This is a genomic window from Photorhabdus namnaonensis (genome assembly GCF_001684335.1).
In the GTDB taxonomy this organism is placed as follows: Bacteria; Pseudomonadota; Gammaproteobacteria; order Enterobacterales; family Enterobacteriaceae; genus Photorhabdus; species Photorhabdus namnaonensis.
Window position 1 is genome coordinate 171,961 of record NZ_LOIC01000061.1, and the last position, 57,671, is coordinate 229,631.

Annotated in this window: 51 protein-coding genes and 2 pseudogenes (1 of these 53 running past the window's edge); 34 read left to right on the plus strand and 19 right to left on the minus strand. The window is 42.9% G+C overall.

Translation table 11 applies throughout. The annotated features are described in order from the left end of the window. The coding region (locus Phpb_RS26795; protein WP_276204268.1) for a non-ribosomal peptide synthetase at nucleotides 1-3,039 on the minus strand (3,039 nt) is incomplete at its 3' end. Nucleotides 3,040-3,969: 930 nt separating this feature from the next. Here Phpb_RS26795 and hutU point away from each other — a divergent pair. The 8 genes from hutU (at nucleotide 3,970) to Phpb_RS10730 (ending at nucleotide 12,788) form a co-directional block, all read left to right on the plus strand. Next, complete coding sequence (gene hutU, locus Phpb_RS10695; protein ID WP_065390317.1) at nucleotides 3,970-5,649, plus strand: urocanate hydratase; 1,680 nt, start codon at nucleotides 3,970-3,972, stop codon at nucleotides 5,647-5,649. Between the two features lie 8 nt (nucleotides 5,650-5,657). Continuing rightward, the gene (gene hutH / locus Phpb_RS10700; RefSeq protein WP_065390318.1) at nucleotides 5,658-7,202 is read left to right on the plus strand and encodes a histidine ammonia-lyase; all 1,545 of its coding nucleotides are present in this window, start codon (nucleotides 5,658-5,660) and stop codon (nucleotides 7,200-7,202) included. An 87-nt stretch (nucleotides 7,203-7,289) separates the two neighbouring features. After that, nucleotides 7,290-8,684: an amino acid permease gene (locus Phpb_RS10705; protein ID WP_065390319.1), complete on the plus strand. Its 1,395-nt coding sequence runs from the start codon at nucleotides 7,290-7,292 to the stop codon at nucleotides 8,682-8,684. Nucleotides 8,685-8,913: 229 nt separating this feature from the next. Continuing rightward, a complete protein-coding gene (gene prmB, locus Phpb_RS10710; protein ID WP_065390320.1) occupies nucleotides 8,914-9,846 on the plus strand; it encodes a 50S ribosomal protein L3 N(5)-glutamine methyltransferase in 933 nt (310 codons plus the stop codon). A gap of 89 nt (nucleotides 9,847-9,935) precedes the next feature. Next, on the plus strand, nucleotides 9,936-11,021 hold the full coding sequence (gene aroC / locus Phpb_RS10715) for a chorismate synthase (RefSeq protein ID WP_065390321.1): 1,086 nt from the start codon (nucleotides 9,936-9,938) through the stop codon (nucleotides 11,019-11,021). An 89-nt stretch (nucleotides 11,022-11,110) separates the two neighbouring features. Then, a complete protein-coding gene (locus Phpb_RS10720; protein ID WP_036814025.1) occupies nucleotides 11,111-11,914 on the plus strand; it encodes a sulfite exporter TauE/SafE family protein in 804 nt (267 codons plus the stop codon). 22 nt (nucleotides 11,915-11,936) lie between these two features. Next, nucleotides 11,937-12,488 (plus strand): elongation factor P hydroxylase, encoded by a 552-nt coding sequence (locus Phpb_RS10725; RefSeq protein ID WP_065390322.1) that lies wholly within the window; start codon nucleotides 11,937-11,939, stop codon nucleotides 12,486-12,488. A gap of 21 nt (nucleotides 12,489-12,509) precedes the next feature. Next, the gene (locus tag Phpb_RS10730) at nucleotides 12,510-12,788 is read left to right on the plus strand and encodes a YfcL family protein (RefSeq protein ID WP_046396548.1); all 279 of its coding nucleotides are present in this window, start codon (nucleotides 12,510-12,512) and stop codon (nucleotides 12,786-12,788) included. 120 nt (nucleotides 12,789-12,908) lie between these two features. Here the strand turns inward: Phpb_RS10730 and Phpb_RS10735 are convergent, their stop codons facing one another. After that, complete coding sequence (locus Phpb_RS10735) at nucleotides 12,909-13,196, minus strand: type II toxin-antitoxin system RelB/DinJ family antitoxin (protein ID WP_065390323.1); 288 nt, start codon at nucleotides 13,194-13,196, stop codon at nucleotides 12,909-12,911. A gap of 118 nt (nucleotides 13,197-13,314) precedes the next feature. After that, nucleotides 13,315-15,357: a bifunctional tRNA (5-methylaminomethyl-2-thiouridine)(34)-methyltransferase MnmC2/FAD-dependent 5-carboxymethylaminomethyl-2-thiouridine(34) oxidoreductase MnmC1 gene (mnmC, locus tag Phpb_RS10740; RefSeq protein ID WP_065390324.1), complete on the minus strand. Its 2,043-nt coding sequence runs from the start codon at nucleotides 15,355-15,357 to the stop codon at nucleotides 13,315-13,317. A gap of 1,610 nt (nucleotides 15,358-16,967) precedes the next feature. On the opposite strand from mnmC, the gene fabB reads away from it, so the two are divergent. Next, a complete protein-coding gene (gene fabB / locus Phpb_RS10750; protein WP_065390326.1) occupies nucleotides 16,968-18,182 on the plus strand; it encodes a beta-ketoacyl-ACP synthase I in 1,215 nt (404 codons plus the stop codon). 454 nt (nucleotides 18,183-18,636) lie between these two features. On the opposite strand, the gene Phpb_RS10755 is transcribed toward fabB, so the two are convergent. The 3 genes from Phpb_RS10755 to Phpb_RS10765 are packed head-to-tail and all read right to left on the minus strand — an operon-like array spanning nucleotide 18,637 to nucleotide 21,593. Continuing rightward, nucleotides 18,637-20,157 carry a tripartite tricarboxylate transporter permease gene (locus tag Phpb_RS10755; protein WP_065390327.1) on the minus strand — a complete coding sequence of 507 codons (1,521 nt, stop codon included), beginning with the start codon at nucleotides 20,155-20,157 and terminating at the stop codon, nucleotides 18,637-18,639. Nucleotides 20,158-20,167: 10 nt separating this feature from the next. Continuing rightward, nucleotides 20,168-20,599, minus strand: a complete 432-nt coding sequence (locus tag Phpb_RS10760) for a tripartite tricarboxylate transporter TctB family protein (RefSeq protein ID WP_065390328.1) — start codon at nucleotides 20,597-20,599, stop codon at nucleotides 20,168-20,170. 13 nt (nucleotides 20,600-20,612) lie between these two features. After that, nucleotides 20,613-21,593, minus strand: a complete 981-nt coding sequence (locus Phpb_RS10765) for a Bug family tripartite tricarboxylate transporter substrate binding protein (RefSeq protein ID WP_065390329.1) — start codon at nucleotides 21,591-21,593, stop codon at nucleotides 20,613-20,615. A gap of 377 nt (nucleotides 21,594-21,970) precedes the next feature. On the opposite strand from Phpb_RS10765, the gene Phpb_RS10770 reads away from it, so the two are divergent. The 3 genes from Phpb_RS10770 (at nucleotide 21,971) to Phpb_RS10780 (ending at nucleotide 24,907) form a co-directional block, all read left to right on the plus strand. Beyond that, nucleotides 21,971-22,624 carry a DUF7424 family protein gene (locus tag Phpb_RS10770; protein ID WP_240492519.1) on the plus strand — a complete coding sequence of 218 codons (654 nt, stop codon included), beginning with the start codon at nucleotides 21,971-21,973 and terminating at the stop codon, nucleotides 22,622-22,624. Nucleotides 22,625-22,821: 197 nt separating this feature from the next. Continuing rightward, nucleotides 22,822-23,499 (plus strand): transcriptional regulator TctD, encoded by a 678-nt coding sequence (tctD, locus tag Phpb_RS10775; RefSeq protein WP_065390331.1) that lies wholly within the window; start codon nucleotides 22,822-22,824, stop codon nucleotides 23,497-23,499. Then, the gene (locus Phpb_RS10780) at nucleotides 23,486-24,907 is read left to right on the plus strand and encodes a sensor histidine kinase (protein WP_065390332.1); all 1,422 of its coding nucleotides are present in this window, start codon (nucleotides 23,486-23,488) and stop codon (nucleotides 24,905-24,907) included. The genes tctD and Phpb_RS10780 overlap by 14 nt, the downstream gene beginning before the upstream one ends. Here the strand turns inward: Phpb_RS10780 and Phpb_RS10785 are convergent. Next, a complete protein-coding gene (locus Phpb_RS10785; protein ID WP_065390333.1) occupies nucleotides 24,888-25,802 on the minus strand; it encodes a DMT family transporter in 915 nt (304 codons plus the stop codon). The two genes, Phpb_RS10780 and Phpb_RS10785, sit on opposite strands and share 20 nt — an antisense overlap. Before the next feature lie 102 nt (nucleotides 25,803-25,904). Between Phpb_RS10785 and Phpb_RS10790 the strand changes: the two genes are divergently transcribed. From Phpb_RS10790 to Phpb_RS10840, 11 genes are all read left to right on the plus strand, one after another. Then, the gene (locus tag Phpb_RS10790; RefSeq protein WP_065390334.1) at nucleotides 25,905-26,678 is read left to right on the plus strand and encodes a helix-turn-helix domain-containing protein; all 774 of its coding nucleotides are present in this window, start codon (nucleotides 25,905-25,907) and stop codon (nucleotides 26,676-26,678) included. An 89-nt stretch (nucleotides 26,679-26,767) separates the two neighbouring features. Next, nucleotides 26,768-27,895, plus strand: a complete 1,128-nt coding sequence (gene pdxB / locus Phpb_RS10795) for a 4-phosphoerythronate dehydrogenase PdxB (protein ID WP_065390335.1) — start codon at nucleotides 26,768-26,770, stop codon at nucleotides 27,893-27,895. Between the two features lie 51 nt (nucleotides 27,896-27,946). After that, nucleotides 27,947-28,957 (plus strand): aspartate-semialdehyde dehydrogenase, encoded by a 1,011-nt coding sequence (locus Phpb_RS10800; RefSeq protein ID WP_065390336.1) that lies wholly within the window; start codon nucleotides 27,947-27,949, stop codon nucleotides 28,955-28,957. Between the two features lie 41 nt (nucleotides 28,958-28,998). Beyond that, nucleotides 28,999-29,793, plus strand: a complete 795-nt coding sequence (gene truA / locus Phpb_RS10805; protein ID WP_205634765.1) for a tRNA pseudouridine(38-40) synthase TruA — start codon at nucleotides 28,999-29,001, stop codon at nucleotides 29,791-29,793. 47 nt (nucleotides 29,794-29,840) lie between these two features. Beyond that, nucleotides 29,841-30,530 (plus strand): DedA family protein, encoded by a 690-nt coding sequence (locus tag Phpb_RS10810; RefSeq protein ID WP_065390338.1) that lies wholly within the window; start codon nucleotides 29,841-29,843, stop codon nucleotides 30,528-30,530. 103 nt (nucleotides 30,531-30,633) lie between these two features. Next, nucleotides 30,634-31,578, plus strand: coding sequence for an acetyl-CoA carboxylase, carboxyltransferase subunit beta (accD, locus tag Phpb_RS10815; RefSeq protein WP_065390339.1), 945 nt, complete (start codon nucleotides 30,634-30,636; stop codon nucleotides 31,576-31,578). Beyond that, nucleotides 31,571-32,869 carry a bifunctional tetrahydrofolate synthase/dihydrofolate synthase gene (folC, locus tag Phpb_RS10820; protein WP_065390340.1) on the plus strand — a complete coding sequence of 433 codons (1,299 nt, stop codon included), beginning with the start codon at nucleotides 31,571-31,573 and terminating at the stop codon, nucleotides 32,867-32,869. Before accD ends, folC begins: the two co-directional genes overlap by 8 nt. Then, on the plus strand, nucleotides 32,859-33,542 hold the full coding sequence (dedD, locus tag Phpb_RS10825; protein WP_065390341.1) for a cell division protein DedD: 684 nt from the start codon (nucleotides 32,859-32,861) through the stop codon (nucleotides 33,540-33,542). Before folC ends, dedD begins: the two co-directional genes overlap by 11 nt. 218 nt (nucleotides 33,543-33,760) lie before the next feature. Further along, nucleotides 33,761-34,267, plus strand: coding sequence for a colicin V production protein (cvpA, locus tag Phpb_RS10830; protein WP_036778783.1), 507 nt, complete (start codon nucleotides 33,761-33,763; stop codon nucleotides 34,265-34,267). A 14-nt stretch (nucleotides 34,268-34,281) separates the two neighbouring features. After that, nucleotides 34,282-35,799 (plus strand): amidophosphoribosyltransferase, encoded by a 1,518-nt coding sequence (gene purF / locus Phpb_RS10835; RefSeq protein ID WP_065390342.1) that lies wholly within the window; start codon nucleotides 34,282-34,284, stop codon nucleotides 35,797-35,799. 45 nt (nucleotides 35,800-35,844) lie between these two features. After that, a complete protein-coding gene (locus tag Phpb_RS10840) occupies nucleotides 35,845-36,429 on the plus strand; it encodes a UbiX family flavin prenyltransferase (RefSeq protein ID WP_065390343.1) in 585 nt (194 codons plus the stop codon). On the opposite strand, the gene Phpb_RS10845 is transcribed toward Phpb_RS10840, so the two are convergent. From Phpb_RS10845 to Phpb_RS10860, 4 genes are all read right to left on the minus strand, one after another. After that, on the minus strand, nucleotides 36,410-37,324 hold the full coding sequence (locus Phpb_RS10845; RefSeq protein ID WP_065390344.1) for a TIGR01777 family oxidoreductase: 915 nt from the start codon (nucleotides 37,322-37,324) through the stop codon (nucleotides 36,410-36,412). The genes Phpb_RS10840 and Phpb_RS10845 overlap by 20 nt on opposite strands. Nucleotides 37,325-37,478: 154 nt before the next feature. Further along, nucleotides 37,479-38,099 carry a GSH-dependent disulfide bond oxidoreductase gene (gene yfcG / locus Phpb_RS10850; RefSeq protein WP_040149674.1) on the minus strand — a complete coding sequence of 207 codons (621 nt, stop codon included), beginning with the start codon at nucleotides 38,097-38,099 and terminating at the stop codon, nucleotides 37,479-37,481. 171 nt (nucleotides 38,100-38,270) lie between these two features. After that, nucleotides 38,271-39,800: a hypothetical protein gene (locus Phpb_RS10855; protein ID WP_065390345.1), complete on the minus strand. Its 1,530-nt coding sequence runs from the start codon at nucleotides 39,798-39,800 to the stop codon at nucleotides 38,271-38,273. Between the two features lie 56 nt (nucleotides 39,801-39,856). Continuing rightward, a complete protein-coding gene (locus tag Phpb_RS10860; protein WP_065390346.1) occupies nucleotides 39,857-40,267 on the minus strand; it encodes a type III secretion system chaperone in 411 nt (136 codons plus the stop codon). Nucleotides 40,268-41,014: 747 nt separating this feature from the next. On the opposite strand from Phpb_RS10860, the gene Phpb_RS10865 reads away from it, so the two are divergent. Next, nucleotides 41,015-42,892: a lipase family protein gene (locus Phpb_RS10865; protein WP_065390347.1), complete on the plus strand. Its 1,878-nt coding sequence runs from the start codon at nucleotides 41,015-41,017 to the stop codon at nucleotides 42,890-42,892. Between the two features lie 357 nt (nucleotides 42,893-43,249). Continuing rightward, nucleotides 43,250-43,792 carry an NUDIX hydrolase YfcD gene (gene yfcD / locus Phpb_RS10870; protein ID WP_065390348.1) on the plus strand — a complete coding sequence of 181 codons (543 nt, stop codon included), beginning with the start codon at nucleotides 43,250-43,252 and terminating at the stop codon, nucleotides 43,790-43,792. Nucleotides 43,793-43,975: 183 nt separating this feature from the next. Here yfcD and Phpb_RS24885 read toward each other — a convergent pair. Continuing rightward, nucleotides 43,976-44,080: pseudogene (locus Phpb_RS24885) on the minus strand (AraC family transcriptional regulator); the annotation flags it as partial. A gap of 677 nt (nucleotides 44,081-44,757) precedes the next feature. Here Phpb_RS24885 and Phpb_RS27240 point away from each other — a divergent pair. From Phpb_RS27240 to Phpb_RS10890, 5 genes and pseudogenes are all read left to right on the plus strand, one after another. Next, on the plus strand, nucleotides 44,758-45,318 hold the full coding sequence (locus Phpb_RS27240) for a DUF4225 domain-containing protein (RefSeq protein ID WP_065390349.1): 561 nt from the start codon (nucleotides 44,758-44,760) through the stop codon (nucleotides 45,316-45,318). Nucleotides 45,319-45,407: 89 nt separating this feature from the next. Beyond that, nucleotides 45,408-45,662, plus strand: a pseudogene (locus Phpb_RS27245) (DUF4225 domain-containing protein); the annotation flags it as partial. Beyond that, nucleotides 45,655-46,014, plus strand: a complete 360-nt coding sequence (locus Phpb_RS10880; protein WP_065390350.1) for a hypothetical protein — start codon at nucleotides 45,655-45,657, stop codon at nucleotides 46,012-46,014. The pseudogene Phpb_RS27245 and the gene Phpb_RS10880, both read left to right, overlap by 8 nt. After that, on the plus strand, nucleotides 46,007-46,360 hold the full coding sequence (locus Phpb_RS10885) for a hypothetical protein (protein ID WP_065390351.1): 354 nt from the start codon (nucleotides 46,007-46,009) through the stop codon (nucleotides 46,358-46,360). The genes Phpb_RS10880 and Phpb_RS10885 overlap by 8 nt, the downstream gene beginning before the upstream one ends. Continuing rightward, nucleotides 46,353-46,727 carry a hypothetical protein gene (locus Phpb_RS10890; protein ID WP_065390352.1) on the plus strand — a complete coding sequence of 125 codons (375 nt, stop codon included), beginning with the start codon at nucleotides 46,353-46,355 and terminating at the stop codon, nucleotides 46,725-46,727. The genes Phpb_RS10885 and Phpb_RS10890 overlap by 8 nt, the downstream gene beginning before the upstream one ends. 84 nt (nucleotides 46,728-46,811) lie before the next feature. Here the strand turns inward: Phpb_RS10890 and Phpb_RS10895 are convergent, their stop codons facing one another. Beyond that, the gene (locus tag Phpb_RS10895; protein ID WP_065390353.1) at nucleotides 46,812-47,273 is read right to left on the minus strand and encodes an Hcp family type VI secretion system effector; all 462 of its coding nucleotides are present in this window, start codon (nucleotides 47,271-47,273) and stop codon (nucleotides 46,812-46,814) included. 811 nt (nucleotides 47,274-48,084) lie between these two features. Here Phpb_RS10895 and Phpb_RS10905 point away from each other — a divergent pair. Both Phpb_RS10905 and Phpb_RS25455 read left to right on the plus strand, forming a co-directional pair. Beyond that, on the plus strand, nucleotides 48,085-48,399 hold the full coding sequence (locus Phpb_RS10905; protein ID WP_065390355.1) for an antitoxin of toxin-antitoxin stability system: 315 nt from the start codon (nucleotides 48,085-48,087) through the stop codon (nucleotides 48,397-48,399). Continuing rightward, entirely contained in the window at nucleotides 48,396-48,908 is a 513-nt protein-coding gene (locus Phpb_RS25455) for a hypothetical protein (protein WP_065390356.1), read from the plus strand. The genes Phpb_RS10905 and Phpb_RS25455 overlap by 4 nt, the downstream gene beginning before the upstream one ends. Nucleotides 48,909-49,024: 116 nt before the next feature. Here the strand turns inward: Phpb_RS25455 and lsrG are convergent, their stop codons facing one another. The 6 genes from lsrG to lsrA all read right to left on the minus strand — a co-directional run bounded on the left by lsrG (nucleotide 49,025) and on the right by lsrA (nucleotide 54,894). Next, nucleotides 49,025-49,324 (minus strand): (4S)-4-hydroxy-5-phosphonooxypentane-2,3-dione isomerase, encoded by a 300-nt coding sequence (lsrG, locus tag Phpb_RS10915; protein WP_065390357.1) that lies wholly within the window; start codon nucleotides 49,322-49,324, stop codon nucleotides 49,025-49,027. A gap of 12 nt (nucleotides 49,325-49,336) precedes the next feature. Beyond that, on the minus strand, nucleotides 49,337-50,212 hold the full coding sequence (lsrF, locus tag Phpb_RS10920; RefSeq protein WP_011147358.1) for a 3-hydroxy-5-phosphonooxypentane-2,4-dione thiolase: 876 nt from the start codon (nucleotides 50,210-50,212) through the stop codon (nucleotides 49,337-49,339). A 68-nt stretch (nucleotides 50,213-50,280) separates the two neighbouring features. Next, a complete protein-coding gene (gene lsrB, locus Phpb_RS10925) occupies nucleotides 50,281-51,300 on the minus strand; it encodes an autoinducer 2 ABC transporter substrate-binding protein LsrB (protein ID WP_065390358.1) in 1,020 nt (339 codons plus the stop codon). Nucleotides 51,301-51,362: 62 nt separating this feature from the next. After that, nucleotides 51,363-52,364: an autoinducer 2 ABC transporter permease LsrD gene (gene lsrD / locus Phpb_RS10930; RefSeq protein ID WP_065390359.1), complete on the minus strand. Its 1,002-nt coding sequence runs from the start codon at nucleotides 52,362-52,364 to the stop codon at nucleotides 51,363-51,365. Further along, nucleotides 52,364-53,365, minus strand: a complete 1,002-nt coding sequence (gene lsrC / locus Phpb_RS10935) for an autoinducer 2 ABC transporter permease LsrC (protein WP_065390360.1) — start codon at nucleotides 53,363-53,365, stop codon at nucleotides 52,364-52,366. Before lsrC ends, lsrD begins: the two co-directional genes overlap by 1 nt. After that, nucleotides 53,359-54,894 carry an autoinducer 2 ABC transporter ATP-binding protein LsrA gene (gene lsrA, locus Phpb_RS10940; RefSeq protein WP_065390361.1) on the minus strand — a complete coding sequence of 512 codons (1,536 nt, stop codon included), beginning with the start codon at nucleotides 54,892-54,894 and terminating at the stop codon, nucleotides 53,359-53,361. Before lsrA ends, lsrC begins: the two co-directional genes overlap by 7 nt. A 233-nt stretch (nucleotides 54,895-55,127) precedes the next feature. Here lsrA and lsrR point away from each other — a divergent pair, with 233 nt between their 5' ends. Continuing rightward, nucleotides 55,128-56,120, plus strand: coding sequence for a transcriptional regulator LsrR (gene lsrR, locus Phpb_RS10945; protein ID WP_109396617.1), 993 nt, complete (start codon nucleotides 55,128-55,130; stop codon nucleotides 56,118-56,120). Between the two features lie 104 nt (nucleotides 56,121-56,224). Continuing rightward, nucleotides 56,225-57,671: the 5' portion of an autoinducer-2 kinase gene (gene lsrK, locus Phpb_RS10950; protein WP_065390362.1), read on the plus strand. Its footprint extends 146 nt past the window's final position; only the first 1,447 of its 1,593 coding nucleotides appear in the window; its start codon is at nucleotides 56,225-56,227; its stop codon lies beyond the right edge, outside the window.

The following is a 57,671-nucleotide window of genomic DNA, read 5'->3' on the forward strand; positions in this document are numbered from 1 at the left end:
ATCCTCGATGCCCACCCGTTCCAGTCCCAATATGTCCTGCCAAATGGTACAGAGTTGGGTTTCCAGCGCATTGCGGGGCGCCACGTATCCCTCTTTATTTTCCCAAACAGGTTCCGGCAATGCTTGCCGATCCACTTTGCCGTTCAGAGTCAGAGGAATGGATTCAATACGGGTAAAGCTGGCCGGTAGCATATAGTCCGGCAGGCGGGAAGATAAGTGACTGATTAGCTTGTCGTTTGAGAGTGCGCCTTCCGCTACCAGATACGCCACCAGTGCTTTATTACCCTCATATTCGCGATCGATCACCACCGCCTGTTTTATCTGTGGGTGCAAAGCGAGTGCAGTCTCAATTTCGCCCAGTTCAATGCGGTAGCCGCGAATTGTGACTTGAAAATCATTGCGCCCGAGATATTCCAGATTGCCATCCGGTCGCCAGCGGACTAAATCGCCGGTTTTATACAGGCGGGTGTAACCGTGTTCCTTATCTTTATTGGTGGCAAATGGGTTCTCTACAAACCGTTCGGCGGTCAGTTCCGGCCGATTTAAATATCCCCGAGCCAGTCCAGCGCCTCCGATGTATAACTCTCCGGGTGCGCCAATGGGGACAAGATTCCCGGAATGATTTAAGACATAGGCATACATGTCATTTAATGGCCGTCCAATGCAAGATACTGCTGTGGCGTCGCCTTGGGTTAATTTCTTGTAGGTAACATGTACGGTTGTTTCGGTTATCCCATACATATTGATGAGAGCGGGAGATTGATCGCCGTAATGGTCCCACCAAGGTTTCAATTGAACCGGATTCAGTTTATCTCCACCAAAAATTACGTAGCGAAGATGGGGAAATTCAGCGCCAATATTCAATGACTCATCAATAAAGGCATAAAATGCCCCGGGTGTCTGGTTTAATACAGTAACTTTTTGATCTGAACAGAGATGACTGAATCTGCCGAAATCCTTCGTACATTCTACTGTCGGAATAATCAAACGCCCGCCATAGAGCAATGCGCCCCATAATTCCCAGACACTGAAATCAAATGTGTAAGCATGGTATAGCGCCCAGGTATCATTTTGATCAAATTGATAATCCCCCTGAGTGGTTGCGAATAAACGCGCAACATTATGGTGTGTCTGCAACACGCCTTTCGGTTGTCCGGTCGTGCCTGAAGTATAGATAACGTACGCCAGATCTGTGGCTTCGCTGACGGGTACCGGATTCTCTGTCGAGAGGTTTTCTGTCACTGTTCGATCATCCGCAGCTATCAATGCAGGCTGTTTAGTCTGTGTCTGCGTATATTTCCCTAGCGTTGTCAGATATCGTTGTTGAGTCACCACACTGGGGGATGCTGTATCTTCTAAAATAAACCGGACCCGCTCCGGCGGATATTCCGGGGAGATTGGTACATAGGCTCCCCCTGCTTTCAGCACCGCCAGAATACTGATGACCATTTCCAGACTACGATCCAGATACAAAGCTACTAACGTATCGGCTGGCATGGGTTTATTGCATTGCTGTTGATACTGTTCGCGGATCACAACGGCCAACTGGTTAGCCCGTTCGTTTAGCTGGCGATAAGTCAGTGTTTTCCCTTCGAACACCAGCGCCACATTATCCGGTCTGGCGGCTACCTGAGCCTCAAATTGCTGTTGGAGAGTACGTGTTTGCAGATAGGATATATTGGGCTGGTTCCAGGTATGCAGTAATGTATGGCGCTCCTGCTCTAATAAAATAGGTAATTCACTGACTAATGACGCAGGGTTGTTGAGTAAGGTAATAAATAGGTTTTGTAATCGTTCAAGTATTCTGTCGACATCCTGCTCACTAAAGTATTTCCGCAGATAATCTATCGTTATTTTTAGTTCCTGAGTATATCCATAGTCTTTTAATCTAAAGACAATGGGATAAATATTGAATTCCCTATCTATGTGATGGTGCTGATTTTCGGTGACTTCGAGGTCTGACTCAGAAAAACGTTCATAGAAAATAGATATATTGGGTAAAGAAAGCTTATGTTTATGAGCCATTCGAGCAAGGTGGGATTGAGGAAATTTACAGTGATAATAACTATTTTTTAGTGAGGATTCTGTTAATTTAATTTGTTCAATCACACTCGCCGCATGAGAAATATGACAATGCACCGGATACATATTTGCATGCATTCCAACAACATATTTTTCTGATTTTCCCTCTCTGCCATGTGTGATCGTGTTAAAAAACAGCTCTTGTCGCCCTGTAAGTTCGGTCATAATAATGCTGACCAGACTCGAAAAGATGAAAAGCAGATTGGTTTTGTATTCTCTACAAAAATTACGCAAATCTTCTTTAATTGGAAGAGGTAATATTAACGTACAATTATCACTACCTGTATTTTTATAGCAAGGGGTTAATTGATGTACTTCTTTTTGTTTCAGAAAATCAAACCAATAACGCTTATCTTTTTCATATTGAGTGCTATTTAAATATTTTCTCGACTTGATTATTGTAGTTAAATATTGTGGAATTTCTGACAACCATGCGGTAGATGTTCCATTTTCAAGACATTTGTATAATTTATGGACATATTCATGAAGTCGATATAACCCGACACCATCAATCATAATATGATGGAATTTAGTGAAAAAGTAATGTTTTTCATTATCTAAGCGAATTAATGTAACCTGATATGGTGTTTCCTTTAAATAATCGATAGGAATACCTACTTGTTGCTTCATCCAAAGATAGGCTTTCTTTTCAGGATCAAGTTGCATCGAAACATCGTAGCACTTGATTAATTCTGGCGTACTTTGATTTTGAATATATTGAATAGCTTCGTTATTGGAATTAATTGATATACGTAAACGTAACATATCAATGTGTTGATATAGTAAATTACACACTTTTTGCAAAATAACTATATCAATATGTTTTTCTATCAATGTATACCAGCCGAGGCTGTGTATTGGACTATTCTCATAAAGCGCTTGTTCGTAAAACACATCTTCCTGAGAAGGATGAAGACTATATAAGTTCGAATCCAACGAACCCTCAGATGTTCTCATAATCAGTTATACGAATGTATTCCGCTTGTAAGTTATTTGTAGTTTATACCCGTTATCTTTCAAGTTGCCTCTTTGTTGGCCGCACTCACTCACCCCGGTCACATAGTTATCTATGCTCCCGGGGATTCGCTCCCTTGCCGCCGCGATGTATCTTGAAATCCATAGGGTATATGGTGCGAATGAGTAGATTCCATTACTTTCCTGACTTTAAATTATTATGTTGAGCATTAATTTAATAGGCATTGGCATAATCTATCATGGCGTCATTACAGATAATCTCGCAATCTTTCAACACTCTTCCTCATGAAAAAATAGTTAATATAGTATTTATTGGTTAATGATTCACTTTCTATTAATTTCCTATACACTTAAGCACACATATTTGTCACCAACCTTATTTTTATTAAATTTACTTTCGGAATTATTATTATCTTTGTTTATCATATTATAATCATGATTTCTTGCGGCGTAATAATGATTGTCATTTAAATTGGCGTCTATATTGTATAACAAGCTTTTTAATCAGAGCAAGACCGCGAATATTTTTTAATTATGAATAAAGAATAAATCAGTTGATTCGGAGAAATAGCCGTGATCTTATACTCTCTTTTTGGGATCAGAGACTATGTACTTTGAGAGGGAATGAACCTCGTTATGGGTTACGATTGTCGTACCAGGAAAAATCTTTTCGTCCCTAAATTATATGTTTGTAATATTAATGTAAATAATTTGTGATTAAAAACACAAAAATAAGAAAAACATTATTCCTTGATAATTAGAAAGAAATAATATTAACAAATTGATTTATAAGAAAATAAAAATAATAACTCTGTAAATATGTTATTTTAGTTAACGATTTGGCCTATTGAACATACATGTATATACAACTATACATTTAACAAATATCTAAAGACCAGAAGGAGCCAGATCGTGACCGCCCAGAATAGTAAATTTCGTAATGTCGATATCCGGGCCTCCAGAGGAACACAATTAACAGCCAAAAGTTGGCTAACCGAAGCTCCTCTGCGCATGTTAATGAATAATCTTGATCCGGAAGTTGCTGAAAACCCTCATGAACTGGTGGTGTATGGCGGCATTGGCCGGGCTGCTAGAGATTGGGAATGTTATGACAAGATTATTGAAACACTGAAAAAGTTGGAAGACGATGAAACGTTGTTAATCCAATCGGGTAAGCCAGTTGGGGTATTTAAAACCCACCGTAATGCCCCACGGGTACTCATTGCAAATTCGAATTTGGTGCCGCACTGGGCGACTTGGGAACACTTCAATGAGCTGGATGCTAAAGGGCTGGCTATGTACGGCCAAATGACAGCGGGTAGCTGGATTTACATTGGCAGCCAGGGAATTGTTCAAGGCACCTATGAAACGTTTGTGGAAGCTGGCCGCCAACATTATAACGGTAATTTACAGGGTCGTTGGGTGTTAACGGCTGGTTTGGGTGGTATGGGGGGAGCGCAACCGCTGGCTGCGACATTGGCTGGAGCGTGTTCGTTAAATATTGAATGTCAGCAAAGCAGGATTGATTTCCGTCTGCGTACGGGTTATGTCGATGAACAAGCGAAAGATCTGGATGACGCCTTGGCTCGGATCGAAAAATACACTCAGGAAGGCAAAGCCATCTCTATCGCTCTGTGTGGCAATGCCGCTGAAATCTTGCCGGAATTAGTTCGTCGTGGCGTACGCCCGGATTTGGTCACTGACCAGACAAGCTCACACGATCCTCTCAACGGCTATTTGCCAAAAGAGTGGAGTTGGGAAGAATATCGCCAACGTGCTATTTCGGCGCCGGCAGAGGTCATCAAAGCAGCAAAAGCTTCAATGGTGGAGCATGTTGAGGCAATGTTGACTTTCCATAAGCAGGGCATTCCTGTTTTTGATTACGGCAACAATATTCGCCAAATGGCATATGAAGTCGGTGTAGAAAATGCTTTCGATTTCCCTGGTTTTGTTCCTGCTTATATTCGCCCGTTATTTTGCCGTGGTATCGGGCCTTTCCGTTGGGTAGCGCTTTCTGGTGATCCACAGGATATCTATAAAACCGACGCCAAAGTTAAAGAATTACTCCCCGATGATCAACATTTGCATCACTGGCTAGATATGGCGAGGGAACGCATTAGCTTTCAGGGATTACCTGCTCGTATCTGCTGGGTTGGTTTAGGGCAACGCGCCAAACTGGGGCTGGCTTTTAACGAAATGGTACGCAGTGGCGAACTTTCTGCACCGATTGTTATTGGTCGTGACCATCTGGATTCCGGCTCTGTCGCCAGTCCGAATCGCGAAACCGAATCTATGTGTGATGGCTCTGACGCCGTATCGGACTGGCCGTTGTTAAACGCTTTACTTAACACTGCCAGCGGCGCTACTTGGGTTTCTCTGCATCATGGCGGTGGTGTCGGCATGGGTTTCTCACAACATGCCGGTATGGTGATTGTTTGTGATGGAACCGATGAAGCCGCAGAACGTATAGCTCGGGTGCTGCATAACGATCCCGCCACTGGGGTTATGCGTCATGCTGATGCAGGTTATGAAATCGCTGTCCATTGCGCCAAAGAGCAAGGATTAGACTTGCCGATGCTTAATACAAAATAAGGAACATTATGAAGCAACTAACTATTTATCCAGGTAAATTGACCCTTGATGAACTGCGTCAGGTTTATCTACAACCAATGAAAATCACGCTGGATAGTCAGATTTTTCCTGCTATTGAACACAGTGTGGAGTGTGTTAATGCGATTCTTGCTGAAAATCGCACTGCCTATGGAATTAATACCGGGTTCGGGCTATTAGCCAGTACACGGATTGAAAAAGATGACTTAGAAAAACTACAGCGTTCGCTGGTTGTTTCTCATGCTGCCGGGGTCGGTGAAGCGTTGGACGATAATATGACCCGGTTGATCATGGTATTGAAAATTAACAGCCTCTCCCGTGGTTACTCCGGTATTCGTCTTGCCGTTATTCAGGCATTAATCGCGTTAGTCAATGCGGAAATTTATCCTCATATTCCCAGTAAAGGATCGGTGGGGGCTTCTGGTGATTTAGCGCCGTTGGCGCATATGAGTCTGTTATTACTTGGGGAAGGGCAAGCGCGTTATCAGGGCGAATGGTTGCCAGCCAAAGAAGCGCTGGCAAAAGCAAATTTACAACCTATTACATTAGCGGCTAAAGAAGGTTTAGCATTACTCAATGGAACCCAAGTCTCTACCGCTTTTGCGTTACGTGGATTATTTGAAGCGGAAGATCTGCTGGCGGCAGCGATAGTTTGTGGTTCTTTATCCGTAGAGGCGGCATTGGGTTCCCGCAAACCGTTTGATGCCCGTGTACATGAAGTGCGGGGGCAACAGGGGCAGATCGATGTTGCCGCATTGTATCGTTATGTATTGGAAGAGAGCAGTGAACTATCAGATTCTCATATCAATTGCCCCAAGGTACAGGACCCTTATTCATTACGTTGTCAGCCGCAAGTTATGGGAGCCTGCTTGACTCAGTTGCGCCATGCTGCTGATGTTATTCTGACCGAAGCTAATGCTGTATCTGATAACCCATTGGTGTTTGCTGAGCAGGGAGAAGTGATTTCCGGTGGTAACTTCCATGCTGAACCTGTTGCAATGGCGTCTGATAATTTGGCGCTGGTATTAGCAGAAATAGGTGCATTGTCAGAACGACGTATTGCGTTGTTGATGGATTCACATATGTCACAACTTCCGCCTTTTCTGGTTGAGAATGGTGGTGTGAATTCAGGTTTTATGATTGCACAGGTAACGGCAGCGGCGCTTGCCAGTGAAAATAAAGCGTTGGCACACCCGGCGAGTGTTGACAGTTTACCGACTTCAGCCAATCAGGAAGATCATGTATCAATGGCGCCGGCTGCGGGACGTCGTTTATGGCAGATGGCAGAAAATACCCGAGGTATTCTGGCAATTGAATGGTTATCTGCCTGCCAGGGAATTGATTTCCGTAATGGCTTGAGAAGCAGCCCGATTTTGGAAGAAGCGCGTGGTATCCTGCGAGCGAAAGTAGATTATTATGATCAGGATCGTTTTTTTGCGCCTGATATTGATGCTGCTGTGAAATTATTAGCCGAGCAACATCTCTCCTCATTACTTCCTTCTGGACAGATATTACAGAGTAAAAATAGCCGTTAAACAAACCAATGGCCGGCGTCTGACCGGCCTGATTATCACATTTATCTTTCTCATAAAACCCAATAATAAAAGATAAGAGGGTAAATCATGCAAGCCTCATTACAACTAGAGCGAGGACTCAACGCACGCCATATCCGGTTTATGGCGTTGGGTTCCGCGATTGGTACAGGTCTTTTTTATGGTTCTGCTGAAGCAATAAACATGGCTGGTCCGGCGGTATTATTAGCTTATTTAGTGGGCGGTGCCGCTGTTTTTATGGTGATGCGTGCTTTAGGGGAGATGGCGGTCCACAGACCGGATGCCGGCTCTTTTGCCAGTTATGCTCATCAATATTTAGGCCCGTTACCCGGATTTATTACCGGCTGGACTTATACTTTCGAAATGATCGTCGTTTGTCTGGCGGATGTGACTGCTTTTGGCATTTATATGGGGCTATGGTACCCGGAAGTACCGCGTTGGATATGGGTACTTAGCATTATTTTCATTATTGGCGCCCTCAATCTTTGCAAAGTTAAAGTGTTTGGCGAAATGGAGTTCTGGTTATCGATTCTGAAAGTTGCTGCAATCAGCGCCATGATTATTGCCGGAACAGGTATCATTCTGTTTGGTTTTAGCGGTCATTTTCAGGCAACGGGAGTTCAAAATCTGTGGCGACACGGTGGGTTTATGCCTAATGGGTTGGGTGGCATTATTGAGTCTCTGGCTGTTGTGATGTTTGCTTTCGGTGGCATTGAAATCATTGGTATTACATCCAGCGAAGCTAAAAATCCGGCGAAAGTGATCCCGCAAGCGATTAACTCTATCCCGTTTCGCATTCTTCTGTTTTATGTACTCACTATTTTTGTATTAATGGCGATTTACCCTTGGAATAGCATCGGCCAAGAAGGTAGCCCATTTGTCGCGATATTTCAGGGGTTAGGCATTGGTTCGGCGGCGAATATTCTGAATATTGTCGTCATTACGGCGGCAATTTCGGCCATTAACAGCGATATCTTTGGCGCTGGTCGTATGATGTACGGTATGGCCGAGAAAGGATTAGCCCATAAAAAATTTATGCATTTAAGCCGTAATGGCGTGCCTTGGGTGACGATTATGGTTATGACCTTGGCGTTATTGTGTGCTGTGGTTCTCAATTATTTGCTCCCTAAACAGGTATTTGTCATTGTTGCTTCAATTGCGACTTTTGCCACCGTGTGGGTCTGGTTAATGATTTTGCTATCTCAATTTGCTATGCGCAGAAAAATGTCACCGGGAGAAGCACAAAAATTACAATTCCCGGTACCGATGTGGCCTGTTGCCCCGATTCTGACCATCGTGTTTATGATATTTATTATCGCTGTTCTCAGCTACTTTCCGGCGACACGTATTGCGTTCTATGTGGGAGGAGTATGGATCGTGCTGTTGACATCCGCCTATTATTTATGGATACGAAAAAATGTCATTATTGTGAACCCTCAATCAGCCAAAGAAACACAGTGTTAAATATGTAAAACCAAACCGTCTTGTTGTTGAATAAGACGGTTTGCGCCAAAAGTTAATTAAAAATCTGCAATAAAACATCCGGGTTGCCTTTTTAATTGCCATTCCTTAATTCACTGCTCGCTGAACATTAGCACTGAAAATTCTATATCATTACCTGATATAAAGCTGATTTGTTGCAATGATCGTGGCAAACTAGCAGGCTAATGAATTTGCAGGGCTGGAGGCGCTTTTGGACAAGATTTTTATCGATGAGGCAGTAGCTGAGTTATATACCATTCAGGATATGTTGCGCTGGTCTGTTAGCCGGTTTAATGCGGCGAATATTTATTACGGGCACGGTACAGACAATCCTTGGGATGAGGCGCTGCAACTTGTTCTTCCATCACTGTTTTTGCCGTTGGATATCCCACAAGAGATGCTAACCACGCGACTGACGTCGACTGAGCGTCATCGTATTGTCGAACGGGTACTGCGCCGTATTAATGATCGTATTCCGGTTGCTTATTTGACTAACAGAGCCTGGTTTTGTGGTCATGAATTTTATGTTGATGAACGGGTTTTGATTCCACGTTCACCGATTGGTGAATTAATTAATAATGAATTTACAGGATTGATCCCTGACCAACCCGCTAATATCCTTGACCTCTGCACGGGTAGCGGTTGTATTGCCATTGCCTGTGCATATGCTTTCCCGGAAGCGGAAATAGATGCTGTGGATATTTCAGCGGATGTGCTGGCTGTGACTGAACAAAATATTCAGAATCATAGCCTTGACCACCGGGTCATTCCGATTCGTTCTGATCTGTTCCGCGATATGCCGCCGGTTAAATACGATCTTATTGTCACAAATCCGCCTTATGTCGATGCCGAGGATATGAGCGACTTGCCGGAAGAGTTTCGCCGTGAGCCTGAGTTAGGTTTGGCAGCGGGTTCAGATGGTTTGAAACTGGCTCGCCGTATTCTGGCAACTGCTCCAGATTTTCTCACCGAACGAGGTGTGTTGATTTGTGAGGTTGGCAACAGTATGGTGCATTTGATTGAACAATATCCTGATGTGCCATTTACCTGGTTGGAATTTGAATATGGTGGTGATGGCGTATTTATGTTGACTCGTCAACAGTTGGTTGAACATCACGAACATTTTCGTTTATTCAAAGATTGAATAATTGAATAGGTTGTAGCTGCGGTAATAATGCAAAACGCAAAACGGGCAGCGTCAAATAAAAGAACGATTAACAGGAAGGAATTGGGATGGCGGGAAATAGTATCGGGCAATTTTTCCGGGTCACCACTTTTGGCGAATCTCACGGTTTGGCGTTGGGATGTATTGTCGATGGGGTGCCGCCGGGCATTGCAATCACAGAAGCCGATTTGCAAGTTGATTTAGACAGGCGTCGTCCGGGAACGTCCCGTTATACAACACAGCGCCGTGAGCCGGATCAGGTTCGTATTCTTTCGGGGGTATTTGAAGGGGTAACAACCGGTACCAGTATCGGTTTACTCATTGAAAATACTGACCAGCGTTCTCAGGATTACAGCGCTATTAAAGATGTGTTTCGTCCAGGCCATGCCGATTACACTTATGAACAGAAATACGGTATCCGCGATTATCGTGGCGGGGGCCGCTCTTCTGCGCGTGAAACGGCGATGCGTGTTGCCGCAGGTGCAATAGCGAAAAAATATTTGTTGGATAAATATGGTATTCGTGTCCGTGCCTGTTTGACCCAAATGGGCGATATCCATTGCCAATTGAAAGATTGGGAACAGGTGGAACAAAACCCCTTTTTCAGTCCTGATGAGACTAAACTTGAACAACTTGATGCCTTGATGCGTGAACTGAAAAAAGCGGGGGACTCTGTTGGCGCGAAAGTGACGGTTGTCGCGGAAAATGTTCCGGCTGGTTTGGGAGAGCCGGTTTTTGACCGTCTTGATGCCGATATTGCTCATGCGCTGATGAGTATTAACGCAGTAAAAGGCGTCGAAATTGGCGATGGTTTCGGTGTTATCAATTTACGTGGCAGCAAAAACAGAGATGAAATAACTGCTCTGGGATTCACCAGTAATCATGCGGGAGGAATTCTGGGTGGTATTAGCAGCAGCCAGCCAATTATTGCTCATATTGCGTTGAAACCGACATCCAGCATTATGGTGCCGGGTAAAACGATTAATCGTCAGGGTGAAGAGGTGGAAATGGTCACTCGTGGCCGCCATGATCCCTGTGTTGGTATCCGTGCCGTGCCGATTGCGGAAGCAATGATGGCTATTGTGTTGATGGATCACCTATTACGCCAGAGAGCACAGTGCGCTGATATCGAATCCAGCCTTCCTCGCTGGTGAATTTGAGAATGAAGCTAGCCTTGAAAATCCCAGAGACTGAAATGGGTAGCTTGAATATTGATAAGCGGTTGCTGTTGATGGGATGAAATATGGATTGGTTATTGTCGTCAGGTGCGGAAGTTTACATTCTGCTCTTTCTGGTTGCAATGATGGCTGGATTTATTGACTCGATTTCTGGCGGTGGCGGTTTACTAACCATCCCGGCGTTGTTATCCGTTGGTGTCTCTCCGGTACAGGCATTGGCGACAAACAAGTTGCAGGCGGTGGGCGGTTCCTTTTCTGCCAGCTTCTATTTTGTCCGTTATGGTGCGGTTGATCTCAAATCTCAACGCTTTGCCATATTGATGACATTACTTGGCTCAATGGCTGGTGCGATTATTGTCCAGTTTATAAAGCCAGATTTTCTCTGTCAGCTATTACCGGTTCTGGTCATTATCATTGGTCTTTATTTCCTTTTGACGCCAGCCATTGGCATAGAAGAGCGCCATCGTCGCTTGACGCCTGTGGCATTCGCCTTGCTTGTCGGGAGTGGACTGGGTTTGTATGACGGCATATTTGGTCCCGGTGTTGGCTCATTTTATGCGTTAGCTTATGTCGTGTTGTGTGGCTATAACCTGGCGAAATCCACCGCTCATGCTAAAGTACTGAACTTTGCTTCTAATGTAGGTTCACTGGCGCTTTTTATCCTTGGCGGTCAAGTTTTGTGGGTATTGGGCCTTGTGATGTTGGCAGGACAGGTGATTGGCGCACGGTTGGGTGCAAGTTTAGTTTTGACTCATGGACAGAAACTGATTCGCCCGATGATTGTCATCATCTCCTTTTTGATGAGTATTAAATTACTAAATGATAATCACGGCGATACGATCCGTAGCTGGTTGGCATTTTATTTCTGATTCAGGGTTTTGTTTTTAATTCATGATAATACATAACTATCAACAACTTATTGATATTTTTAATCGCTGTTTTGGTGATGAATACAACACACATTTGGTCAAAGGTGATAATGAACCTATTTACCTGCCGGCAGATGAAGAGGTTTCCTATAACCGGATTGTATTTGCTCATGGCTTCTATGCCAGTGCACTACATGAAATTGCGCATTGGTGCATTGCGGGTCAAGAGCGCCGTAAGCTAGTGGATTTTGGTTACTGGTATTGCCCGGATGGGCGTGACGCACAAACGCAAAGTGAATTTGAAAAAGTAGAAATTAAACCACAGGCGCTTGATTGGTTGTTTTGCACCGCGGCAGGTTTTCCGTTTAATGTCAGTTGTGACAATCTTGAAGGGGATTTTGAGCCTGATAGGTTAGCTTTTCAGCGTAAAGTTCATGAGCAGATCATGGACTATTTAGCGCAGGGAATACCTGCGAGAGCGGAGTGCTTTATTCAGGGGTTGCACTCGTTCTACAATACGCCCCCATTGAAAGCGGAACATTTTCCTTACCCGGAAGATATATTCGCAGAATGAAACTGAATTTGAGGAAAAGTAATGCTCGCTGAGTTTGAAACGCGTATTTTGGCGCAAATTGATGACATGGTAGATCATGCCAGTGATGATGAATTGTTTGCTGGTGGTTATCTCCGCGGGCATCTCACTTTAGCGGTAGCGGAATTGGAACAGGAAGGCGCGCATACGGCTGAACAGCTTCATGACCGTGTTGAAGAAAGTATCCAAAATGCGATTAAAGCGGGAGAATTGGCGCCGCCGGATCAGATTCTGGTTCTTAATACCTGGCAGCGCCTGTTGGATAATGCTAAAACTCAATAAGTTAATTAAAGCCGTAGAATAGAAAAAACGAACTGCCCCCAAGAAACCACATGAATTTCTTGGGGGGCAGTGCATCAACAGCGGAGACTTAGTGGCAATTTTTGTTCTTTTTTTCACCATTTAAGAACAAGCACAAAATTTCCTTTCAATTAATTCTTGAGCTTCATCCATTACTTGCTGATGTGGGACAGGTTGGCGCGTATCGTCGAACGCTTCTTGTATTTTTGCGTGAAACCAGGTGCCGTAAGTTTCCGGGTCAGCAGGTAACACGTCATCCTTGACGATATAGGTGAGTGGAATGTGTACTGCATCCGATATGGTTAAGCCTAAATTTGCGAGCTTTTCCGTAGCATCGGCCTTGAGTTTATCGTCTACACGAACGTACAGTATTGATGTTTGAGCAACCATATTTGTCTCCTCCATTTGTCAGACTTTATTATGTGATGTGATATCTGCAATAGTATTAGTATTAAGCTGTCTTCCAAAATTTACACAAGCATTTCACTGCTTGGGCAGTACAGTTTCCTTATGGCCTTTCGGTTTTCACTTTACGGCCTTTCAGTAGTTTTCTGATCCAAAAACGGTTTGGATGAAGAGCTGCCAATGTTTCATTATCCAGTGGTAATGGCTCATCAAAGATCTGCCCGGCAAGAATTTCTGCACTGAGTGGCGCAGAGCATAATCCACGAGAACCTAATGCCCCGATAACAAACAGATTGGAATAGCAGGGTGCATCTGTAATGAGGCTCCCTGTGCGGATTTTTTCTGGCAAATCTTGATAATCTGTCATTATTTTATTGAGATCCGGCACATTTCCCACCATTGGCATATGGTCGCGGATAACGCAGCGAATACTTTGACGGGATTGTTTAGCAGAAACATCAACCTGATTTGTCCATTCGGCATCAGGTAAACATTTCAGCAATCGATCACGGTTCTCCTGTTGTTCCGTTTCAGAATATTCACTATCAAGCCGATGACGCTGATAACTGGCGCCGATACAGTGGTGTTGATTGGCTGGATTAGCCGGTGTCATATAACCATCGTAGCAAAGCACATTTTGCAATTGGCTCAGATCAGTTGTGGTTGGGATGTGACTGACCTGACCACGCACAGCAGTTACCGGCAGTTTCTCGGTTTGTTCAAATTGGGGGAGATGATAACCGTTGGCAATCACGACTGTTTTATGCTGTGCGTTTAATGGTTGTCCTTGATGCATGAGATATAGTTGCCAGCCATGTTCATTGTGATTAAGCGTGGTAACTTGATGATTGAAGCAACAACGCATGCCTTGCTGTTGTGCCAATTCTGTTGCTGCTTTAATGAGTTGAGCCGGGCATAGCCATCCTCCCTGTGGATAGTGAATGCCGTGGTGATGAATATCCAGTCCACATTTTTCACTCAACTGGTGGCAATTCATGCCGATGGCAAGTTCATTCGGCCATTCTGTCGCCAGCATTTTCTCAATTTTCTTGCTACTTTTTTCATCATAAGCAAGCTGGCTGACACCACACCATTGATGGTCGAAATCAATTCCTTGCGCTGATAACTGCTCATATTGGCGGCGAGCAAAGGTAAATGCAGAGGTAAAAAATTTTTCGAGTCCGTTATTACTACCGTTCAGTAGTGGGTAAAGTGCTCCCTGGCGATTACCAGACGCACCTTGTGCTGGGGCTGCATCCTGACAATAAAGTGTCACCTGTGCTCCACGACGCAATAGCGCAAGTGCGGTAAGAATACTGGCAATTCCTCCGCCGATAATCGCGATATCATCGGTGTGGCTTGCTGTCGCTCGGGCAAACCAAGGTGCTGGTAATGGCTGATACTTCTGAGTTGCCAGAACTCCAGTCAGCATTTCTCTTTTTCGACCAAACCCTTTGATTTTACTGACATTAAAACCAGCTTGTTGTAAACCGCGCCGGACGATGCCGGCAGAAGTAAAGGTTGCAAAGGTTCCTTCTGGATGGACAAATTGTGCCATTGTAGCAAACAACTGTTCACTCCACATTTGCGGGTTTTTGGCAGGAGCAAAGCCATCTAAAAACCAGGCATCTATTTTGCCGTGAAGAGTGGGATTCATTGTGGGCAACAGATCATTGACGTCACCGAACCATAAATCCAATGTGACAGCGCCATTTGCCATAATCAGTCGGTGGCAGCCTGCCAGAGGTTGAGGCCATTGCTGGCAAAGTTGCTGTGAAAAAATTCCAAGTTCAGGCCAGCGTTGATGAGCGGCTTTTAAGTCATTGGTTTTCAGCGGATACTTCTCAAAACTGATGAAGTGTAGACGTATCAATGGCGCATCAGGATTTTGCTGTCGAAATGTATCAAATGATTGCCAGAGCGTCAGAAAATTTAATCCTGTCCCGAAGCCGGTTTCCGCGATTACACAATTAGAACGGGAATGAGTGCTGAATCGTTGGGGGAAGCAGTTACCATTAAGAAATACATAACGGGTTTCTTCCAGCCCATCCTGATTTGAGAAGTAAACGTCATCAAACTGTGTTGAAACCGGAGTACCTTGATCATTCCAACTGAGGGTTGCGGTACAGATAGCAGAATTTTTCACGGTAATGCCTGCAATATTACTGATAATAATGCGATTTTAGCGAGGTTCAGGTTGATGTACCACCTGACAGAAGAAAAGAGTGGAAAAGTGCTGATTTGAACAGCAGCCAGCACCTGTATTTGGACAAGTGTTGGACATTATTGGGCATTATATCAACAATCATTCTGTTTAGTTCTTCGCCAGGTACCCGGCGGCCAAACACAAAAGCCCGGCGGCAATGCCTTCAACCCAGCGACGGCGACGATCGCTGAATGAGTCTTTTTGCCCCATATGTTGCCAATATGAGTTACTAATCTGTACTAGAACGAAATATTGACTTTGGCAAAGAGAATTTCGGAGGAGACATTTGCTTTGATATGGAATGTTTCTCTCTGGGGAAAACATTTCATATGTTCATTATTAAAGAGTAAATAATTTTACACACGATACCTTCTTATGAGTAAGTTCTCCTTATAATAAAACTGGAATGCTCAAGGAAATAATGCCCCGCCAGCGAAGCGGGGTTTGTATTTATAAATGAATGTGAAATTCACATAATTCTTTAAATTCTTTTGATTGCCTCTCTTTTAAATGTGATGAAATCGTGTCAATCATTGATATCATTTTACGCTTGGCCGCTTCTTATTAGCTCGTTTTAAGTAATCTGAATTTTGCATAGGTGTAGGTATGAATACATCTTTTGAATTGAATTCGGCAATCTCCTTAATATTACTTCTGTATATAGACTCTAATAATCTCTGATTCCTACTGGATATAATCATAATTAGCCCATAGAGTGTAATGAATGCGCCAATTAGGATATGATTTTGTTGTAAAGCAATTGGCTCCATATTGTTAAATTTGTTGCCATATTGTAATGAAGTGTTTATGTCCATATTAAAAGCCACTAAAATCCATATGATACCAACGCTCAGTAGAAGGTAACCAAGTCCTCTCATTATTAACCCCCATTAGGATTATTGGGTAAAGTTACTTAGGTCTTACAATGAACCGACCATTTGCATATGACGTAGCATAATTGCCATCATTTTTTGTATGAATAATGGCTTTATCGGTTGATAAAGTTGAAAACTTTCTGTTCTAAAACGTTTGTTGCTGTAAATTTGGTTATTTTACGTAATTCAGTCACTAATATAACATAGGGATTGATCCATTTCATGAAAATTTTATTCACCTTTATTATTCTCAGTTATTAAATTTATTTCTAATTAGCAATAAACTTAATAAAAATAACAAGTATATCAACTTATATATAAATATAAGCCTGCTAATCATTATTCGGATGTTTGATAAATTCATATATTGTATTGATATTATTATCCTTAGTCTAAATTTTTGATGGAAATTAAAAGTATTTTATGATTTTATTGTTTACCAAAATAATTCCTATCTGAAATTTATTTTTGTCTATTAAAACCTAAATACTTTTTACTGTATTCTATGAAAGTTAACGATTATTTTGACGTGAAAACGTATTGGAGTTTTTAGAAAGATGAATTTTTCTTCGTAATTTTATCCTGATCGGACTTGTTCAGCGTACAAGTGTACGCTAAAGTGCTACATAGCATAGATAGAAATCCCGCGGATAAACATATTTAATGAGGTATTTGATGAAGCGTGTAGTGATCACTGGCTTGGGCATTGTTTCCAGCATTGGTAATAATCAGAAAGAGGTACTGGCATCTCTGAAAGAAGGCCGCTCCGGGATAACTTTTTCTGAGAAATTCAAAGAGATAGGAATGAGAAGCCATGTCTGGGGGAATGTAAAACTGGATACCGCCGGGTTAATAGACCGAAAAATTCAACGTTTCATGAGCGATGCCTCTGTTTATGCTTATCTGGCGATGGATGAGGCAATTAAAGATTCTGGCCTGGCTGATGATCAGGTTTCCAATATTCGTAGCGGATTGGTAGTGGGTTCTGGAGGTGGCTCTCCATATAACCAGGTTGCGAGTGCTGATGGTATGCGCGCTCGTGGTTTACGCGGTGTGGGGCCTTATATGGTAACCCGTGCAATGGCTTCCGGTGTGTCAGCTTGCCTTGCAACTCCTTTTAAAATCAAAGGGGTAAATTATTCTATCAGTTCTGCCTGTTCTACTTCTGCTCATTGCATTGGTCATGCGGCTGAACTTATTCAGTTAGGCAAACAGGATATTGTTTTTGCCGGTGGTGGTGAAGAGCTGTGCTGGGAAATGAGCTGTGAATTTGATGCAATGGGCGCACTTTCAACGAAATACAACGAAGCGCCAGAAAAAGCATCCCGTACTTATGATAAAAACCGTGATGGTTTTGTTATTGCTGGCGGCGGCGGTATTGTTGTTGTGGAAGAATTAGAGCATGCACTGGCGCGTGGCGCACACATATACGCTGAAATTGTTGGTTATGGTGCAACATCGGATGGCGCAGATATGGTTGTTCCATCTGGCGAAGGTGCGGTTCGTTGTATGAATATGGCATTGCAAGGTGTGAAAGGTTCCATCGATTATGTGAATACGCACGGTACTTCTACTCCTGCGGGTGATTTGAAAGAGTTGGAAGCGATCAGGGAAGTCTTTGGTGATACAACACCGGCAATTTCTGCAACAAAAGCGATGACTGGTCATTCATTGGGTGCCGCTGGTGTACACGAAGCGATTTATAGCCTACTGATGTTAGAGCATGATTTTATTGCACCGAGTATTAACATTGAAGATCTTGATGATAAAGCGGCGGGCATGAATATCATCACTAAACCTACTGAGCAAAAGTTGAATACGGTGATGTCCAATAGTTTTGGTTTTGGTGGCACTAATGCTTCTTTGGTGATGAGCAAGTATTTAGGTTGATTCCGCCCATTACAGATTATTTCGGACCAAAAATGGTCATTATTTGATACATCTTAGGTGTCCGCGTATAGCGGGTCACCTTTGTGTATAGTCCCGTTTCTGCGTGTTGTTTGTATCTTGTTTATTTCAACAGAAAAGGCTATTGCTAATAAGATTGGACATTCAATATCATTTATACCCGTCATCTTTCAAGTTGCCTCTTTGTTGGCTGCACTCACTCACCCCGGTTACATAGTTCTCTATGCTCCCGGGGATTCGCTCCCTTGCCGTCGCGATGCATCTTGAAATCCATAAGGTATATTCGTTTATATAAAGTGAATTCAAACCCATTTTGCTGAACTTTGATTTTGTCTGAAATATAATGTGAATACGAAAATATATTCTTGTTGTGATAGAAAAGCCCATAATATCTTTATGATAATTATGATTTTTTAATATTATGGGCTTTTTCTTATTATATTTTATTTTCAGTAGCTACTTGCTGAATACGGCGTTTACGGACAATTCGTAATATTGGTGGAATAATCAAAACCAGCGCCGCCAGTATCAATAAACTCTGAGCAATTGTACTACTCCACAGAATGCCAAATTCTCCGTTGCTAATAGAAAGTGCGCGACGTAAGTTTTGTTCCAGCATTTCTCCTAATACAAAGCCGAGGATTAATGGCGACATCGGGAAATTCATTTTCCTCAGAATATAACCGAAAACGCCCAACCCTACCATCAATAGAAGATCAAACGTCGTGCTATGTATGGCATATACACCAACCGCTGAAACAGTCGCAATAGCTGGAACAAGCAACCAAAGTGGAATAGTGAGCATCCGTGTGAACAGACCTATCATTGGGATATTCATAATCAGCAGAATAATATTGGCAATTAATAAAGCCGCAATTAACCCCCAGACAATATCCGGCTGCTCAGTGAACATTCCCGGCCCAGGCGTAATATTGTAGAGCGTTAATGCCCCCATCATAACGGCCGTGGTACCTGAACCTGGCACTCCTAATGTTAGCATTGGAATAAAGGAGCCGCAGGCCGAGGCATTATTAGCTGCTTCTGGCGCTGCTACGCCGCGAATATCACCTTTACCAAATGAGTCGCTATTCCCACTGAGCTTCTTTTCAGTCATATAGGTAATTGCGCTGGCAATTGTCGCTCCTGCGCCGGGCAAAATACCGACAAAGAAACCGATAAAGGATGATCTAAGCGTTGGCATGGCGCATTCAGCCGCTTCCTTGCGATTGAACAGCAGGCGGCCTGTTTTGCGAATAATGGTTTTGCCGGTTGAGGTGTTCTCTAACATCAGCAGAATTTCGCTGACAGAAAACAGACCTATTACCACAACAATAAACTGTATACCATCTGATAGATGAACACTGTCGAAAGTGAAACGATAAACCCCGGTGTTGGCGTCTACTCCGACAGTTGCCAGACCCAATCCTATTAATGCTGCTAATAGTGATTTCAGCGGATTCTGGCTCATCATGCTACCCAGACAAGCAATAGCAAAAACCATAAGTGCAAAATATTCAGCAGGGCCGAAAGCTAGTGACCATTGAGCCAGTAATGGAGCAAATAAAATAATGCCGAAAATCGCCAGCAAAGAACCACAGAAAGAACTCACTGCGGAAATAGACAGCGCCACACCCGCACGGCCCTGTTTGGCCATCGGATAACCATCTAGCGCGGTCATAATGGCAGCGGCATCGCCAGGAACATTCAGCAGAATCGATGATATACGCCCACCATACTCACAACCGATATAAACGGTTGCTAATAAAATCAGGGCAGATTCAGCAGGCAGCTTTAAAGCGAAAGCCAGCGGCAGCAGAATCGCGACACCATTAATCGGCCCAAGCCCCGGCAACAACCCGACAATCGTACCGACAAAACAGCCAATTAAAGCAATAATCAGGTTTTGCGGCACCATTGCAACTTCAAAACCTTGGCTAAGATACATCCACGTTTCCATAAGTTCTCCGTCAGTTGAGCCAGCTACCGAGAGGCAGGGTTACGTCAAGTAAGCGGTCAAAGGCGAAATAGAGCGTGACGCCAAGGAACACCCCGGAAATGATCGCGGCAGGCAGTGTTGCGTTAAACAACAGTGCGACACTGAGTGTCAGCAGCGCTGTAGCGAGAGGGAACCCCAGCCACTCAAATGCCCAGCCATAGATAACCAAAGAGATAATCAACAGCATTAGGCGACGGATAACGGGGGCGCTAGGCCAATTGCTCTGTTCTGGTTTTTTGAAAAGCAGTAGTAAGGCACAGAGCGCCATCAGAGACAGAATGATCATTGGGAAAGGTCTGGGTCCCAAAGGTTCATAAGTGTATTCGCTCTGAATGCCCCAACCAATAACCATCCCAATGGCACAGAGCACTAGCCAGATAGCAGCAAAGATACGATCGCTCATAATGATGACTCTGTTATTTGGCTAAACCAAAAGCTCTGGCTTGTTCACGATATTGTTCAACCTGTTTTTTCACATAGTTGTCCAACTCTTTGCCGGTCATGTTGAATTCGAACAACCCACGGATATCACGTTGTTTTTTAAAAACATCTGTTTGTTGTAGCTTATTAAAAGTATCAACCCACCATTGGTACTCTTCGTCAGAAACTTTTGGACCCATGTAAAATCCACGGATAATCGGCCACACCAAGTTATAGCCTTGCTCTTTGGCAGTCGGAATATTGGCTAAATCACCCTCTAGCCGCTTATCTGCATAAACAGCTAAGACCCGGATTTTGTCTCCATTCAGGTAAGGGACCATCTCGCTCAGATCACCAGAAACCGCTTGAATATGATTACCTAGCAGAGCAGTAACAGGTTCACCACCTCCTTCAAAGGCGACATAACGCATTTTGTGAGGATCAATGCCAACTTCTTTTGCCAGCAGGGCGGTTTTCATCCAGTCCTGACTGCCAATGGAAGCTCCGGCGCCAAATACAATGTTATTAGGATTATCCTTGAAAGCGTTCATCAAATCGTTCAGGGTGCGGTAAGGTGAATCGGCACGAACGGCGATCATTCCATAATCTGTACCAACACTGGCTAGCCAGCGCACATCATTAACATTATAGCGGCCAAATTTTCCCTGAGATAAATTGAGCAGAGAGCCGCCGGAGAAGGCGACGAGGGTTCCCGCTTCAGCGGGTCGTTGTGCGACGATAGCATTGTAAGCGACGGCTCCAACACCACCGGGCATAAAGGTGACGCGCATAGGCTTGCTGATCTCTTTCGTATCCAGTAATGAAACTTGGATCAGCTTGCAGGTCAGGTCGAACCCGCCACCCGGTTTTGCAGGGGCGATACATTCGGTCCTGCCAGGCGCATTGACAGCAAAAACACTACTTGTGCCAAATAGCAAAGCGGTTGCCGCTAATATCTTGATCGTTATAGCTTTCATTTGTTTACTCTCATCAATACCTGTGTAAGATATACCACTACAACCAAACTTGGTTGACCCAATTAGTAATAACAAAACCTTTCATTTACCTTTCATTAACAAGAAAAGTTGCTGATATGTGATTTTAATCGCTTAAATTTGCGTAGTGTTTCGCATTAATGAGCTAACAAATAGCTACAGGCTTTCTTTTTTGTTTTGGTTTGTTGTAAGTTTCTCGTAGTTTTGAGGTTGTACTGTTTTGTTTGCGAGAATTTTACATTCAGCTAAGAGGGATCATGAAAACGGTAATTCTTTATTTGTGCAATCTGTTAAATTAAACGGAAAATGTATTGAATATAATAAGACTTTATCTTACGGAAATCTGAATTGAGGAAATGATGAAAAAATTGATTCTTTGTAGTGCTGTGGGGAGCGCTATGGCTTTTGCTTTGGCGGGATGTAAAACGGAACTTAGTACTTCGGTATCTATTAACCAGTTGTTATCTGAGCAAGTTAAAACAGTGACATCTGATTTGTTGGTTGAAGTCAGTGCTTGTGGTGATTATAAAGATTCCAGACAACCATCAAAATCTTTGTTAGACGCTCAGGAAAAAGTACCCGCTATTTTCGCCAATGTGGAATACGTGGAATGTTTTAGAAAAAATATGGATTCGTTTGCTCACTTTAAAGTTCCTGTGAGTGTAGGAAATTCAAGTATAACGGGTTCTACTCAGGGTATTCATCTTTACGGTGATGGTGCAGATATCTTGGTGATAAGCGTACCAAAAGAGGTGAAGAAGAAAATTAGCCAGATAGATAGTTCAATGGCATCAAAGACCAAAATCTCAATTAATATTAAGAATGATACAGATAAGGTTTTAAAAATGACGGGCTTATCCGCATTTCTTAATGATAAAGAGCCGATGGTGATATCGAATTTTAGTTTGAAAGTAGGCAGTGAAATAAAACTTACTTTGTCTAATGTCTCTGTGGCGTCTGCATTGGATGAACGTTTTGATTTTACCCCTGTGCTTATGGCAATATCTGAGTAAATGGAAAAGGTAATAGAAATCTATTACTTGATTTGGTATGACAAAATATCCTGTTATTGATAGCGCGGTATTTTGTCATGAAAATGGAATTGAGTCAGTGTCTGACTATTTTTCAGGAAAATAGGTATGGTGATATAAACTGAAAATATAGTTATGTTTGTAATTATATTTATATGAATCGGTTAGATATTTAAAATATGCGCTTACTGTTAGTGGAAGACCACCCGGAATTATTGCACTGGTTGCAAAAAGCATTGAGTAGTGCGGGGTTTGCTGTAGATGTCGCGAATGATGGCATCATCGCTGATCAATTATTGCAGACAGAAAGCTATGCATTGTTGATTTTAGATGTTTCTTTGCCGAGGCTGGATGGCCTTTCATTGTTGATTCGTTTGCGTAAACGTGGGCAAAATTTGCCGGTATTATTATTAACGGCGAAGACTGATGTTTCTGAGCGAGTGAAAGGGCTTAATTCTGGTGCTGATGATTATCTGACGAAACCTTTTGATTTACAGGAATTGGAGGCACGTATCCGGGCATTACTTCGGCGTAGTGCAAATGTGTTACAGGAAACGCTGACATTCGGCTCCCTTGTTTATCAGGATGATGGTTACTTTGTCCTGAACGATGAGCCATTGGCTTTGACGCCACGGGAACTTTCGGTTTTGACAACATTGTTCCATCGTCGAGGGAGGCCAGTTTCTAAACAACAGCTATTTGAACAGGTATTTGCATTGTTAGATGAAGCAAACCCACAAAGTATTGAACTTTATGTACACCGGATTCGGAAAAAATTGTCAGGCAGTAATGTGGGGATCAGTACATTACGGGGGTTAGGTTATCGTCTGGAGCGCCAGAAAGATGAGATGGTTTAAAGTACCGAACTCTTTGTTTCACCAGTTACTCTTGTTTTTTGGCGTTCCGCTATTTTTGTTGGGTTGTTTATCGGTTTGCACTCTTTATTTCAGTGCTGAGAATGCGGCGACATTGGCTTATGACCGTACTTTATTGGCATCGGCTCGAACTGTGGCAGAACGGCTGGCTGTCCAGAATAATCAATTGATTGTCGATGTACCTTATGTTGTTCTGGATAGTTTTGAGCGAAATATGAATGATAGGTTGTTTTATCAGGTGTTATCTCCTGAAGGGAAAACCATTTCTGGTTATGATGATTTGCCTTTAATACCTAAAGATACGCTTCGCTCCAATTTATACACTGCTCTGGTTTATTTCTATGATGCTGAATATCACGGCCATCCTATTAGAGTTGCCGCTCTTTATCAGCCAATTAATGAAGGAGGGATGATGGGAATGGCGTTGATACTGGTCGCCGAAACAGTGGCTTCCCGACATTATCTTGCACAACAATTATTAATATCATCTTTGATGAGTCAAGGAACAGTGGTTGGTTTGACTCTGATTCTGGCTTACTTTCTGTTGAAACAGTTACTTAAACCATTGCATAAACTTTCTGGCGTCATGGTCCGTCGTCCCGCTAATGATCTCACCCCATTACCGGATATGTTGCCTTGGTCAGAGCTTTCCCCATTATTATATGCATTTAATCGTTATATAGAGCGACTGAAACTGATGGTGAGCCGACAGGAGAGGTTCAGCGCGGATGCTTCCCATCAACTCAGAACGCCATTAACGGTATTAAAAACTCAAGTAGCGGTAGCGCTTGCCAGCGAAGATCCCATGCAATGGAAAGAAAGTTTACAGGCCATTAATAGTACATTGGATAATACTATCTCTCTGACGGATCGTTTATTACAACTCTCTCGTTTGAAAGCGCATGAAAAGGAGGCCGTGAGGGATTATAAGCCAGTCAATTTGGTTGAATTGTTGCAACAGGCGTGTTTTTCTCGTTTGCAACAGGCTGAAAGTAAACATATTGATTTGGGTTATGAAGGAGAAAACGCGCAATGGATCAAGGGGGAACCTGTATTACTGACAGAGATGTGCGCTAACTTATTGGACAATGCGATTAAATATACGCCGGAAGGTGGCATTGTCACGGCTAGAGTGATTCTCAGCCCTTGTAAAGCATACTGTTATTTGGAAGTGGATGACAGTGGGCCGGGGATTGCTAAAGAGGAAGTCAATTTGTCTCTGATGGCTTTTAATCGTCTTGATAATGCCGCTGGTCATGATGGAGCAGGGCTGGGATTAGCTTTGGTCAAAGATATTAGTATTTATCATGGCGCTCATCTCCAATTATTGCCCAGTGAAATACTGGGCGGTTTATTGGTTAGAATTCCTTTTAGGCTTTCTGACGATTAATTTCCTGAGATTTTTCTGTCTTACGTCCAATAAGAGGAGTACGTAGTTGCTGTGCCAGCATAACGCCCAATAACGTTATACCTCCGCCAATTAGGTGGTAACTGTGCATCTCTTCATGCAGAACCAGAATAGCGATAGTTGCGGTAAATACCGGAGCCAGATTCATAAATATGGAAGCAGTATTAGCGCCAAGCTTTATAACACCTTGTATCCATAAGTAGGGAGCGAGAATTGAGGCCGGAATACCAGCGAATAGGACTAACGAAATATTGTTGGTGTTTAGTTGAACATCTTTTGCTAACAAAAAATTGGGCAGTAATAACAGGACGCCAAAAGCGATTTGCACATACAGAGATTGCCAGTTAGGTAATGGAATAGACCAACGTTTGGTTAATACGCCATAGAGTGCGTAGGAGATGGAAGCAATCAACATCATCAACTCTCCGCGACCTAAACCATGTTGTAGCAATAATATAGGATCACCGGCGCTAACCAACCAGACTAAACCAAACAGGGATAAAACAGTACCGAGAGCAATACCGACAGTGGGGATAACACGTAAAACAAATATACTGATGACGACAGTTAAAAGAGGAATAAGTGAATTAAGAATTCCCATAAATGTTGCGCTGACGCTGTGTGCCGCGTAATAAGCCAGGCTTTGATAAAGCGCCATACCAAGTGAGCTAAGTATTAAAAGTTTCCACCAGTGTTGGCAGATTGTTTTCCATTGGCGAATGACAGGTAATACAACAAAGGGGGTTAATGTGAGGAAAGCAAGGAACCAGCGGTAAAAAGAGATTGCAGCCGGATCAATAACGGTGGCAGAGGCTTTACTCACCACAGCATTAATTGACCAAATCAAGACTGCCAGAAGTGGAAAAATCATATTCATATAAGTGAATCGCATTGAGATAAAAATGAAGGTTCAGTCTAAAGATGTCTGGTTTATTATATATAACGATAATCAGACAATAGATAAGGCAATTAAGACAATATGACAGAAAAGCTGAATGAACCTGTAGATGTCATGGCTATTCCTGCGAGTATCTCTTTTCGTAACGAATTATTCAGTGCGAATACAGAATGTTTACGTCATGTCCATTCATTTGGGCAACTTATTTATGTCGTTTGTGGCGTAATGGCAATGAGTGTTGGGGAACAACATTTTTTGGCTCCACCACAATTTTGTGTCTGGATACCGGAAGGAATAGAACATTCGGGTTATAGCAAAAAGGCCATGCGATTTAGGGCAATAGATATCTCTCCTCGGTGGGGAAAATTATTACCAGAGCAACCTTGTATTATCCGGCTAAGTCCAATATTCAATATCATTATGGCTGATTGTTTTGAACGTGGCTTGAAGGTGCCGGAAACAGAGCAGGATTTGCGGTTAGCTCAGGTGCTGATTGATCAATTGGTCCAGTCTCCTGTGCAATATACCTATCTGCCTTCATCTAAAGATAAACTTTTGGCGCCGATATTACAGGAACTTGAACATAATCCTGCTGATAATAGATCATTAGCACAATGGGCAAAACGGTGTTATACCTCGGAACGTACGTTGTCACGGCGTTGCCGACAAGAATTGGGAATGTCATTTCGTGAGTGGCGGCAACGGTTACGGTTTTTGCATGCTATTTCCTTATTGGAACAAGGGAAAACAGTGAATGAAGTCGCTTTTGATGTGGGTTATAGCTCATCTTCTGCTTTTATTGCAGTGTTTCAGCAATTGGCGGGTACGACACCGGACCGTTTCAGGAAAAGTTAATAATAAAAGAAACCGTTATTATGGGTTTTGTTATGATTAAATGGCAGAATAGTTAGCTACGTCCGTTTTACGCCACAGGATGGAATTAAGTGAAGATTCTGGTTGATGAAAATATGCCTTATGCTGAACAACTATTTCAGCCATTGGGGGATGTGCAAGCTATTCCGGGGCGTCCGGTGCCGAAAGGTGTACTAGATAATGCGGACGCATTTATGGTTCGCTCGGTGACTAAGGTCAATGAGGAATTATTGAAAAGTAGCACAATAAAATTTATCGGCACGGCTACCGCAGGGACTGACCATGTGGATCAGTCGTGGTTATCGCAGGCAGGAATTGGGTTTTCAGCGGCGCCGGGATGTAATGCCATTGCTGTGGTTGAATACGTTTTCTCTGCATTAATGTTGCTGGCTGAACGTGATAGTTTTGAGCTTAAAGATAAAGTTGTCGGAATTATTGGTGTCGGTAATGTCGGCAGTAGACTGGCGGAACGGTTAGCTGTTCTTGGTGTGCGGACACTTTTATGTGATCCGCCAAGAGCTGCCAGAGGGGATGTTGGTGACTTTTGGCCGTTGGAGAAACTGGTTAAAGAGGCGGATATTCTGACATTCCACACGCCATTGAATACATCGGGTCCATATAAAACCCACCATTTAGTGGATGCTGAATTATTGTCAGCTTTGCCGGATAATTGCATATTGATTAACGCCAGCCGCGGCGAGGTTGTCAATAATCAAGCATTGCTTACCGAGTTAAAACGCGGCAAGAAACTCAGTGTTGTTCTGGATGTTTGGGAGCCGGAGCCTGATTTATCCCTGCCATTACTGAAATTAGTTGATATTGGTACACCGCATATCGCAGGTTATACCCTCGAAGGTAAAGCGCGTGGTACTACACAGGTATTTGAAGCTTACTGCGGATTCCTCGGTCACCCTCGCAAAGTGGCTTTATCTGATCTATTGCCGGAACCGGATTTCAGCCGGGTTACCCTGCATGGAAATGTGACTCAAAGCACACTGAAGCGGTTGATGCATTTAGTGTATGATGTGCGCCGCGATGATATGCCATTACGGCAAGCGGCCGGTCAAAAAGGGCAATTTGATTATCTGCGCAAGAACTATTTAGAACGCCGGGAATGGTCATCCCTGACTGTGTGTTGTGATAACAGAGAGAGTGCTGAATTGTTAGCCGCTCTTGGTTTCAGCACAGAACTGATTTAATTCGTGTAGAAATATATCTGCATGTCAGAAATATAGATGGAGAAAACCAACATGTCAGAAGGTTGGAATATTGCCCTGTTGGGTGCGACAGGGGCAGTAGGTGAAGCGATATTGGCGTTATTACAAGAGCGTCAGTTTCCCGTTGGTGAATTGTATCCTCTCGCCAGTGAGCGCAGTGCCGGTGAAAGCCTGCGTTTTAATGGTAAAAATTTTTTTGTTGGCGATGCCGCTGATTTTGACTGGTCACAGGTACAACTCGCTTTTTTCGTGGCTGGATTAGAAGCCACGGCACGATATGTTGAAAAAGCGACAGAAGAAGGTTGTCTGGTGATTGATAGCAGTGGGTTGTTTGCTATGGAACCGGATGTACCTTTAGTTGTTCCGGGTGTTAACCCTCATGCATTGGCGGATTATCGCAATCGTAATATTATCGCTTTGGCGGATAATATGACCAGTCAGGTACTGACAGCCATTAAACCGCTGGTGGATACTGCTGGAATTGCACGTTTGCATTTGACTAATCTGTTCTCTGTTTCCGTTCATGGCAAGGCGGCGGTTGATGAATTAGCCGGGCAGAGCGCTCGTTTACTTAACGGCATCCCACCGGAGCCAGGCCGTTTCAGTAAACAACTGGCATTTAATCTCTTGCCGTTGCCAACAGATGTTGAAGGTTCTGTGAGTGAAGAGCGTCGCCTTGTGGATCAAATACGCAAAGTTTTACAGGATGAGGGACTACCCATTTCAGTGAGTTGCGTTCAGTCTTCTGTTTTTTATGGTAATGCTCAGGTCGTTCATTTGGAAACCTTGCGTCCGGTCGGAGTGGAAGAAGCTCGAGAAGAATTAGAGCGGATGGTTGATATTAACGTTGCAGATGAAGGCGATTATCCGACGCCGGTGACAGAAGCATCAGGTAATGATGCGCTGAGTATTGGTTGTCTGCGCCATGATTATGGTATGCCGGAAGTATTACAATTCTGGTCTGTGGCCGACAACATCCGATTTGGTGGTGCATTAATGGCTGTTGAGATAGCGGAAAAACTGATTCAGGAGCAATTTTACTGATGTTCGGTACAGAACAAACGGAATCTGTGCCAGGTTCAAAAATGAAAATTGCATTGGGCATTGAGTACGATGGCAGCCGATATTATGGCTGGCAACGTCAGCAAGAAGTGAAAAGTGTTCAAGGATGCCTTGAGGAAGCATTATCAAAAGTCGCCGATGAATCTGTATCAGTATTTTGTGCTGGTCGGACCGATGCTGGAGTACATGCGACAGGGCAAGTTGTGCATTTTGAAACGGCTGTTCAGCGCAAGGATGCCGCATGGACAATGGGTGTGAACGTACACTTACCGCCGGATATTGCTGTTCGTTGGGTAAAAACCGTGGATGAGAGTTTCCATGCCCGTTTTAGTGCGACTGCCCGACGATACCGTTACATTATTTTTAATCATCGTTACCGTCCGGCAGTGCTGGCCAATGGCGTGACCCATTTTCACTATCCACTGGATGAAAAGCGGATGCATCAGGCAGCGCAATGTTTGTTAGGGGAAAATGATTTTACCTCTTTCCGTGCAGTGCAATGCCAATCTAAAACACCTTGGCGTAATGTAATGCACATTAATGTCAACCGTTATGGGCATTATGTTGTCATAGATATTAAAGCCAATGCTTTTGTACATCATATGGTGCGTAATATAGCCGGTAGCCTGATGGAAATTGGTTGTGGGAATCAGGATATTAACTGGATGGCCCAGTTGCTTGCTTTAAAAGACCGGACGAAAGCCGCTGCGACGGCAAAAGCGGCAGGGTTGTATTTGGTTGCGGTTGATTATCCGGCGCAATTTGATTTGCCTGGCGCTGCTATGGGACCTCTGTTTTTGGCAGATGATCTGATTTAACATTTGTTAGTTGCCGACACGGATGTTTTGGCATCGCGGGGAATATGATGGAATTTCTGACTCATTTTGTTGATTTTGCTAAATTTATTATTGATTTCATTCTCCATATTGACATTCATTTAGCCGAACTGGTCGCACGATATGGTCATTGGGTGTATGGCATTCTGTTTCTGATTTTATTTTGTGAAACAGGATTAGTGATTACGCCGTTTCTGCCGGGAGATTCGCTGTTATTTGTCGCCGGTGCTTTAGCGGCTTTGGACTCAAATGATCTGAATGTACATCTCATGGTGGTGTTGATGATTATTGCGGCTGTTATTGGCGATGCTGTGAACTATGCTATTGGTCGCATTTTTGGCGAAAGATTATTTATTAATCCAAATTCAAAAATTTTCCGTCGCAGTTATTTAGATAAAACACATGAGTTTTATGAAAAACATGGTGGGAAGGCAATTATTTTGGCGAGATTTGTACCGATTATCAGAACATTCGCACCATTTGTTGCAGGTATGGGGAAAATGTCTTATCGTCGTTTTGCTGCTTATAACGTGATTGGCGCACTAGTTTGGGTACTGTTATTCACCTATTCTGGTTATATATTCGGTGATATGCCAATGGTACAACAGAATTTGAAACTGTTGATTGTCGCTATCATCTTTATCTCAATCCTGCCCGGAGTGATTGAAATTTGGCGTCATCGTCGTGCGGTGATGAAGCAGAATAGTGATAACCGGTAACAGGTTTGAGCAGTTTTTTATCCACACTGTAATAGCATTGTGGTTTAATGGCACACAAATAACAAAACTGGCATAAGCCAGATTCAGACGGAAAGATCATTCAATGAGCTGGATTGAAAAAATTCTTAATAAAAGCAACATTACCCAAACTCGTAAAGCGAATATTCCAGAAGGGGTTTGGACTAAATGTGATAGTTGCAGTCAGGTGCTCTACCGTGCTGAGCTAGAGCGCAATCTTGAGGTTTGCCCTAAATGTGATCATCACATGCGTATTTCGGCGCGTACCCGATTGGCGACATTTCTTGATGAAGGAGCAACGACGGAATTAGGAGGGGAATTAGAGCCAAAAGATATTCTTAAATTCCGCGATTCCAAAAAGTATAAAGATCGTATATCAGCGGCGCAGAAACAAACCCAAGAGAAAGATGCCCTGATCGTGATGAAAGGCACTCTGAGTGGTATGCCAGTTGTTGTTGCTGCTTTTGAATTTGCATTTATGGGCGGTTCTATGGCTTCGGTTGTTGGAGCCCGTTTTGTCCGTGCCATAGAACAAGCGTTGGCAGACAATTGTCCTCTGATTTGTTTTTCTGCCAGTGGCGGCGCTCGTATGCAAGAGGCATTGATGTCATTGATGCAGATGGCGAAAACCAGTGCCGCTTTAGCAAAAATGCAAGAACGTGGTTTGCCTTATATCTCTGTCATGACCGATCCGACAATGGGCGGTGTTTCGGCAAGTCTGGCGATGTTAGGTGATATCAATATTGCTGAACCAAAGGCATTGATTGGTTTTGCCGGGCCAAGAGTTATTGAGCAGACTGTCCGTGAAAAATTACCGTCCGGTTTCCAGCGTAGTGAGTTTTTGCTGGAAAAGGGAGCGATTGACATGATTGTTCGTCGTCCTGAAATGCGTGACACACTTGCCAGTTTACTTTCTAAACTCACTCATCAGTCGCAGCCAGGTACTAAGCCAATTGTTGCTGAATTTGTGGCAGAACCCGCTGATGTCGAGGCGGATATTCAAATAAACACCAATAAAGAAGATGTCTGACACTTTACAAATTCCTCGAGCCACGTCGCCATTGATGACGTGGCTTTCCTATCTTGGGAACCTGCACACTAAGGCCATTGATATGGGGCTTGAGCGTGTGGGGAAGCTTGCCCAAACGTTAGAATTGGTTAATCCTGCGCCTAAGGTGATCACTGTATCCGGGACTAATGGCAAAGGAACCACCTGTTGCACGATAGAATCTATTTTGTTGGCGTCCGGGCTGAGAGTGGGTGTTTACAGCTCTCCGCATCTTGTACGTTATACCGAAAGAGTGCGTATTCAGGGGAAAGAGTTACCTGAACAGGAATTCTGTCGTGTATTTGCGGATATTGAATCTCGTCGCGGCGATATTTCACTCACTTATTTTGAATATGGCACATTGGCGGCTTTGCAACTGTTTAAACAAGCTTGTCTGGATGTGGTCATCTTAGAAGTAGGCTTAGGTGGGCGGTTGGATGCGACAAATATTGTAGATGCCGATATTGCCGCTATTACCAGCATTGCACTTGATCATATTGATTGGTTGGGGTCGGACCGCGAGCATATTGGTCGTGAGAAGGCGGGGATTTTCCGTAAAGATCATTTTGCCGTAGTGGGTGAGCCGGATATGCCATCTTCTGTGGCGGAAGTTGCGGACGAATTAGGCGCCAAGTTGTTCCGTTGCGGCGTTGATTGGCGTTTCTCTCAACAGGATAAAAACTGGCTCTGGCAGTCTGATGATAGGCTATTTAGCAATCTACCTTTGCCAAATGTTCCTCTGATGAATGCCGCGACGGCAATGGGAGTTATTTGTTGCCTGTTACGACAAGATGATAAAGTCAGCCGGGCTATTAATGAGAGCGCCATCCATCAAGGGCTGCAAAATGCACAGTTGCCGGGACGTTTCCAGATAGTTCGTGAAAATCCATTGTTGATCTTGGACGTGGCGCATAATCCCCATGCGGCGGCTTATCTGGTACAGAAACTGGCCCAATTACCTCGCCAACCGGGTAGCAGAATCCTGGGTGTCGTGGGTATGTTAGGTGATAAAGATATTGCCGGTACACTGACTTGCCTGTCACAGCAAATAAATGAGTGGTATTGCGCTCCGTTGACTGAATTGCGTGGTGCGGACGCACAGACATTGGCGCAGTATCTTGAACAGCCACGGCTATTTACTGATGTGGAAAGTGCCTGGCATCAGGCGATGGTTGATGCTGATGAGCAAGATATTGTTGTCGTTTGTGGTTCATTCCACACGGTAGCGCATGTCATGGAGGCTCTGGACAGGGAGAAGGGAAGTGGCAAGTAGATTTCAGAATCGTTTGGTTGGAACAATTGTCTTGGTAGCATTGGGTGTTATTGTGCTGCCTGCGTTATTAGACGGCAACAAGAAATATAACGAAGATAAATTTGCATCAATTCCCTTGGTTCCAAAGCCTGGGGATGAGCAAGAAATTGAATCTATACCTCCTCTTAATCCACCAATATTATCAGTGCCTCTGGAAGATGAGACAGAGGCATTGCAACCAGAAACATTGGAGCAGCCGGAAATACCATTGGTTACTACTCCTAATCCCACGCTGATAGTCCCTCCTGTTGCTCAGCCAGAAGTGAAGCTTCAACCACAGATTAAGCTTGAACCAAAACCAGAGACTAAGCCGCTCGCTCCGGCGCTTAAACCTAAACCAGACATCAAGCCAGAGCAGAAACCTGAAGTTAAACCGGTTGAAACCGCCCCGCAAGGGCAGGCTTATATCGTACAACTGGGTGCTTTAAAAAATGCCGGAAAGGTAGATGAAATCGTTGCCAGATTACGTTTGTCCGGTTATCAGGTTTATACGGTTCCTTCATCTCCGGTTCAGGGGCAATTAACCAGAATATATGTTGGTCCGAATGCCTCTAAGCAACAACTTGACTCGGCATTATCAGAATTGAAAAGTTTGACTGGATTACAAGGGCAAGTAAGGAGTTATCGGCCATAATAGTTACCGATTGTAATAAAAAGTGGGCGATGCCTATGTGACGAATAGGACAACGATCATGAAGAAGTAAATCTTAAGTGATTGCGGTGATGGTGATTACTCAAATTCGCCGTCCAATTATTTTCAGCGGGATAGGAAATCTTGCTACGCAAACGTTTTCGTTTTCTGTTAGAATGCACTTGAAACGGATGCCGAGGTGTCTATTTTGGAATTAAAACATGGTTTGGATTGATTACGTTATTATCGCCATTATTGGCTTCTCGGCATTAGTTAGCCTGATTCGTGGGTTTATTCGTGAGGCGTTATCGCTGGTTACTTGGGGATGTGCTTTCTTTGTGGCAAGCCATTTTTATACTTACTTAGCGGTCTATTTCACCCGTTTTGAAGATGAATTGGTGCGTAATGGGATCGCTATTGCGTTGCTGTTTATTGCTACTTTGATTGTCGGTTCCGTGGTGAACTATGTGATAGGTTCTCTTGTGCAACGGACTGGATTGTCAGGTACTGATCGAGTATTGGGGGTCTGCTTTGGGGCATTGCGTGGTGTACTGATTGTCGCGGCTATTCTGTTTTTTCTGGATACATTTACACCACTGGCTCGAAGTGAAGATTGGAAACAGTCACAATTGATCCCACAGTTCAGTCATATCATTAGGTGGTTCTTTGACTACCTGCAAAATGCGTCAAGTTTCTTGCCGGAGAAATATACCTCTCCGTTTGGCTGATGAGGAAAAACTACATGTGCGGTATTGTTGGTATCGTCGGTTTTACACCGGTTAACCAGTCGATTTATGATGCGTTGACGGTGCTTCAGCACCGTGGGCAAGATGCTGCGGGCATTGCCACTATTGATGGTAACAATGGGTTTCGTTTACGCAAGGCCAATGGCTTAGTGAGAGACGTGTTTGAAGCCCGGCATATGCTGCGTTTACAGGGAACGATCGGGATTGGTCATGTTCGCTATCCGACAGCGGGCAGTTCCAGTGCATCGGAGGCTCAACCGTTTTATGTGAACTCTCCATTTGGTATTACATTGACACACAATGGTAATTTGACGAATGCTCATGAGTTGAAGAAAAAACTGTTTGAGGATGCCCGTCGCCATGTGAATACCACGTCAGATTCTGAGATTTTGCTCAATGTTTTTGCTAGTGAACTAGATTGCTTCCAGCATTATCCATTGGAGCCTGACAATATTTTTGCGGCAGTAGCGGCAATGCATAAACAGGTGAGTGGTGCTTATGCCTGCATTGCGATGATTATTGGTCATGGATTAGTGGCTTTCCGTGATCCGCATGGTATTCGTCCGTTGGTTTTAGGTAAGCGTACCTTGGATGATGGCCGTAATGAATATATGGTCGCTTCTGAAAGCGTTGCATTGGATACGCTAGGCTTTGAATTCCTACGGGATGTCGCATCAGGTGAAGCAATTTATATTACTGAACAAGGTCAGCTATTTAGTCGTCAATGTGCTGAAAATCCTTCTCTGACCCCCTGCTTATTTGAATTTGTCTATTTAGCTCGCCCAGATTCTTTTATTGATAAAATTTCGGTTTATAACGCTCGCATACGGATGGGGCATAAACTGGGGGCCAAAATCGCCCGTGAATGGGAAGATTTGCATATTGATGTGGTGATTCCAATCCCCGAAACATCTTGCGATGTCGCGCTAGAAATTGCCCGCATACTCGGAAAACCTTATCGTCAGGGATTTGTGAAAAATCGCTATGTTGGCCGGACATTTATCATGCCTGGGCAACAGGAACGCCGGAAATCAGTCCGCCGTAAACTGAATGCTAATCGCGCGGAATTCCGTGATAAAAATGTGCTATTGGTGGACGACTCTATCGTACGTGGTACAACGTCAGAACAGATTGTTGATATGGCGCGTGAAGCGGGCGCGAAGAGAGTTTATCTTGCTTCGGCAGCACCAGAAGTGCGTTTCCCGAATGTTTATGGCATTGATATGCCCAATGCAAATGAACTGATTGCTCACGGGCGTGAAGTGGATGAAATTCGTCAACTTATTGGTGCAGATGCATTGATATTTCAGGATTTAACCGATCTGATCGACGCTGTTCGTGAAGAAAACCCGGATATTGATGGGTTTGAGTGTTCAGTATTCAATGGTGTTTATGTTACCAAAGACGTCGACCAGACTTATCTCTATTATCTGGAGAATCTGCGTAAAGATGATGAAGTAAAGCTGAATAATCAGAATGAAATCGAAAACTTGGATATCTATAATGAAGGTTGATGGCCCTCGGGTTTAAATAGCTGTTCAGTGTTTGATGAGGAAAAAATGAAAAGATTGATAGTAGGGCTTACAGGAGCAAGCGGGGCTATTTATGGCGTAAGGCTACTGCAAGTTTTACAACCAGTTGAAGGAATAGAGACACATCTGGTTATCAGTCGTTCCGCCCGCCAGACACTGGCGCTTGAAACAAATTATAGTTTACGAGATGTGCAGGCGCTGGCTGATGTTGTGTATGACAGCAGAGATATTGCCGCTGCCATCTCTTCAGGTTCATTCAAAACTTCGGGCATGGTCATTCTGCCATGCTCAATAAAAACCCTTTCAGGTATTGTTCACAGCTATACTGATGGATTAGTGACCAGAGCGGCAGATGTTGTATTAAAAGAAAGTCGTAAGTTAGTGCTTGGGGTGAGAGAAACGCCGTTGCATTTGGGGCATCTCAGGCTGATGACTCAAGCGGCGGAAATTGGCGCGGTGATTATGCCGCCTGTGCCTGCATTTTATCATCAGCCTCAACAGATTCAGGATATTATTGACCAGACAGTTAACCGAGTGCTTGATCAGTTTGATATTGAGCTGCCTCATGATCTATTTACCCGCTGGCAAGGGGCTAAAAGCGTTGAGATTTAGCATTTAGCAGGTCTTCAAATGCCTCTTTTAGCTGAAAATAGCGGAAGCCAAAACCCGCTTGTTCCAAGTTATGCGGTATGGCCTGTTGCCCGCCTAGTACCAGCGCTGAAGCTTCTCCCATCAGTAATTTCAGCACAAAAGCAGGTGTTCGAATAATGGCAGGGCGGTGCAATACTTCTCCCAGTGTTGCGGCAAATTGATCATTATGTACTGGATAAGGGGCGGTCATATTAAAAGGACCGCTCAAATCAGGCGTCATTAACAGGTAATAGATGCCATTCACCATATCGTCAATATGAATCCAGGGCAGATACTGTTTCCCGCTCCCCATAGGGCCGCCAAGCCCAAGACGGAACAGGGGAAGCATTTTTTTCAGTGCTCCGCCGTTTTTTGCCAGTACAACACCAGTACGTAAAAGACACACCCGGGTTTTATCACTGGCTGCCTGTAATGCAAGTTGTTCCCACTGCTTACATAGCTGATGAGTAAATTCATCATGAGGCGGCTCATGCTCTGTGACGACTGTTTGATTCTGATCCCCGTAATAGCCTACCGCAGAGCCGGAAATAAAGACTTCTGGTGGTGTCTGGCTGGCATTAATGAGCTTGCTGAGTTGCTCTGTCAATGTCCAGCGACTCTGGCACAGCTTCTCTTTTTGCGTTGAAGTCCATAGCTTGTTTGCTATGGGTTCGCCAGCAAGATTGATTACGGCATTAAAATCGTTGAGATCGGTTTTATCTTTCAGGCTGGTCCAGCATTCAGCTTGGTTGCTGAATAGAGAATAAACTTTTTGAGGTGAGCGGCTTAGAATAGTAATGGAATGGGATAAAGAAAGAAGTTGGCAAACCAGACGGCTACCAATCAAACCTGTTCCGCCAGTGATTAAAATACGCATAACCACTCCTATAATCTAAATTGTTGATATAAGAACTGTTGTTGATATAAAAACTATAGCATATAGCAGAGATATAAGGGCTGGTGGTTAAAGATATCGCTATCTGTCAGTCGGATCAAGTTTTGCGGGGAAATAGTTACCCCGCAGACAAGTATTAGGCTTTGCTATAGGCAATTTGAGTGGCGGGGCGTTGGCTGATAGCATCAAACCATTTTTTCACTGCCGGATAATCGTTCAGATCAATATTCTGACGTTCATAGGCACGAACCCACGGATAAGTTGAGATATCAGCAATACTGTATTCCTGACCGCCCAGATAGGGTGTTTTTTCCAATTGAGTATTTAGGACTTGATACAAGCGCTTTGTCTCTTCCTGATAACGATTAATCGCGTAAGGGACTTTCTCCGGCGCGAAGTGACTAAAATGGTGATTTTGTCCTAGCATTGGGCCAAAGCCCCCGACCTGCCAAAACAGCCATTGTAGGCTTTGAATACGCTCACGCATATCTTTGCTGAGTAACTTACCCGTTTTCTCTGCCAGATAAGTAAGAATGGCGCCAGATTCGAAAATGGCGATAGGTTTACCCCCATCGACTGGTTGCTGATCAACGATGGCGGGAATCTTATTATTAGGCGAAATGGCAAGAAATTCAGGTTTGAATTGATCTCCGGCGCCAATATCAATTCGGTGAATATGATAGGGAAGACCCGCTTCTTCCAGGAAGAGGGTGATTTTATGGCCGTTTGGCGTTGGAGCATAATACAGATCGATCATGGAACCTCCAGTGGAACACGTAATTGGGTCACACATTACCATTAATTTGTGCAGTGTGTAAGGTATGTTGATATCCTTCCTAGCCTAAGACCAACGTGATCTTCCTGAGCAGTACGACAGGAAGATCATGAATAAAGAAATGATCAGTTTTTCTTCTGGAGAAAAGCGTACTTATTTGGAGCTTGTTTTTATGCTGCCATCCGCGTTAACTGTTGCCCGACTTCCGCCGTACAGATCTTTCCTGAAAGTAGAGTAATCTGTGTGGACATCATCACGGCCTTCTAATTCCGCCAATATTTCCTGGCTGGATACGCTAAACCCTTTGGCATGGATAGGAGAAGAAAAGGGTTCGGTATAGAGATTCAATCCCCACTGAGGCGCTAAACCGTGGTTAGCCGCGCCTAAATTAACTTCAATCATAGAATGATGATTATCATCAACCAGATAACCGGTTGCCAGCCATCGAGTGAGCTCTTTCATTTCCCGATCCCCACGTTGAATGGATTGCTCTGGTGATTCGCCGTTAGTAGGCGTACCTAAAGCAAGATCATTTTTCAGACCGGCGCCCAACAACCTGGCCGCAGTAATAAAACGATCCGTAGTACCCGAAGGCGCAGCGACAGTTGGCAAATTGTGTAAAGCGGCATCCTGAGAAAAGCCTGTATTTTCTTTCACATTCCAGACAGAAAAGCCGTTACCACGTTGTACGATAATGTTGTCCTTAGCTAACTCTTGATGTGCTTTGATAGGTTCTGACCGACCAAATTGATAGTCAGTTCTGTCCAACCGGTTGCGAGGATTTAAACTGGCAAATGCCGATTCCCGGCTGGTCAGACGATTATTGGCTTCAAGTGAAGCGGCGGTTGACCAGACACTATCCTTATCAGGCGCTGCTGTTCTGAAATCATTTTGGACTTTTGTAAGACTATTGCCGGCCAGAGCCGGGTTACTAATAACTTCTTGCCCATTTACCTGTTTAGTCACCTGATATAATTCAGGATTTTCAGAGGCATTAAGTTTATTTTCATTTTTAAAAGTGTAGAGATTCAATTGATCTGGTAAAGGCTTTTCCTTAGTGGAACCGCGAGCAGGTGCAAAATTTTTACTTTCCAAGTAACCAATATCAATTATATCCTTGAATTCTGATTTCAAGTCAGGTGATGAATAAATTTTCTCCAGAGTATCGCGGAAATAAGCTGAGTTGGTGAGATCATAATAAGCTGTGGCTTTCTCTCTCAATGTTAGCGGTTCTGTATTTGCCCTATCAGGTCTTACACCATTCTGCCGTGCTTCACTAATGATTCGAGTAAATCCACCTGCGCCAAGTTGACCGACAATACTAAAACCGGGCTTATCTCCGGTATAGGCATTAAGCATTTTAGTGATTGCGGTTAACTCATTTCCCTCCGCGCGAACAAAAAGTTTTACCAAGTTGGACAAGAGAGAATCAACTGTTTTATGGGCGGCAGTGCTTTCGCTGGCTAAACGAGAAATATTAGCTTCAATTTGTTTATTGGTTACGACGGATTTTTCATTCCAACGTGTGATAACCGAGGTTGGTGCTGTCAGTGGACTATCAATGGTATTATTTAATAATGGCTCGCAACAATGGCTAGTTTTATCCGTTGCAGTTGGTTGATGCAATTCAGTTTGATGAATATAGATTCTGGTGTTAGCTCTCTGTATTGAAAAATCCGGCATATTTTTTCTCCATTATTTTATTTTCTGCTGTGAACCATTTAGCCTGAGAAAACAGGTCAAACAAAAATATCGTTGGCCGAAGCGGAAGTGGTGGGTTTAGTTTCTGGAAAAGGAAGTTCAGCTCTTATTTTTTGCAGGTTCCCCAGAATATTAGCCAAGTCAGTAGCATCGATTCGTTCTATATCTTGTAATAAACAGAGACGAATAGTTTGCGTTGGCTGATGTAATGCAAGCCATGCTCCTCCAAGCATGTTTATATTACTGTTTAATGAGAGCCAAAATTCCGCATCACTATTCACAAACGAAGCCACCGTATGATGAAAAGTCAGTGTTGTTCTTGTTGAATCCACTTCTAACCACCAAGGGCCATAATCACCGATGTTCAATTGCACTGCGCCGGTAGAAAGATTCAACATAATGTTGGTCTGAGCGGCAAAATCTGCGCATAACTTTTCTAATTTGGACATAAATAAATCTCATCAAAAAAATTAATAGTAAAATATTGCCTAAATTATGTGGTCGAGGAACAGGATCGTCTATCAAAAATAGACAAAAATATTGTAAGAATTAATCAAATGGATGGGTTCTTGGTGGTAACTAAATAATATCGTCAACATATAGTGACGGTTGGTTTCTATGAAGAATTTGGCGCTAAATCTAGCGGGATAAGGTGAATAGTCAATTTCAATCTTACTCTCAGTGATGGTTTTGGGGGCCTTATGGACTGAGGGAATAGAACGAATATATCGCGTGGTGACTAATGAAAATATGCTATCAATGATAAATTATTAACTAATTTCTTATTTCTGTTTTGATTGAGTATGGATGGAATTTTTTCATTATTTAATTCATTGAAAATAAAATTTAATGATTAATCATGACGGTTAGTATGGATATTTTTTTCTTATGTAAATCAAACTATTATTTTTTAATTTTTTGGTGATGATAACTCTATATCGGAATAATGAATTTTTGGTTTTTATTTTTTGTGGATTTAGTATTTGTGAAATTAAATAAATCAATGATCTGCATTGTTATTTGGTTGCCATTTTTTACCTTATGTTTTTCATAATGATATTCGTTTTGCATTTATTGAATTTTATTACAATTACATACTTGAGTGAATGAATTTTCTCTCCCACTATTATTGATGTATCGACCTAATAATAAGTGTCGAATTAATACTCCAGAATAAAAAGAGGGAGATAATAATTATGAGCGAATTATGCCCACGTGATATTATTGATAGCCAAAGAACTACAGAACATTGGGTGGAGTTCCAATTAGTTGATGAACAAGGTAATCCATTAGTGAATATGCCTTATCGTCTGATAAGTAGCGGGAGGTTCCGAGATGAACGCAAAGGTGTGACTAATAATCAAGGATTGCTTAGGGAAGAAAACTTATCACCTGATGCGGTGACGTTATATATCAGCGCTCAACCATTAGCTGATGAAATGGAACAACGTCCATTACGGGAAAAACGCAGTATTAGGGCGTCAGTTGTCAAACCAAAAGCGGAAACGGAAGGTCATCAACACCATTATGTGACGATTGGACAGATAAGTGATGGCTTGCCTGTAATTGATAAATGGATAGAAGAGAAACCGCCACGCTATCATTTCCCGGATTCGGTACCGAAAGGTTTTCGTGTTCTCTCAACAAATTGCCGGTATGTTTTGGAAGTATGTCCATTTCGTGCATGGGTACTATTGTTACATCATCAGAAAGATTATTCCCTGGTGAATGCTTATAATTTGGCATTAATGGGATTACTGTCATATTTTGATGATAATGTCGATATAGCAGGTTCTATTACTCATTTTTTTAACCGACAGATGCTGGATATATCTCAATTGCCCGGTAAAGTGGAAAAAATAGCGCGCACGCCGATTGTTTATGATGTGCCATTTAGTGAACGTTACACTGATGTTGTATTTATTGATTCAAAAGCGGGTGAAAGCGGGATAGGAGATACGGAATTATTTTATGCAGCTAATCAACAGGATATTATTATCAGTTGGCGAGGGACAGCGAGTGTTGATGACGCCATTACTGATATTATGTATCAACCATTGAAATTGGGTTGTGAACCAGATGGGGTATGCAGTGGTTTTATTAATAATGGTAAAGTTCATAGGGGATTTTGGGAGGCGTTTAATCTTATTGGTCAGTTAAAAGTTCCCGGTTCTGATGAAAATATGTTTCATAAAATTATTAATTTAGCTAAAAACCGAAACGTATTTGTTTGTGGACATAGTTTAGGTGGCGCTTTAGGATTATTGCATAGTGCCCAACTGAAAGAGTATCATCCTTGCTTGTATAGCTATGGGATGCCTCGGACATTAACTCGCAGCGCGGTACAAGAATTGGAAAATATGACACATTACCGTCATGTGAATGAAAATGATTTGGTTCCCTCTATGCCCCCGGAAAAAGATTTGGATAACTGGCTTTATAATTATTGGGGACCATTGGGTTATCTATTTAGTGCTATTGAATTGTTGGGTTTGACGAAAGGTCAGGAGGTTTTTTTACATCATGGAGAAATAGTTCATTTTTATAAGGCTGATCTTATTATTGAGACTTTAAAAAAGGATGATTCAAACAACTTTATACGGCTTACAGAGGTATTGCCTGTCATGGCAAAATTGTATTTGATTCCGTCACTGAATCATGAAACTGAAGATAATATGAAGATGGCATCGGAGATTCAAAAGGAATTTTTTAAACAGATAAGTAGTGCTGATAGGGATAAATGGTTCCCACGTAATGCAAACCCGACCTTAAAATATGCTTTAGGTGTCCCTGATCACCGTATGCTTAACTATATTCATTACATTGGTGATAGAATTGCAGAATTGTTTGCTCCCGATAAATATTCTTTTTATCAAGAACAGAAAAAATTATTTGAAAAAACAATGAATGAAAGGAATGATATTATTCCTGATATTCGGCAACGTAATGCATTGTTTTTGAATATGGATGCTCAATTAGAGCTAGCACTTATTGATACTCGGCAAGATAAACGTGGTATTTTGGCCTTAGCACGTTATACCAATATTGCTACGCGGATTGAGAAAGAGTTATGATAAAATAGAGATGAATAAGTTAAATATTAAGATTAACGAATTGACATTTATAACCGGATAAATAGAACGCTAGAAAATAATGTCGCCATAATGAGAAATATGGTCGGACGACGGTTTAGATTTCTCTTTTCTAATTTTAAGGGTTGATAAGATGAAGTTATCAACCCTGTTATCATTACCAGTAAAAATCTTATCAGACTACAGTTTCTTTACAGTTCTATTCCAAGTTTAGTGAAAAGGTTGCATGAGCCGTCTGAAACGAATAACTTCGTAGGGCCCTTATCGATTTGGTTGTTTTGAGTAGAATAAACATTTTGTAGATTTGCAAGTTTTTGCTAATAAAAAAGGTTTTTGAAGATGGAACAAGAGAATGTAGTGAGTGTTGAGTGGATCGATATCGTTAATGAAAATAATGAAGTCATTGCTCAGGCTACGCGTCGGCAAATGCGCGCCCAACGTTTACGACACCGTGCGACTTATATCGTCGTTCACAACGGCATGGGAAAGATTTTGGTTCAACATCGTACAGTGACTAAAGATTTTTATCCGGGAAAGCTGGACGCGACCGCAGGCGGTGTTGTGATGGCGGGTGAAAATATGTTGGATTCTGCCCGACGCGAAGCAGAAGAAGAATTAGGTATTGCCGGTGTGCCTTTCGCGGAACATGGTAGTTTTTATTATGAAGCAGAAGATTGCCGTATTTGTGGCGCATTATTCAGTTGCATCAGTCATGGTCCGTTTGCTTTACAGGAAGCGGAAATTGATGATGTGTGCTGGTTGACGCCGGAGGAGATAACCGCTCGCTGTGATGAATTCACCCCTGATTCGCTGAAAGCGCTTTCTCTATGGCTGACGCGTAATAATGATTTTGATGAAATTATTATTAATAGAAAAAAATGAGAATAACCCAAAAAGAGTTATCCAATTAATCTGAGTAAAAATTAATGAGGTTGTACATTCTTATTGATGAAATGCTGGAGGCTGGCTGGCAGCCATCCTCCAATACGACCGTACCGTTCTTTCGAGGTTTTGAGCGAACTGTTAATAACGTGTTGTAAGATATATGCTTGGTGATACAAGCCTCTATTTAAGCGGTAAGTAAATATCCGTCAGTAATTCATGTGTAGCGACTTCATGTACAAAGTTAAAGTAGTGAAAGTACAGTGGGAAATCGCGTAGCTCTTCTCCGCCTGAACATAAGAGACATTGCCTGACTGATATTGCTGACTTTTGCGTTAAGCCGGTATGGAAAACGTTATTTCAAATGAAATTCTAATCGTATAAGTAAGGAAATAACAGCACATAGCAGGGCAATGAATTTAAAGCGTATTAGGTAGTAAAATAGTATAAAGATTTTAATCCTCTTGATCTTATTAATGAAAATAACCGGGTTATTTAGGGATGAGAAACTCTATGGGGATATAATTGTTATTGTTAAAGAATAGGTAGCGTTTAAAAAATTAGGTTTGAATAATGGTTAGTATTTAGAAGATAGAATATTTGGGGAAGAAAAGACTATTTATTGTTCTATTATTGTGATTTAATGGATTTGGTTTGATTTGATAGAGGTCGTAAAGATATTGTATGGCCCAGATAATCTGGGTATCCGCTATGGAAAAGCATTTCTCGATATTGGAGTGCCTTAATAGGTATTGTCAGGAATTAGGATCATGTGGGACCAAATCATAGCTATCTGATTCAGCCGTGGATGAGGACCTTTTTATATAACGGTTATCCATTGGAGTTTAGAATCAGCATCCTAAGGTTAAGGGCTTACAATGTTCTTTTGGACAGGATCATGGAATGGTTATCACATTGTTTGGGGATCGGTATGAGTCAAAATTAACGAGTTATAGAGGTTTAACATGGCATTTTCATCAAGACAGAGTTTGCATTATTTAGAACTCAAAATTAAAGAATTACATGAGATATCATCCAAGCTTAATTTTAGATATCTTTCTGATGCTAGAAGCGGGTGTCGTTTCCTTTTTGAAATAAATGAACTAATCACAAGGGTTAATCATGAGATAGGTACAAATTGTTTGTCTGTTGATGGTGGTATTGCAATCCTGCAAGATGAAATAGATAACCTAAAGAGACAGGAATTTGACCTGTTAATGAATGATAGCCAGATATATATGATTGTTCAAAAAGAAAAAAAAGAAGAAGGGGATGAAACAATCAATTTAACTTTGAAAGGAATTGGTTTTGTTAGCGGTGGTTCTCAAATCTTTGCTGGTCTTGGCGTATGCGTGGCCTCTCTTGGCACCGCTTGTGCGGGTTTTGGTGTACCTCTACTGATACAGGGAGGAAATAATGTTTATGAGAATGGGTATTACCTGTTATTAAGAAAAGAGGTTTCAGGTCCGGTAAGAGATGTTTATACCCTATGGATTTCAAGATGCATCGCGACGGCAAGGGAGTGAATCCCCGGGAGCATAGATAACTATGTGACCGGGGTGAGCGAGTGCAGCCAACAAAGAGGCAACTTGAAAGATAACGGGTATATCGTGATGCAGCTAAAACGCTTGGTTATAGTGAAACTGATGGTGATAGAATTTACGGTTATGTAGATCTGGCGTTGTCTGGGTACGGAATAGCAAGATCTGTTGTGAGGCCCGGAACGTTTCGTTTATTTCGGTATATAAAAACTGATTACATCAGAGGGTGGCAGGTGATGGGGAGGATACCTTTGCTTGCTGAGATTACTGGTGATCTTGTGACTAGTTTCGGTATTTATTCGATTTCTAAAGGTGAGAAAAATGAATGATGATGTGACATTATCCTATTACAATGTCTTTTTTGTAATTATTTATTACACAATGTCTATTTTCGTGCTTATTGTACTGTTTAAGTTGAGGGGGTACGTAAAAATTTATATTCAAGCGGTTGTTTTTACTGTTATTCTTTTGGTTTTTACTGTTATTCAATATAATATTTTATTAAATGGCGGCGTTCTGATATATATATATCCACATTATTTTAGTATTTACGATTATAGCTCAATTCGGTTTGGTGCTTTGTTTTTCTTTATTGTATATTGCTGTCTGATGCCTGTGAGCAAATTTGATCGTGAGGAAAGAGAAAAGCAAAGTGGAAATGATGGTGAAAAAAATGAATGATGATGTGACATTATCCTATTACAATGTCTTTTTTGTAATTATTTATTACGTAATGTCTATTTTGGTGCTTATTGTACTGTTTAAGCTGAGTGAATATGTCAGGGGCTATATTAGAGAGGTGATTTTTACTGTTATTATTGTGGTTGTTGGTGCTATTCAATATGGTATTTTTGTAAATGGTGGTGTGCTGGTATATATATTCCCACATTATTTTAGTATTTATGATTATGATTCAATTAGATATGGTGCTAATTTTCTTTTATTTTTATATCCTTGTCTTCTTATTATGGATAGACCCTATAGTAAAGAAAAGGAAAACAGAGATAATGGTGAAAAAGATGAGTGATGGTATAACGTTATCCAATTATAATATCTTTTTTGTAATTATTTATTACGCAATGTCTACTTTCGTGCTTATTGTACTTTTTAAGCTGAGGGGATATGTAAAGGGTTATATTCGAGCGGTGCTTTTTACTGTTATTTTTGTGGTTGTTAATACTATTCAACATAATATTGCTGTAAATGGCGGTGTACTGGTATATATATTTCCACATTATTTTAATATTTATGATTATAGATCAATCCGGTTTGGTGCTTTGTTTTTTGCAATTGCATATTCTTGTCTTCTTACTATGAATAAACCTGATAGTGAAGAAAAAGAAAAAGAAAAAGAAAAAGAAAAAGAAAAAGAAAAAGAAAAAGAAAATGATTGATATTTATTCAATGGATTACAGAGTGAAGTTTATTTTGAAGTTTATCTAAATACCTCCCGTTTGGGAGGTGGTATCTTATTGGCATTAATATACCGTATCTTCCCATATACTATAACCGCCGGTCCCTGCGATAATATGGTTCCACGTTATACTTTTATATATTAACGATAGTGTTGGTTGCTGGTCATTATTTTCTAAAGAGTTGGGATGGAGTACACTGTATTCCAATATTTGAGCTCCGATTAGCTTTAAATTAAAATATAATTCTAATCCTCCATTTAAACTTGTCCGATAATGGTTAATAAAACAATCCATTACTTCATTATTGGAAATTGCAACACCTAACAGAGGCGTTGATTTATCAATGGGTTTTCTAATTATCACCGGTTGATGTTTAATGTTTTTCTTACGTAACATTGAGTGGCTCAAACCGTAAACCAGAATTTCATCTTGATGGTTAACTTGGTATTTATTACCAATCGAGTCAATTGATGAACAACCCGCGGAGATGAGTCCCTGATTTCGCCCTTTTATCGTCAAATAAATTAACGGCCTATCCCAATAGGGCTATTTTATTTGCCATTTTGAACCTGGGCAGTGCTCAAAATCCTCACGTACTACGTGTACGCTCCGGTTTTTCCGCGCTGTCCGTGTTCAAACTGCCTGCAACAATTACGCCTATTGGGATTGGCACTAAATCAGCCAAAATATATTTACTCCTATGTCATTGGTATGAATGATGTAGATAAGAAAGTAGTTTGGTTGTCAGACTCGTCTCTTTTTCTTCTAACTTTCGTCATGCTGCCAAGAAGGTAAAACATAAGTATGCTTGCCTGTTTGGAAAGCATATTTAAAAATATTCCAAGTTAGTATCAAAGAGGAGAATGCTAATCAAGGTTCTTTCCATTCCTCAAAAATAGCGAAATTTGATCAAAAGTCAACCTTTTTGGTTGGTTTTAAAGCAATTGTTTATTGGGCGATATCGGTATTATTAATACGACATTCAGTAATGCAGATTGTGACTTTGAGAGATTCTGTTGGGAATTATTACTTGTTGATTTTAGTGATAAGCAAGGAAAACGTAGCGTTATTCTTGGAGAATAAATATGAATAGAGGTTTATAAAGAAAGAACATGGAGGAGAATGAGGAATATTGATGCCGTGTTAGCCCCGCGAGTTGCAAATATATACTGCTTCACAGTATAGTCCTGAGAAGTAAAAACATGATCAGAGTGTACTGGTTTATTATGAGAACCCTGTAAATTAATAACTTATTAATCTACGAGATGTTAGTGGTCTCCAAATATAGCTCTATATTTAGAGCTATATACGGCAGTGTTAAGTGGAGGTATTTTATATGTTACAGAAGGTTATGTGTGGTTACACCATACCGATAAGCAAGTTCAAAGCCAATCCTAGCGCAGCTTTGGCGGAAGCCCAAGGAGATGCTATTGCTGTCTCATCAAACAATCAGATCCAGTTCTATGCTGTGCCTGCACATATGTATGAAGAGATTATTAATTTTGTTGAGTTTGCTCAACGAGGGACAACTGAGTTAAAAAATATTCCAGCTAATTTTACTGGTGAAGGTTTGGATATGGATCAGGTTGCTACTGAGATGGCAACGAAACTTAAACATGGTTCCCTGTACTTAAGGCCGATAAAAAAGTGAATCAGAAAGCAGAACCTAGGATTCAACCCAAAAAGAAAGAGTTCAATAAGATAAAGGCAGATAATTCTGTCAGGAAACTATCATCTGCACAGAAGCAAGATCGTGACGCTCGTTTCTCAGCACGTCGAAAAGCTTTAAAGGAGTCAATCCTATCAGATTCAATCTGGTTGACCTCAGAGGCTGTTTCAAATGGATATGGGTTTAAATCCAGCAATAAGAGTGTAGGGCCAAACAGATGGAAAAACAGTAATAAGATTTTTGCGATTACGATTGATGGTAAAGGTTATTTTCCTCAATATGCTTTAGATGAAGATTTTAAACCGCTTGATATTATTAAGAAAATCATCACATTATTTGGTGATAAAAAAACCTCTTGGGGATTGGCTGTTTGGTTTGGTTCGAATAATAGTTGGTTAGGTAATAAGAAACCTAAAGAAGTTCTGAGAACAATGCCAGAGCAAGTACTTATTGCCGCTAGGGAAGAACTGGAAGGGGGAGGGCATGGTTAAGAGAAAAGACCAAAAATTACAGGGAGCGTCAAAATCCCCGGGAGCATAGAAAACTATGTGACCGGGGTGAGTGAGTGCAGCCAACAAAGAGGCAGCTTGAAAGATGACGGGGATATTTATTTTATTTCCGGCATCACACCTATAAACGATCTCTTCTTCCTTGGTTCAGACATTAGGGATTCAAGATGCTCAACACATTGTAGATAATGAGGAGTTTGTTTGTGTATGTTAGCCGCGTTTTCATCAACATAGGCTTCATAAATATAAAAGCGGGTAGGGATATTTTCATCACGTAATACATCAAAACGTAAATTGCCTGCTTCTTTAATTGACCCCAGATGATTAAGGCGAAAAACTTCAATAAATTCGTCTAATTTGTCCTGCTTAACATTAATTTCAACCAAAGTTACGTGCATCTTATATTCTCCTTATTGTTTTTCACTTAAAAATAACTCGTAAGCTTTGCTGGCATTCTCATTCTGGTGTACGACGGCTTGAACCGCTTTTAACATGGCGACCGGCGCTTCGGATTGGAATATATTACGGCCCATATCAACACCGGCAGCTCCTTGATCAATGGCCTGGTAACACATCTCCAGAGCTTCTTTTTCTGGTAACTTTTTACCACCCGCAATGACAATAGGAACCGGGCATCCGCTGGCAATACGTTCAAAGCCTGTATCGACATAGTAAGTTTTAATGATTTGGGCGCCCATTTCGGCCGCAATACGCGTCGCCAGAGAAAAATAACGCTGATCCCGAACCATATCTTTACCAACGCCGGTGACTGCCATTGTTGGCATACCGTAACGCATTCCCTGATCGACTAATTTGATAATGTTCTTAATTGACTGATGCTCATATTCAGAGCCGATATAGACCTGAGCGGCTACTGCACAGACATTCAGGCGTAAAGCGTCTTCCATCGCGACCGCGACCGCTTCATTGGAAAGCTCTGTCAGAATCGAGTTGGCGCCGGAAGCACGCAGGACCACCGGTTTATTAGTCGCGGGTGGAACCTGACTACGCAGAATGCCACGGGTACACATCAAGACATCGGTATGGGGGAATAGTGGAGCGATATTGATATCGATACGTTCAAGCCCGGTTGTTGGCCCCTGAAAATAACCGTGGTCGAAAGCCAGCATAACCGTTCGATTGGTTTTAGGATTAAAAATGCGTGAAAGTCGTGATTGCATTCCCCAATCCAGTGCGCCACAGCCTTTCAGTTCAAACAGGCTGTTCTTCTGCGGGATATCAATACCAAAATCTTTACCATCTTTAATATCATCTAAATCTGCCATTTTTCTTCTCCTAACTCACTGACATTGGGCCAGCAACCATGCATGGTAGAGATTGCTGGGCCGTAGTATTAGAAATCGTATTGATTGATATTGTCTTTGGTGAAAATGACCCGTTCAGGCAGAACAACAATACCGTTTCCTTTAGCTTCATAGCGGTAGCCTTGAACGCGGTTTGGTACCACTTCAACAATGCCAATATCAGGAATATCTAGTTTATCGCCGACATTTAAATCACCTTTCTTGAGTAATTCATTGGCGACATGAATTGATATTTTGCCTTGGTTGACCACATCCCAGAGTCCGAATTGCTTGACGGTTCCGCGTTCAACATAAGGACGCATGACATTGGGGGTGCTGAAACCGACGATCGCAACATCTTGTCGTTTCAGATTTTCTGCTGCTTGCGCCGCGGCAGGCAGAGCGTTGGCATCCGGAGCAATAATGGCGTCCAGATCACTCCAGGCTTTTAAAATCCCCTCTGCGGTTTGTAAGGATTTAGTTGCATCGTTATAACCAAACTGGGTGGTGACAATTTCCCAACCTGGGTGTTCCGCGGCAATTTTATCTTTGGCTTCTTTTACCCATTGGTTTTGGTCAGTGACTGTTGGGCTGGAGTAGAAAAACGCGACTTTGGCTTGCTTTTTTTGCACCTGATTGGCCGCCATATCCACCAGCATTCCGCCCAGTTGGTTTGGCGTTCCCTGATTGATATAGATAGAACGGCATTCCGGCGAGGTGTCTGAATCCCAGGTTAGAATTTTCACCCCCCGTTGCATGGCCCGTTTCAACGCGGGGCATAGGCCATCCGGTGAAACCGCCGAGACCACGATAGCGTCATAGCCTTGGTTCACGAAGTTGTTGATAAGCTGAACTTGCCCGGCGACACTGGGTTCTGTCGGTCCATCATAGGTAACATTGACGCCCAGGGCTTTCCCGGCGGCTACCGCGCCTTGGCCGCCACTGGTAAAAAAGCCGACACCGACCAGTTTAGGGATGAAAGCAATTCTTTCGGCGGCATGTACCCAAGAGGCGCAAGCCAGACTTAATAGGCTAATTAGAGCCAGTTTTTTCAGGATTAATGTTTTCATTACTCTCTCCATATTGTTGGGTTTCAGAGGGGCTGTAATGTCATAAAATTCAATCTGTCGATTTAGGAAGACAACCTCTGATTTCGCCATCGCTGTATCCAGTCACGAATTTGGTGGTGATGCAGGCTGATGGAACGTCCTACCACTGCAATAATCAACAGGGCGCCGGAGAGGGCGCTGGATACCTGATTGGGAACGCCGGCCATCTGTAATCCCTGTTGTAAATAACCAATTAATAATATAGCCAGCGCGGTGCCGATGATTGAACCTGAACCACCGTAAATATTGGCTCCTCCCAATACTACCGCGGTGATTGCCGGCATCAAAAATGACGCGCCAAGGTCAGAGCGCGCTGATCCAAAATAAGAAACTAATACAATAGCGGCAATAGCAGAAGCTACGCCGGTCAGGGTATAGAGAAGATACAGTGTTCGGGCAATGGGAATTGCCGCGTAACGGGCAACTTTACTGCTTTGTCCAATCAGAAAAATATTGCGACCACTGTGGGTACGATGCATGAACAGCCAGAAAATAAGGAGGCAGAGTAGAAACAGCACTAATGGCATAGGCAGGCCAAACACAGTCAAATTAGCAAAATCAGTCAACGCTTGTGGAAAGCCGCCAATGCCTTCATAACCGGTTGCGCCGGAGATGCCGGAAAGCAGAAGGGCGCTGCCGCCGAACAGATATAGGGTACCGAGTGTGATCACCAGTGGGTTAATGCCGGTATATAAAATTAGCGCGGCATTGATTATTCCACATATTGCACCGACCAGTAGCGTCAGTGGAATAGCGGCGGCCATTGGAATACCGGCCTGATTCATCACTCCGAGCGATATCGCACACAAACCAATAGTTGAGCCGAATGAAATATCGATACCGCCACTCACAATAACCATAGTCAGCGGCAAGGCCACAATCCCGATGCAAATAAAATCACTGGTACTCAGCAACAATATATTAATATCCAGCATGCGCGAGTTTGCTATGCCAAATAGCAGAATTTCAATAATCAGTAATGCGGCTAGGGCGAACTCCCAACCATAACGTTGACCGATACTCATTATGTCACCTGATTACGTTTATCGTTTTTGAGGAAACGGGCATATTTTTGTTGGCGGATATTTTTTTCGATGGCACAACGAAGACGTCCATCAAAAATCAATACCGCGAGCAGAACAAATCCGGCAATAAAATCATTCCACCAAGCAGGAAGTTTTAGCAGTACTAATCCGCTGCTTATTTGCGTCAGGAAAAATGCGCCTAAAATAGCGCCGATCACGGTACCGGTGCCGCCAAGCAGACTGACGCCGCCTAGCACACAAGCTGCGATAGCTCTCATTTCCAGTCCATTACCGGTCTGATTTGGGATAAAGCCAATCTGGGAGGCAAAAACAATCCCGGCCAGCGCGGCCATCACGCCATTTACGGAAAAGGCGATAATTTGAATGCTATCTGTACGAACGCCCAGTTGACGAGCGCCTTGCAGGTTGTCCCCAGTGGCGTAAAAGCTCCGGCCAAATGGGGTTTTTGCTAGTGTCCACGCCATTGCTAATATCAGCACCATTAACAGCCAGCCGATAGGTGAGATATTGAGCCATAAAGGTGCGGAAAGGCGCTTTAATTCGTCCGGTAAACCTTCAATCCATTTACCGTCAGTCAGCAATAACATCAGGCCGCGGTAAAGCCCCAATGTGCCGAGAGTAGTAACAATCGCGGGAATTTTCAGCCATGCGACCAGTACGCCATTGATGAACCCGGCACCCATACCGAGTAGAAGAGTCAATAGGCAGGAAACGGGCAGGCTAAAGCCGGCATTCAATGACATTCCCATTATGACCGCGCATAAGCCAGCAATGGAGCCGACAGAAACATCAATATTGCGAGTCAGCATGACTAGTGTCGCCCCCATTGCAAGCAAAATAAGGATCTGCGCGCTACTGAAAACGAGGGTGACAGTTTGTAAGTTAAAGTACTGGTGGTCGATGAGACTAAGTAAGCCAAATAGACAGAGAATAGCAATCAATGCGGTAATTTCGCGGTTATTCTGGATAAGTTTCAACATGATGCCGCCTGTTGTGGTTTATGTTCGCCGAACGCGATATGCATAATGGTGTCAACATCCATCTGTTGCTTAGTTAATTCGCCGTTGATTTCTCCCTGATGCATGACTAACACCCGATCAGCCATCTGAATCACCTCATCCAGATCCGATGAAATAAAAATAATCGCCACTTGTTGTTGGGCGATATGGCGAATCAGTTGGTAAATATCATTGCGTGCCGCGACATCCACACCACGTGTAGGTTCATCAATAATAAGGACGGCGGGGTGAGCTTCCAGACATTTAGCAATCAGCACTTTCTGTTGATTACCGCCGGACAGCGTTTTGATCGGCTGGTTGATATGGCTGAATTTGATATTCAGGATTTGGCAATAGCGTTCAAGGACCGCGGTGTCATAGGCGGGGCGTATCCAGAATGTATCGCGGTTGTGGGTTAGTGAGCAGATATTCCAGCCGAGTGATGAATCCAGAAATAGTCCTGATGACTGCCGATCTTCCGGCAAATAAACCAAACCCTGAGCCAGACGTTGAGCGGTTGTTAGCTCATTAATAGCGTGTTGTTTTAACTTGACTTCACCGGATATCGCAGGGCGCAGGCCATAAAGGGTTTCAGCCAGTTCGGTACGACCTGCGCCGACAACGCCGGCCAAGCCAAGAATCTCACCGGGTTTCACTGAGAATGTGATATTGCTGAAACCCTCGCCACTCAGTTTTGTGACTGTCAGTATTGGTCGATCTGGCGCTGTCCGGTGCCGGTTATTGTTGAGATCCAGGCTCAATGTTGGGGCGCCGTTTAACGGCTGATTTTGCGCGGCCGGTGTAATAGCCTGAATAATATCATCTGTTGTGTAATCACGGATTTCGCCGCTTAAAGCAATACTACCGTCACGCATGACACTGACCTGATCCGCTAATTGATAGATTTCAGGGATTTTGTGAGAAATAAAAATAATGCCGACGCCTTGCTGTTGTAATTCACGGAGCTGGGCAAATAGGCGTTCGGTTTCTGCTGGTGTCAGGGAAGCGGTAGGTTCATCAAGGATTAAGATTTTCGAATTACGCATCAGGCCGCGCATAATTTCTACCAATTGCTGATCGGCGACATTAAGGTTGCTAGCACTGACATGCAGATCTAACTGGCAGCCAAGTAATGCTAGTAGCTGTTTCATCTTAAACTTATCTACCTGATGCTTTGGCAAACGAAACAGAATGTTTTCTTGTACAGACAAATTCGGAAATAGCAATGGTTCTTGTGGTATCAGATAAATACCGAATTGATGGGCTTTAGTGGGATTAAGATGGCTAACATGATTACCGCTAATCTTGAGAGTGCCTTTATCTGGCTGCTCGATACCGGCAATAATCTTCATCAGTGTTGATTTGCCCGCGCCATTACCCCCTAACAGAGCATGTATCTGCCCGGGAAGCAGAGTAAAATCAATATGTTTCAGTACCATTACGCCGGAAAATTGCTTACTGACGCCACTGACTTCTAATAGTGGTGGTACTGCGGTGTTGTTATGTAACATCGCGGCATCCTCTTAACATACAGGTGCGGAGGCAGACAAAATGAACATTTATATATTTAAAAAACAATTGTTCAACATGGTAGCTGTTAAATTGTGATATTGGCAATATTTAGATCACATTTTGTGAAAAATTTGCATATTCATTGAATTATGTTCAAATTTTTGCAGTAAGACTCTGGCGTGTTATACGTTTTAATGGTTATCTGTTGAGTGCGGATAAAAAGAAAGTGGTTATGTCGATAAAATCAGTGAAAGAAAAGTCAGCTAAAGAGAAAAATGAGGACACCTATCCGGGTAATAGCATGAGTGAAGAAGAGCTGCTTGCGCGTATTGCATGGTTTTACTATCACGATGGCCTGACACAAGGCGACATCGGCGATTTGCTTGGTTTGAGCCGGTTAAAAGTCTCCAGATTACTGGAGAAAGGGCGGCAATCAGGTGTCATTCGGGTACAAATTAACTCTCGTTATGAGGGGTGTTTGGCGCTGGAAGATACCCTGCAAAAACATTTCTCTTTGAAACAGGTGCGCGTTTTACCTGCGCTGGCAAATATGAATCTCAATGTCAGATTGGGGATTGGTGCGGCACATTTGCTGATGGCGTTGATTGAACCGCAGCAATTATTGGCAGTGGGATTTGGTGAAACCACCATGTGCACATTGCAACATCTAAGCGGCTTTATCTCATCGCAACAAATTAGGTTAGTCACACTATCCGGTGGCGTCGGTCCTTATATGACCGGTATTGGTCAACTGGACGCGGCTTGTTCAATTAGTATTATCCCCGCCCCATTACGTGCTTCCACCGCTCAGGTTGCTGAAACATTCCGTCAGGAGAGCAGTGTCCGTGATGTTTTGCTGGCGGCTTGCGCGGCGGATATTGCTGTTGTTGGAATTGGTGCGGTTAATCAGAAACAGCAGGCGACAATTATGCGTTCTGGTTATATCAGTGGTGGTGAACAGCTCATGTTTGGCCGCAAAGGCGCAGTGGGCGATATCCTTGGCTATTTTATGCGTGCTGATGGTGAACTGGTGGAGGATATGCAGATTCATCAGGAGCTAATTGGTATCTCCATGCCAGAACTAAAAACTATCCCGACAGTGATTGGCGTCGCGGGAGGGGAAGAGAAAGCGGAAGCCATTATTGCCGCGTTGCATGGTCAATATATCAATGGACTGGTGACGGAAGAACAGACTGCCAAAGCAATGCTGAATTTGCTGCGCTGAACCCTGTATTGACTCTATCCGTGAAATAAGCAGAAAAAATTTGAGGTAAAGCTATAAGTTTAAAAAGTAATAGTTCAAAAAGTGATTAAATTGAGGATAGCATCATGAATCAACGCCGTAGTGCTAATCCATCGGGAAAATATCTGATGGCGCTTGATGCAGGAACAGGGAGTGTTCGTGCAGTGATATTTGATCTTGAAGGAAATCAAATCGCCGCAGGGCAGGCTGAATGGATACATCAGCCTGTACCTGATGTACCGGGCTCAATGGAGTTTGATTTAGCGACGAACTGGCAACTTGCATGCCAGTGTATTCGTCAGGTGCTGAAAACCGCACAATTGCCTGCCAGCGCTATTCAGGGGGTGGCATCCTGTTCCATGCGGGAAGGCATTGTGCTTTATAACCGCAATGGTGAGCCGATCTGGGCTTGCGCTAATGTGGACGCGCGCTCCAGCCATGAAGTGAGTGAATTGAAGGCGCTGTATAACAACACCTTTGAATATGATGTGTATCAGTGTTCAGGGCAAACATTAGCCTTGGGAGCGATGCCTCGTCTGTTATGGTTGGCTCATCACCGCCCGGATATCTATCGTCAGGCAGCGGCTTTAACCATGATCAGCGACTGGCTGGCAAATATGCTCAGTGGCGAGTTGGCTGTCGATCCCTCCAATGCCGGTACGACAGGCATGCTGGATCTGGCAAGCCGTGACTGGCGCCCCGATCTACTTGAAATGGCAGGATTGCGCTCTGATATTCTTTCGCCGGTAAAAGAGACCGGAACCTTGTTAGGTTACGTCACTGAGAAAGCCGCGGCCCAATGTGGATTGAATGTTGGCACACCGGTCATTATGGGCGGCGGTGATGTACAGCTCGGTTGTCTTGGCTTAGGTGTTGTCAAACCTGCCCAGACCGCCGTTATCGGTGGCACATTTTGGCAGCAGGTGGTTAATTTACCGGCGCCGGTCACTGACCCGAATATGAATACACGGATAAATCCTCATGTTATACCTGGCATGGTTCAGGCGGAGTCCATCAGTTTCTTTACTGGCTTAACCATGCGTTGGTTTAGGGACGCGTTTTGCGCGGAAGAAAAGTTGTTGGCGGAGCGTCTTGGTGTTGATACTTATAACTTACTGGAAGATATGGCGGCCAGAGTCCCGGCAGGCGCTTACGGTATCATGCCAATTTTCTCTGATGTGATGCGATTTAAAGCCTGGTATCACGCCGCGCCTTCCTTTATTAACCTTTCCATTGATCCTGAGAAATGCAATAAAGCGACCCTATTTCGTGCGTTGGAAGAGAACGCGGCGATTGTTTCGGCCTGTAATTTGGATCTGATTTCTGCTTTTTCCGCAGTGAAACCGGATTCACTGGTATTCGCTGGTGGGGGTTCAAAAGGAAAATTATGGAGCCAGATTTTATCTGATGTGACAGGGCTGCCGGTTCGGGTGCCGATGGTTAAAGAATCAACTGCTTTGGGATGTGCCATTGCCGCCGGAGTGGGGGTTGGGCTTTATGACGCAATGGGGGTTACGGGGGAAAAACTGGTGC

Bases quoted from the DNA above. Each gene is read 5' to 3' on its own strand.
- Phpb_RS10905 (WP_065390355.1), top strand. From the start codon at position 48,085: ATGTTACAGAAGGTTATGTGTGGTTACACCATACCGATAAGCAAGTTC.
- fabB (WP_065390326.1), top strand. From the start codon at position 16,968: ATGAAGCGTGTAGTGATCACTGGCTTGGGCATTGTTTCCAGCATTGGT.
- lsrB (WP_065390358.1), bottom strand. From the start codon at position 51,300: ATGAAAACATTAATCCTGAAAAAACTGGCTCTAATTAGCCTATTAAGT.
- Phpb_RS10755 (WP_065390327.1), bottom strand. From the start codon at position 20,157: ATGGAAACGTGGATGTATCTTAGCCAAGGTTTTGAAGTTGCAATGGTG.
- lsrR (WP_109396617.1), top strand. From the start codon at position 55,128: ATGTCGATAAAATCAGTGAAAGAAAAGTCAGCTAAAGAGAAAAATGAG.
- purF (WP_065390342.1), top strand. From the start codon at position 34,282: ATGTGCGGTATTGTTGGTATCGTCGGTTTTACACCGGTTAACCAGTCG.
- Phpb_RS10780 (WP_065390332.1), top strand. From the start codon at position 23,486: ATGAGATGGTTTAAAGTACCGAACTCTTTGTTTCACCAGTTACTCTTG.
- Phpb_RS10885 (WP_065390351.1), top strand. From the start codon at position 46,007: ATGAATGATGATGTGACATTATCCTATTACAATGTCTTTTTTGTAATT.
- tctD (WP_065390331.1), top strand. From the start codon at position 22,822: ATGCGCTTACTGTTAGTGGAAGACCACCCGGAATTATTGCACTGGTTG.
- Phpb_RS10765 (WP_065390329.1), bottom strand. From the start codon at position 21,593: ATGAAAGCTATAACGATCAAGATATTAGCGGCAACCGCTTTGCTATTT.
- Phpb_RS10760 (WP_065390328.1), bottom strand. From the start codon at position 20,599: ATGAGCGATCGTATCTTTGCTGCTATCTGGCTAGTGCTCTGTGCCATT.
- cvpA (WP_036778783.1), top strand. From the start codon at position 33,761: ATGGTTTGGATTGATTACGTTATTATCGCCATTATTGGCTTCTCGGCA.
- Phpb_RS10730 (WP_046396548.1), top strand. From the start codon at position 12,510: ATGCTCGCTGAGTTTGAAACGCGTATTTTGGCGCAAATTGATGACATG.
- yfcG (WP_040149674.1), bottom strand. From the start codon at position 38,099: ATGATCGATCTGTATTATGCTCCAACGCCAAACGGCCATAAAATCACC.
- Phpb_RS10865 (WP_065390347.1), top strand. From the start codon at position 41,015: ATGAGCGAATTATGCCCACGTGATATTATTGATAGCCAAAGAACTACA.
- Phpb_RS10845 (WP_065390344.1), bottom strand. From the start codon at position 37,324: ATGCGTATTTTAATCACTGGCGGAACAGGTTTGATTGGTAGCCGTCTG.
- folC (WP_065390340.1), top strand. From the start codon at position 31,571: ATGTCTGACACTTTACAAATTCCTCGAGCCACGTCGCCATTGATGACG.
- Phpb_RS10790 (WP_065390334.1), top strand. From the start codon at position 25,905: ATGACAGAAAAGCTGAATGAACCTGTAGATGTCATGGCTATTCCTGCG.
- lsrA (WP_065390361.1), bottom strand. From the start codon at position 54,894: ATGTTACATAACAACACCGCAGTACCACCACTATTAGAAGTCAGTGGC.
- Phpb_RS27240 (WP_065390349.1), top strand. From the start codon at position 44,758: ATGGCATTTTCATCAAGACAGAGTTTGCATTATTTAGAACTCAAAATT.
- lsrG (WP_065390357.1), bottom strand. From the start codon at position 49,324: ATGCACGTAACTTTGGTTGAAATTAATGTTAAGCAGGACAAATTAGAC.
- truA (WP_205634765.1), top strand. From the start codon at position 28,999: ATGAAAATTGCATTGGGCATTGAGTACGATGGCAGCCGATATTATGGC.
- lsrC (WP_065390360.1), bottom strand. From the start codon at position 53,365: ATGTTGAAACTTATCCAGAATAACCGCGAAATTACCGCATTGATTGCT.
- Phpb_RS10810 (WP_065390338.1), top strand. From the start codon at position 29,841: ATGGAATTTCTGACTCATTTTGTTGATTTTGCTAAATTTATTATTGAT.
- Phpb_RS10840 (WP_065390343.1), top strand. From the start codon at position 35,845: ATGAAAAGATTGATAGTAGGGCTTACAGGAGCAAGCGGGGCTATTTAT.
- Phpb_RS10770 (WP_240492519.1), top strand. From the start codon at position 21,971: ATGAAAAAATTGATTCTTTGTAGTGCTGTGGGGAGCGCTATGGCTTTT.
- Phpb_RS10890 (WP_065390352.1), top strand. From the start codon at position 46,353: ATGAGTGATGGTATAACGTTATCCAATTATAATATCTTTTTTGTAATT.
- Phpb_RS10725 (WP_065390322.1), top strand. From the start codon at position 11,937: ATGATAATACATAACTATCAACAACTTATTGATATTTTTAATCGCTGT.
- Phpb_RS10720 (WP_036814025.1), top strand. From the start codon at position 11,111: ATGGATTGGTTATTGTCGTCAGGTGCGGAAGTTTACATTCTGCTCTTT.
- yfcD (WP_065390348.1), top strand. From the start codon at position 43,250: ATGGAACAAGAGAATGTAGTGAGTGTTGAGTGGATCGATATCGTTAAT.
- Phpb_RS10880 (WP_065390350.1), top strand. From the start codon at position 45,655: ATGAATGATGATGTGACATTATCCTATTACAATGTCTTTTTTGTAATT.
- Phpb_RS10735 (WP_065390323.1), bottom strand. From the start codon at position 13,196: ATGGTTGCTCAAACATCAATACTGTACGTTCGTGTAGACGATAAACTC.
- Phpb_RS10705 (WP_065390319.1), top strand. From the start codon at position 7,290: ATGCAAGCCTCATTACAACTAGAGCGAGGACTCAACGCACGCCATATC.
- accD (WP_065390339.1), top strand. From the start codon at position 30,634: ATGAGCTGGATTGAAAAAATTCTTAATAAAAGCAACATTACCCAAACT.
- hutH (WP_065390318.1), top strand. From the start codon at position 5,658: ATGAAGCAACTAACTATTTATCCAGGTAAATTGACCCTTGATGAACTG.
- aroC (WP_065390321.1), top strand. From the start codon at position 9,936: ATGGCGGGAAATAGTATCGGGCAATTTTTCCGGGTCACCACTTTTGGC.
- Phpb_RS10785 (WP_065390333.1), bottom strand. From the start codon at position 25,802: ATGAATATGATTTTTCCACTTCTGGCAGTCTTGATTTGGTCAATTAAT.
- Phpb_RS10855 (WP_065390345.1), bottom strand. From the start codon at position 39,800: ATGCCGGATTTTTCAATACAGAGAGCTAACACCAGAATCTATATTCAT.
- lsrD (WP_065390359.1), bottom strand. From the start codon at position 52,364: ATGAGTATCGGTCAACGTTATGGTTGGGAGTTCGCCCTAGCCGCATTA.
- Phpb_RS10800 (WP_065390336.1), top strand. From the start codon at position 27,947: ATGTCAGAAGGTTGGAATATTGCCCTGTTGGGTGCGACAGGGGCAGTA.
- lsrF (WP_011147358.1), bottom strand. From the start codon at position 50,212: ATGGCAGATTTAGATGATATTAAAGATGGTAAAGATTTTGGTATTGAT.
- Phpb_RS10860 (WP_065390346.1), bottom strand. From the start codon at position 40,267: ATGTCCAAATTAGAAAAGTTATGCGCAGATTTTGCCGCTCAGACCAAC.